Origin of the sequence: Odoribacter laneus YIT 12061 (assembly GCF_000243215.1) — a bacterium.
Lineage (GTDB): Bacteria > Bacteroidota > Bacteroidia > Bacteroidales > Marinifilaceae > Culturomica > Culturomica lanea.
Genome location: NZ_JH594596.1, coordinates 723,697 through 766,870 on the forward strand (window position 1 = coordinate 723,697; position 43,174 = coordinate 766,870).

Below are 43,174 nucleotides of genomic sequence, written 5' to 3' on the forward strand. Positions count from 1 at the left end.
CTGTCCGTAAAGGCCAGTTCCGTCAGTGAGTACGCCTGAAGCAACTGCCGTATCGCTTCGATGATGTCATTGCGCAGTTCCTCAATCCGGTCGCTGAAATCCATTGCGGTGTATTTCACCCGGGCTTTCCTGCCTGTTTCCTTGATCGAGAGTATCAGCGATTCGGGATGGATGCCGAAGTTCCAGTCCGTCACCTCTTCCTCATTACATGTCGTGTGGATATTGCCGCCCAATACCAGACCGCAGTCTTCCTCTACCACTCTTTTTGCTTCTTCGCAGCTTCCTGCCGCTACCGTGTAAGTACCCTCGAAGGCGTATCTTACTCTTACTTTGTATCTTGCCATAATTCCTATAATTGGGTTGTTGATATTATATGTTTGATTGCTGTTCCTTCTTCCCGTACGAAGAGACAAGGCTTATCCTCTCACCGAAGAAAGAATCGTCCACTCCATACACATGTCCGATGGAATAGTCATACTTGTTCCGTTCCTCGTCCAGACGGAGACGGAAACCATGGTAGCCGTTGATTTCCAATTTCAACCTGACATCCTGTTTCAACTCCATTTCAAGCAGGCTGCCACCGCCGTAAGCGGAACTGAAAAGCCCGCAGCAGTTGCCTTTAGGAATAACAACTTCACCCGGTGAGAATCCGGATTCGTACAGTTCTTTCAGATTTACCCTGCCGGTATAGGTCAACAGGTTGGCACCGCAACAGGAGTTGATGAGTTCTTGGTAGAATTGTTCATAGGATACCTGTTCCTTGCCGTTCCTTCCTTTGCGGTTCGGGAAGCGTCCGTAAACCTTGCAACCATGCTCCGTCAGGAGCTTCTTCACGCTTGCCGGATTGAGGTTCAGCGCGTCTACCATATCCCCGAAGTAGCTTTCTTCATACCGGTAGCCGCCCTGTGACTCAAACCAGTCGGAGTTGATGCAGTCATAATTGGAAAGCATCTCCACACGGACAGGGATGTCATCCGTATTCTTTATCAGTTCCGAAAGGACATCCGAATCGTTGCGACCGTATATCTCATCGCGTATTTCATCTTCGTGTTCTTCAAAGAAGGCTTCCACCGTCTTTTCATCAACATGGAAGCATGCGGTACATTCCGCCTTCAGTCTTGTGACGATTTTACGAACTGCTTCCCATTCGCTATCTCTGTACCATTCATCTGCCTTTTCCCACAATTTTTCTTGGCTTTTACTTGCAAGGCATTCATGGATCAGGTCGAGACGATTGTCAAGGTTGTCGTTATAATCCGTCCACACCAGCGTGTAGGATTCGTCCATGAGGGACTTGACGAGTTCCATTGTCAGTTTTTTCTGTTCTTTCATTTTCGTTACCTGTGTACGGCAGGATTCTGTTTCCCGTACATGTGGTTATAAATGCAGAGAGCGACCTTGCGGCCGCTCCCTTGCTATCCGTTTTCTTTCATGAATTTTTCGTATTTCTCTTTTTCCATGTTGTCCTCCTTTCAGTTTAAGAATTCCGTTTCTTTCCCGTTGTCTTTTGCGGCCAGGACACCGAAGGGCAAGTCCAGTATCCTGTGGCTGAAACACATCGTGGAGTTGTAGTCCGTACGTTGCCAGAGTATAAAGCGGTCTTCGGCGAACGACCACCTGAAATAGCCTGACAGGGAGCCGAACCGGGGGTTGACATTCCTTCTGATGAGGAAACGGTTTACATCCACGATATGTCCTGCCGTCAGTATGATGTTCAGAATCTCGACGAATGCCAGCTGTGAATACGGGTCAATGGGCATGACAGGTCCTTTGAAGTTGATTTCCATATTTTTCCCATTTAATTGTAATTATCATCAAATATCTCGTAATGGAAGGGAAGCATGTCGCAATAGCTGCTTGATATGCCTGTATATATCAGCGTATCTTCTGCCAAGTCAGCAGTGTCCTCTTCCTTCTCGGCAACGGCATCTCCGTACAGGTCATGATAGTGCGAGACAATCATGTGCGGATCATCCGTACTGATGTCATAGCCGTAATTCCTGCTCCAGGCCATGAAGAATTCGGTTTCTTCCTCTTCGAGCCTTTCAAGGGCATCCCTGATTTCGAAGAAGTTTGGGCAGAGCCATTCACGGCTGACCAGTATGTCAGGGATGTTCTCCCATTTGGAATACCGGTATTGCGGTTCTTCCTCGCCGGGGAACAGGTCGGAGCAGGCACACAGGAATTCGCCCATGTCACTGTAGTCAGACATGTGCAGCCAGTAGTCCCTGTAATTCTTTATATCAATGAGATGCTGTGTTGTCACGGCAATCTCTGCATTGTTTAGATTCATATCCTTTTCATTATTATGTATGCGAATGCCGGGGATTCCATTCCACCGACTTCAAGAAGGTGCCGTGTCCCGGCTGTGCAGGGTTTTTCGGGAAAATACCACAGCCGTGGCGAGGATGATTTTCCCGAAAACCGCTTGCGGCATGACCTTGCACGGCCAAGGAAGACACGGACTACCTTTGTCGGTGGGAATGGAACTCCCGGTTCTTTTCATACGGTTCATATTCAGTTTGCTATTCGCTGGCTTCCCCAGCTGATGTGTATTTTGCCTTCATGGTCCTGCGTGCGGACAAGCAGGCTGTCGATGACGGACATCGTAATGTCGAACTCCTCGAATATCTCGGACTGTTCCTTGACTTCTCCTGTCTTGATAAACTCGTTCAGCCGTTCCTTGGTCAGTACCAGTGCCATCAGGTTCTGTTCGACCGAGTCCTCATAGGTGACATAATGAACGTCCTTCATTTCTTTGGAATCGAGGCGGATGAACCGGAAGTAGAACTGTTCCATGCGGGGAATGTTCCATTGCAGGGATTCCAGTATCACCTGATTGCAGGCAGGTATGTTCACCGAGCTGCTCAGGCTTTGCTGTGTGCATATCAATATGCCGTTGATGGTAGAGTCGAATTCCGTCACGATGTTTTGCCTCCTTTTGAATGCCACGTCTCCCTTGACCACAAATACCGGGCGGTCGGGAAAGCATTTGCGGAGATGGTTCTCGTAAAGGTCGAATGCGGCTATCGACGTGCAGCCGACAGCCACTTTTCCGGGTATCTTCCGCACCAGTTTCTCTATGTACTTTGTCTTGTTCGGAATCCCGTCTCCGGAGTAACCCTCTATCAGGTGTGGGACGGAACAGGCCTTGATAAGCAGTTTGATCTGCCGCATGAGCCGGAGTCCGGCATCCTTCTTCGCATCACCCGTACTGTTGTAATACAGCTCACAGATACGGCAGAATTCCTCGATGATGACACGGTAAACCTCACGCTCTCCGTCCGACGGACTGACGGTATGGGTCTGTATCTTGTATTTTTCTCCTGCGAAATCCCTGAACTTGCGTGTGATGACCGTCTTGCCGATAAGTTCTGACAATTCCTCCTTGTTATAGACATCCTGGTTCTGCTTCTCGATGCCGAATACGGTGGCTTTTCCGGGACAGTGGCAGGCACGGAAGAGGACGTGCCCCCTGAAGGCCGGGAATGGACTGCCGTAATCCGTATTGTTCTCTTCCTCTATCTCACGTTCCTTGTTTTCGTGATAGACCTGCGGGCTCCAGCACACCATGTTCACCGAATTGTTGTAAAGCAGCTCGAACTGGCTGTACAGTTCCGCTATGTTGTTGCGCGTGGTCGTTCCGGTGTCAAGAATCTTATACTTGAGCCTTCTGAATATGCACAGGATGTTTCTTGTGCGCTGTGAAGTCGGATTCGTGATTTCGTCCGACTCGTCGAAAACAAGACACAGTTTCCGGGAAGTTTGTTTCACGTAGCGCACCAGCCCTCTTCGCAGTTTGCCGAGCATGGAGGTTGAAACGACGAGGAACATGCCTTCGGGTACGTTTGTAAGGTCGCTCTCTGCCCGGATGACACGGAACCGTTCCCTGTTTACCGACAGGAACGGAATCCAGGTCATGTTGGTGGCAATGGCCGGTGCAAGAATGATGGCATTCCTTACTTTTCGGAATTTGAGCAGGAATCTGGCCCGGTAATAGACAGCCGCGGTTTTGCCCGATCCCTGCTGCCAGTTCAGCAGGGCATAGCGTTTTTGAAGTACAAGGTTCAGGTCATGCTTTTGCAGGGTTGTGAATTCACATGCCTCGCCGTCCTTGTTGATGAATGTGCTCCGGTCCAGATATTCCTTCAGATTGACGTCTTCTTCCATATCCGCAAACCGGAGGTTCTGCATTTCATACTGTTTCTGCTTCCGGCGTATCAGTTTCTCCGCCGCACGGATCTGAAGCCTGTTCCTTTCCGTTACGGTTTCCGGTACCGGAAGTTCAGCCCTCCCGAGAATGAGATTGTTGATGCTTGCAGCCTTGTGTGTGACTTTGTCAAGCAGACGGGGTGCGTATGGTTTGAGTTTGAAACCGTAGGAGGTCTTCACCAGTGCCACTTCCTTGCGTGGTACTGAATGCTGGGAAGTGATGTACTTGCGGATGATTCCGAGTACCTTGCCTGTGGTCAGTTTTTTACGTTCCCAGTCTTTGACCTGCTGGTTCGTGGCATTTTCCGGTGGTTTTTGGTTGCGGAACTTGGATACAAGTGCCTCTGCCTTCTCAATGTGCCTGTTCAGTACGGCATGGGCTTTCAGCTCATACATATACTTGGAGAGCCTGTATTCGAACGCTTCCAGTTCCTCGCGGTCTATCCGGTTGGTTTCCCGCATGAGGTCAATCCGGATTCTCTGCTTCATCACCCTTGTCTTCCTGACGCGGTCTTTCAACTCTTCCATCGGAATGAACTCGTCCGCATTGTAGGGTTGCATTTCGATGTGGCGTGACCTGCGCAGGAATACCATGACTTTCGTGCTGAAGTTATGTACTCCCATGGAATCGAAAGCATCCGGATTCAGTTTGGTCTGGCCGACAAAGGAAAAACTGCTGTTGATATTGGCAACACGTGTCTTCTCCCAAAATTCACTCTGCATGAATGACACGGGTACGATGACCATCAGGAATCCTGCCGGATTGAGCACGTCGTATGCTTTATCCATATAATATTCCTGTGAAAGTTTACAGTCAAATTTCAGGTTGAATGGCGGGTTGCCGATGATTACGTCAAAACGTTGTTCCGGGCGGTACTGCTGTATGTCGCATTTTTCGATATGGGCTTCCGGATAGAGGTGTCTTGCAACGGTTACAGCTCTGCCGTCTATGTCAAAGCCGTAGCTGTTATGCAGGTTCGGCAGGTGGTTGAAGAAGTTGCCCATTCCACAACACATATCAAGCACCATTTCCGAAGAGGTCGGGGAAAGGACCTCCACCATGCTCCGGCATAGCTCATGAGGGGTGAAAAACTGGCCCATCTCGAATTCTTTCTTGGCTTCCGCATATCTGTGATAGCTGGAAAAATCTGCCTGCTTGAGATTGTGCAGTCCTCCGATACCTGTGTAGCAGTTGTAGATGCTCTCCTTCGGAATGAGGTCCTTGCCGGAATCGATGGCAAAAAGGATTTTCTCGTTCACCTCGGCACGCTTGTCCCGGGGAATCTGTTGGGGTATGATGGCATACATGCTTTTACTTTTTGATGGTTAAAAACAGAAACACCCCGCAAGGAAGCCTTACGGGGTGCAGGATTAAACTTTTCATGAATCAATCTTCATTGAGCGTGATTTCGTCCAGATGGAGCCGTCTGTAACAGTTTTCGGCAGCCGGACTGTCTTTGAACCGTATGTCGATGCGTCCGTTCTTGTAGAATTTGATCTGCCGAGCATTGTCCGTGGTAAGACTGTACCACTGTGTGATGTCCACGTTTCGCTCGTCAAGTCCGATAACCATTCCGGTTGAGCCGTTTATCAGGTCATCCGAACCGTAGGCTATACCTTCACAGAAGATGTTCACCTTGTTTCTACAGTCGTATGAGAATTCGTATTCACCGTGATATTCCAGATGGATGCTGTCCCAATATACGATATCAGGAAATGTTATCTTGTCCTTTTTCAGCTCGGGTTTGACCTTGCTCCAACGTGAGGGTCGTACCGTTTTCAGGAAACGGGCCAGCAGTTCCTCCTCGGCAGTTTCCCGGAAACTCTTTCCGCCCAGATGTTCGATGACAGAATCCACATAGGTCTGGTAGACCGGTCTGAATCCCATAGGCAATGTCTGTCCGTCAATTTTCGGGACAGGGACATCCACATTGTAGGTCTTGTTGAAATAGGAAATGATGCGGTTGGCAAAGTTCGCATTGGCATTGTGGCTCTTGTCCACAAGGTCGTTAATGAGGTTGAACGGTTTGAACTCATTGTGCGAATAATCATCCTGCCCGTTGTGGAAATAAAAGTCGCGGATGGAGACCTTGCCGTTGTCCTCGTACTTGAACTGTCTTTCTTTCCGGTACTGTTCCGCATCCTCCTTGAAGATGGCATACCACTTTTCTATCTGGTTGAGTGTCTTGTACAGAAGATCCTGCTGTGACTGGCAATAGAGCCTGTCCTGTTCGGTAATCTTTTCCTCGTTTCTTACTTGTACGCTCAGAATGCCGGAAAGCAGGTCGGGAGCGTTACCGGCCTTGATTGATGTTGTTGTCTGCATATCGGTTGTAATTTAAGATGTTAGAAATTTTGTGGCTTGATCCGGTAGAAGTACGTGATGTGCTGTTCCATGTCCTTGACTATCTTGACTTGTTCAGGATAAAAATTGAATCTCCGTTCAACAGCCGGTTCATCAATTTTATTCCATTCGTCTTGCGTGATAAAACGGTTTTCATGACGGAAGCACCATACCACGATTTGATTTGCCCAGTTACCCTTGAACACCGTTCCTTCATAGTCTTCCAGGAACTGTCTGAAATCGGTTTCATTCCGGAAAGCGATATCGAAACTTTGATAAAGATTGCCTTTTTCCGTATCCATTCTTTTATTCAGGTAAAACTTCCGGTAGGTCTCGGTAGTGTAATTGCCATACTTTGGATTGGGTTCGGCATAGAACCATAGCGGCACTCTGGCCAGAAAGGTGACCGAGCCGTTGGCACATGCTCCACAGCTTCCCCAATCCTTGAAAGCACCTTCCGTCCATTTCAGGAATTTCATGTCCTTCGGGTTTACACGGTGGAATGCTCCACCGCTGACACTCAGACGGATGCTTCCGTCCTCCTTCCATACAAAAGGCACATAGGGCCGTTCGCATACGGACAGGCGTTCTTCATCCCTGTGCATGTGATCGATTAGGGCATGTCCGTAATAATCTCCATGCTCGGTGACATATACCACTCTGTCACCGACTTGCGGTGTGATTTCCGAGCGTGTCCGTTCGATGAGTTGCACGTAATTGTTGGCCATATCCACATCATCCTGCGTAAGCCAATGTTCACGGTCGTATGAAACATTCAGTTCTCTGAGTGTTTCGATACTGTACTTGTCTTTTGCCATCTGTTGTAACATAACAATCAATATTTGTTAGTCCGGCATTTCGGGGCCGGAGTTCCCATAACTACAGGCTTTAAAAGGTCGTGTTCCGTACATGCAAGGCTTCGGGAAAAAATACCGCAAGCCCTTCGGGCGAGGATGATTTTTTCCACGAACCCGAAGGGCTTGGCCTTGCTTGGACGAGTAGAACACGAGTTACCTTTGCCTGTGGTTATGGGGACTCGGCTACTGAATATTTATTTTTTTCTCAATCTTATCCGATAAGATTGAAGTCATTTATTATGTCCTTTAAAATAGAAATGTTATCTTTGTAATCGAATTAAAGAGTTATTTGAAAGCATGAGAAATATGGCAGTTCTACACAGTCCAGCTTTTTCTTATCCGTTGCCCGTTCTCGTGCGAGTTTTATCCAATCTGTTGATATTCAAAGGGAAAATACTTTATTACAACAAAGATTCGTAAACTGATCGACAAAGACTTCGTTAGTAAGACCGTTCAACGGTATGAAATTACTACCCGATATTTGGAGGAATTCATTAAGAAAGAATCTTAGCTATCGGATATTGCCTTAAATAACTTGGAAGCCAACTTCATTTGAAAGAAATTGCCGATGTGTGTGAAATACATAAAAACCTCTCCACACACACCGCTAGGCACTCGTATGCCACCTCTATATGCCTTGTGAATAGCGTAAGCATGGAGAATGTAGCAAAGATGTTAATACATGATGCGGAAGTGGCGGAAGCTTTGGGCATTGCTTGCATATTATATGCAGGCGGACATAATAGTCTGTATCTGCTTTCTGGAAAGGCTGTGGTGGTTACAAAACTAAATGATATGCTTTCATTTATTTAATCGGAAATTCCTCTGCTTATAATTCTCCGGGATATATATGTTGAGTACGGTTAGCCTGATACTTTGCTCTCTTTTCTGATAGTGAAGAAAATTCAAATGGCCTATACGCCCACAAATAAACTTAACAAAAAAGGAAGGGAATATCTCCTTTTTTTATTTCTCAAACGGCAACTTAAGTCGGTTATTTATGAGAAGTAAATTAGTGAAAAGATATGCTGAAAACAAGGGTAACTCTTTTTTTCTTTCGTTATATATGGATAGAAACGAAAAAAATGCATAATCAAAAGATAGCCATTTATGGTAACCTTTTACGTAATCTATTGAATATCTTTGCACTCAAATAATAGAAAGTTTATGAAAATCAATAGCGAAACAAAATATTGCCAAACCTGTGGTATACCTTTAGATATAGATTATACTAATCTAAAAGAAGGCCAAAATGAAGAATATTGCGACTATTGTCTGAAAAATGGCGTTAAGTTATATGATTTTTCAATGGACTATCTTCTCTATCTTTGGGGACTTTTCCCTGAAGAATATAATAAAGAGGTAGGCACAAACTATACTTCAACAGAATTGAGAGAGGTTTTAACTAAGCGACTTCCAGAGATTAAAAGATGGAAACAAAAAATCAACACTGCCCACCTGCAATACGAATTAATTATAAAAGTGCAGGAATACATTAACCGGCACTTGTTTGATGACCTTGATTCTGAGAAGTTGGCCCAAGTGGCAGGTATTTCTAAATTTCATTTTCGTAGACTTTTTAAAGCTGTTAGCGGAGAAAGTCTTGGAAAATACATTCTGCGACTAAGATTGGAGTACATTGCATTTAAGTTAATATCGACAGATACAAGTGTTCCTGAACTTCTCGGCCAAATCAATTATCAAAATAAACATACGCTTTCCAGAGCATTCAAAAGCTATTTCAATTGTTCTATATCTGAATTTCGTAAAAAACATTCGCATGCTTGCCCTGAAGGAAAGAATCCTGTACGGATTGAGTGGAGTATCGAAAAAGTACCCCATATGCGCATTGCATATTTAAAATTAGAAAGAACAAGTAATATCAACCATAGTTTTTCTGTCTTATGGAAACAGATCTTACAATTCTCTGAAAGATATAGATTGTCATCAAAAGGATGCAAATATGTAAGTTTAACCCTTGATTATCCTTTGATTACGCTTGAAGAACACAGTCGTTTTATGGTTGGAGTAACATTACCGCCATCCTTTAAAACTCCTAAAGGCTTTGGTATTTATGAAATTCCTTCGGGAGAATATGCTATTTTTCGTTTTAAAGGATTATACCATGAGCTAAATAGGGTATATCGCCATATTTACCTTGACTGGTTACCGACAAGTGATTATACATTGCGGGAGCCTTTTACCTTTGAAACGTATGTCAATACTCCTGAAAAAACTCCTGCTTCGGAATTACTAACAGATATTTATATTCCTATTATAAAGAAAGAAAAATGAAATACTTGAATCAAAAAATGGAAAACGAATCAAAAAAAGAGAATAAAATGAATTATAAAGACAAGGCGATACGTTGTGTCAAAGATACGATATTGCCCATGCAAAGAAAGCAATTTGAAGAATGTGGCTACTGTTTAGATAAACAGTACAAACGATATGGGAATACAGAATGGCTTTTCGCAAAGATAATCGAAAAAGGACGTATTTATGAAATTGGTTACCCTAAGTGTGTCTGTCCGGACGTGATAAGTGGGAAAGTAACAGACGTCTCACATTGCGAATGTTCACGGCAGAGCATATTGTATATTATCGGAAATTTGTTGCCCGATAAAAATATCAGTGTGGAAATAATTGAGACTGTTTTAGGGGGCGCTGAAAAATGTCGTTTCAAAGTAACTGTGGAGTGAGACAAAAATAATACTTGTCTGACAAAAAATAAGTAAGCAATGAAAACAGCGATCATATATTATTCAAAACATGGAACTACCGAGCAGGTAGCACACCTTCTCGGAGAAAAGTTGGACAATGGAGTCGACTATATTTCATTAAGGGAAAGCCCGAAACCGGATATCTGAACTTACGACCGAATAATTATCGGAACTTCCATTTATGCAGGCACTCCCAGTAGAAAGGTCAGTCTATTCTGTAAGAAGAACCGGTCTCTACTAGAGGAAAAGGTAAGAGGACTCTTTATCTGTTGTATGAATGAAAAACAAGAATTGGAAGAGATGAACAATGCTTTCCCGGAATACTTACAGAAATTAGCAATTCCCACTGCCATTTTAGGTGGGGAGTTTCATTTTGACAAAATGAATTTCATCGAAAGGTTTTTGGTGAAAAAGATAGCGAAGGTAAACTCTTCTGTTTCGAGGTTGAGATACGATGCCATAAGAGAATTTGCCGATAGAATCAATAATTCAAGGCAGAACTGAGGAGGGTGATGTCTGTCTCCGGGTTACAGGGGAGTTCTTCTCCGGATTTCACTCGTGTATAAAAGAACTTATTTGACTTTCAGAAAAGTATCCTCCGTGTACATTCCCCAAAGGGAATATAGAGAGAAAACACCTTTGTCCCCTCGTTAAAAATTCAGTAGAATTTAAATATTAATAAATTAAAAACTAACAATGAAACCAATTTCATTTATTTTGATATTCGTATTTGTTTGTAACATTGTATTTGCTCAAACCGATGGAAACAAGAAATCATCCTTTCAGCTAAGTTTTATTTCGCCCATAGGCACTAACGGAAGATATTCGAGAGAATATACGAATGATTATTCACTCAATTTGTTAGTGGGTGTATCCAAAAACGAAAGGCGATTTACGCTTGGAGGTCTTTCGAACATTATTCTTAGTGATGCAAAAGGTGTTCAGGTTGCAGGGTTATCCAACTATGTCGGTAACAGCGGAGAGGGTATGCAATGGGCAGGTTTAGCAAACGTAAATAAGGGACGGTTCAATGGTCTTCAGATAGCCGGATTGTTTAATACGGCCACATGTGTACGCGGTGTTCAAATTGCGGGATTAGTCAACGTGGCCAATGATGTAAAAGGAGTTCAATGGGCCGGACTGCTCAATATTGCCAGAAACAGTGATGTCCCCATCGGGCTAATCAACATCATCAAAAACGGAGAGATGGGAATGGCCGTTACTTACGACGGGATAGGAAACGCTGTGGCATCGTTCCGTTCCGGAGGAAAATATACCTACGGTATCTTGGGTATAGGATATAACCACAAGATGAAGAAAAACGGATTGGTTGCCGAAGCCGGATTGGGAGCACATATACCTGTTCTGAAGTGGCTTAGAATCAATAATGAACTTAAAGTATCCAGTATCGGGTGTGACTTAAGCAATCCTGTTTATAATGCCGGATATTTGCTTCTGTCTGCCTTTAGAATCGGACGACATTTTGAATTGTTTGGTGGAGGAAGTATCAACTATATGGAGACAAAAAACAGGGATGCCGAAAACGTATTCCCGAATCATTCGCTGTGGAAAGGAAACAACTCTGAGAAGTTACAACAAGCATATGTTGGGTATCAGGTGGGTGCACAATTCATATTCTAATCCCCCTGCAGTAGATTGTGTGTTACTGTAAGGAGGGAGTGTCACGAATATGTGGCACATCCTCTTCATGGTTTACATGTTTCAGGATACTACCATCTTTTTGTACCTCATACGTAGCAGGAGAAGCCTGTTTGGTAGTTTCCGATACATATATAATAGAAAGAAGGTACTCTTTATCGTTCCGGTAGATGATAAGCGTAGGATTCAGATTAATACTTTCCCATGTGCCGACAACGGAAAACAGGTTGAAAGACGGATAATCTTCTTTAGTTCTTTTCATAAGGCGTGATTAGTTGGGGTGATTGATTCTGTGTTTCACTGTCTGAAATAATTCTTTCAAACTTTCATTTTTTAATGGTTTATAAAACGTGTTGATTCTCTTTTCGTCGGCAAATGAAAGAAGAATGAAGAGTCGTTTTCAAAACTGTCCGAAAGTGGGATATCCCGTCTACTTTGGGTGCAATACATTGAGTATATTCCGATGAATTATTGAAAGTCCACGAGCATTCATTATAGAAAGTCAAATAGAAAAATAATGAAGAAGAGATTTATCCATTATCTTTGCAGTATGACTACCAAAAAGATAACTCCCAAAGAATTATGGGCGAGGCAACAGATTAGCTTGCTCGATGTAGACTATGATTTGTGGAATGAACGCAGGGCTTCTATACAGGTATTCTCACAAATGAGCCAAAGTTGTATTTTTACGGTAGATGTATTTAAAGAACGATATGATTTTGCATCCGATAACTTTGCGCATATCTTCGGATATAACCCTACCTGGATCAAGACTATTCGAAAGCAAGGCGATTTATTGGAAGAACGGATTCATCCGGACGACCGGGCGCAACTCATTGAACACCAAATTGAACACGGGCAGTTTATCTATTCACTTCCGCAGGAACAGAGAAATGATTATCAGCAGATATTCCAAATTCGTATGCTGAATGCCCGGCAGGAATATGTGAATGTAATCAGTCGCCACCAAGTCATTCAGAAAGACAGGAACGGAAAGGCATGGATGATTATGGGAGTGATGGATCTCTCACCTGACCAAACGCCTACGGAGAGAATCAGGCGAACGGTTATCAATCGGAAAACAGGCGAAATACTTGCATCGGCAGTCGTTCCAGCAGACCAGCGCTTAACCAAGCGGGAAAAGGAAATACTCTTATTAATCCGGCAAGGCTTTTTGAGTAAGGAGATTGCCTATAAACTGAACCTTAGTATTTACACAGTCAACAACCACCGCAAGAATATATTGGTAAAACTGAATGTCGATAATGTAATCGAAGCCATCAACCGGGCAGAAAGTTTGGGTATTCTCTATTGATTATGGCAGCCGATCCAAACTGTTTGTCAGAGGATTGTTTTTTCGCCATTGTTCAAGTTGTTCGTAATGGCGAACACCACCTACGAAGACAGCCTGATAGATTTCTATGCCCGGTATCATTACGCTATCAGGCATATCAAATTTAATTTGAAGAATGGTTTGCTTGATTTCAGGGATAAGGCGGTTCACAATGGCAGCAGTTACTTTTTCCACTACACCATCATATTTTGAACCTTTACGGATGTGGATCATATCAAACTTCCATGCGTTCCTGTCCTCGTCTTCGTATAGGGCGTGCCATTCGATGCACTCTTCCTCTGTCTGAATCAGATTTTTATAATGAACTTCCTTCAAAGATAACCGTTCGGCAAGGTTTTGCATTACGGAAAAACTTTCTGCAATATCCAGTCTATCCGTATAAATATGCAAATCTATGTCCCTACTTTTAGCTAGCAGACCAGATTTTAGCGAACCTAACAGATGAACAGTTGCCCCAATGCGCCCCCCTGCCGGAATAATGCCGGTATGTTCTAGTATTTTCCAAGCAGTTTGTTGATTATGTCGGGCAAGTTCAAGAATATCCATATCGTTCATTTTGAGCATGCAGAGATATAAAACTTATGGATATATAGCTATAAATAGCCATTTTCTATTCTATGGGATTACCGTAATTTTGCGCACGTTTTGGCTCTATTTTCATCTTTTAGCAACAAATTACTATGGTGTTCAATCAAACAGAGAAGCAAGAAAGAAGCTATCTACAGCAAATAATCAGTCGGCTGAAGAAGATAATCAGCCATACTGATGCATCCGTGAAAGACCATGTTGATACATTGGCCGCGTATAAAGACTACCTTTGGAACAATAAAGATATTGATCCGCACGAAATACGTTCCATGCGTGAAAGCATCCTGAATCATTTTGCCATAGGTGAAAGCGTAATCGACAAGCGTAAACGACTTGCCAAAATAGTGGATATTCCCTATTTCGGTCGGATCGATTTTCAGGAGAAAAACGAGAACTGTTCCGTAATCCCCGTCTACATTGGCATCCACACCTTTCACGATTCTGAAAGCCGGACGACCTTAATTTACGATTGGCGAGCACCTATTTCGAGTATGTTCTATGATTACGAGTTGGGAGAAGCCTTTTATCAATCTCCATGGGGAGAGGTAAAAGGGGATATTTCGTTGAAACGCCAGTATAGAATTCGGGATGGCAAAATGGAGTTTATGATCGAAAGTGCCCTGACCGTTCACGATGATATTTTGCAAAAAGAATTAAGTTCCAATGCAGATGATAAAATGAAGAATATTGTCGCCACCATCCAACGAGAACAAAACCTAATAATCCGCAATGAAGAATCCCGTACGCTAATCATTCAAGGTGTGGCAGGTTCGGGCAAAACTTCTATTGCCCTGCACCGCATCGCATATTTGCTGTATACTTTTAAGGACAGTATCTTTTCAAAAGACATTTTGATTATTTCCCCGAACAAGGTTTTTGCCGATTATATATCCAACGTCCTGCCCGAATTGGGAGAGGAAACCGTACCCGAAACCAGTATGGAACAGGTACTTTCCGAAGTGCTGGATCACAAATACAAATACCTGAGTTTCTTTGAGCAGGTGAACGAATTGCTGACAAAACCAGTCCCGGACTTTATTGAACGAATACAATATAAATCCTCTTTTGATTTTATTTCAAGTTTGGATCGCTTCATTCTGCATATCGAAAATCACTACTTTAAGGCGGAAGATGTGAAACTGACCCAATATATCACCGTTCCGGCTGAATTTATCGAAGAGCAATTTCATCGTTTCAATCGCTATCCCATGCGCCAACGGTTTGAGGCTATGACAGAATATATGCTTGATATGATGAAAGTACAATATGCTTTTACTGTGACGACTGCCGAAAGAAACTTCCTAAAAAAAGAGATAAAACGAATGTTTGCCGGAAATAATGACCTGCAAGTCTATAAAGATTTCTTTGAATGGATGGGTAAGCCTGAGATGTTTAAGATGCGGAAGAACCGCACGCTTGAATATGCTGATTTAGCACCAATAGCCTATCTGCATATTGCTTTGGAAGGAGGTACGAAAAACAGTGTCAAACATTTGTTGATAGATGAAATGCAGGATTATTCACCTATACAGTATAAGGTGATACAAAAATTATTCCCCTGCCGGAAAACCATACTGGGCGATGCAAGTCAGTCCGTCAATCCTTATGGTTCGTCTACTGCGGATATGATTCGGAAAGCTCTTGTTACGGGCGAGGTGATGAAGTTGTGTAAGAGTTACCGTTCCACCTGCGAGATCACTGATTTTGCACAGAAGATACGGATAAATACCGAACTTGAACCCGTTGCACGACATGGGGAGAAGCCGCATGTGCTACAATTTAATAATGAGAAAGAAGAGTTATCGGCTATTAAAGATTTAATTCTCACTTATCAGGCATCCTTCTATAAATCATTGGGGATCATCTGCAAAACCGAATCGCAAGCCCGCGGAATGGTAGACAAATTACAAATTACTGATATTCATTTCCTGTCAAGCCAAAGTTCAGCTTTCGTGCAGGGTATTGTTATCACCTCTGCACACATGGCAAAGGGTTTGGAATTTGATGAGGTAATTATCCCACAAATAGATGATAAGAATTATCATTCGGAGATCGACCGGAGTATGCTGTATGTGGCAACAACGAGGGCAATGCACCGTTTAACGCTGACATATAGCGGATTAAAGCGCACGCCATTCATCTAATTTTTTTGCTTACTTTATTGCTAGAGATTCACTCCTATATTTACCGCCATGCGAACGGATGATTAACGAATTCAAGATGAAAGAGAGTAAAATTCTATATCTGTCACCTTTACTTTCCCCATACATTAAAATGTATAAGACTTCATTATCACTTCCCTATATAGCTACATTTGGCTATATCAGGATTCACACATTTATCTGTCAATATCTCGTTTCGGTAATTTATATTTATTAGATCTTTAGCTTGATGAGAAAAATAAAAATATATAATTTAGCAAAAAAAATGATAGACGATTAATGAAGACGTTTTTTGTATAGATTATAAAGATATCAAGAAGTATCACAATTTGAAAAAGTGTGAAAATGTGCTTGTGATTAGGAGGCTAAAATTTATTCATTTTTAATGGAATACTCTTTAAGAGTAGCTGAAGGACAGCCGAAAGAAGAGCATAAAAGCCAAGTTATGAACAATTAAAATACTTTGAAGTATTTAAAAATCATTTGAATAACAGTAGGTAATAAACTCTGTCGTTCAGTTATTTGTGATTACTTCGAATGAGGAAGAGAGGGATTCATGCATAAAAATGGCATAAATCCAGGCTGACATTCCGGGGGTTTATAATGTAAATTATTTCAGGCTGTATTTTATGAGAAAGAAAAACAACAATAACTGGAGAGGATTAGGTTTGGTCCCTTATATAAGGGAATTATCTATTGTAATTATTGGGGTATTGATAACGCTTTTGATTACCAATATTCTATCTGATAGAGCCAAGCAGGCAGAGGTAAAAAGGGCGTTGACGCTTGTTAAAATAGAATTGGAAGAAAATCTGCATCAGATCGAGTGGGCACAGCAGAAATGGGAAACCGAACAGAGGATATATGGTCTTATACGACAAAATATGGATCATATAGAGAATATTGCGGTTGATACCCTCTGGAAATATAGAAAAGTCATTGGGGATAAACACTCTTTGGCTATAGTTACCGATTCGTATGAAGTGCTTAAATCGTCCCTTTTGATGCAGTATATAAAAGATAAAGATTTTTTGAGTGAATTATCGAAGACGTACGGAATCATCGGATTGATCAGTCGTAAACTGAATAATTATTCCAATATTAAAGGAAATGGAATAGATCATATGATAAACAGTATAGATAAAAATAACCTTGAAAAATGGACAAACGGTACTGTTTATGATTTTTACAATATACCTCTCCGTGATAATGCTTTCAGGTTGTTCGTTTATACCGGAAATTCGTTGATTTCTATAGAGGAGTTTGAAGAATGTAAAAGCAAAACGGCATCTCTGATTAACGAGATAAAAAAGCAGGGGTATTGAATTATTACCTCGTCCCCAAGGTCTATTTTTACACATTAGGGACGTGCCCTAATGTGTAATTTTTCATATTTTAGATGTGCCTTCCGTTTGCCTTCTTATTTGAGATAAGTTTTACTTTAAAAGACTTCTTTCGTTTTATTGACTTTACAAATATTTTATATTTTCCTGGATAAAAATACTGCTCCTTATATTATTCATAAGATTGATATTTTTACATATTCTTACCTAAAGAAATCGAGGTATCGTCAAGGGGAACTTTCTGCCAATACGAAATTTCGGGTGATCAAAGAAAAATCCTCGGGACGTATTCTATTTTAGCAAAGGCAATTGATGTAACATGTTTTTAATCCGGATTGCTGTACGAGGCATTGGCTCTGCGACAGTTAAACCGACCAATTCTTTTTCCGCTGCAATATCGTTTATTACTCGGATGACTTCTTCCATTTTCATTCCATCAGGATCCGTACCCACAGCAGCGATAATTTCAGTAGGATCGAGTACGTCCATATCGAAATGAATAACCACTTTCGATGCTCCGCATGCTTTTAACCAAACCTTGATGGCGTCACTGTTTTGGGAGACATCTTTAGGCGAAAGATACTTTATTCCATATTGCTCCTGCCGGATTTTGATTTCTTCCCGTTCCCAATTCCGTAATCCTACAAGCAATATCTTTGACGCGTCGATTTTTGCCGGTAATTCGGCCATAATCTTTTTATCACCCAGACCCATACAGGCTGTTATAGCCATTGCATGATAGCCGGAATAAACATCACCGGGCAAGGTGATATCGGGATGGGCATCGAGCCAAATCACGGCTACATCATGAGGGTACTTTGCAGCAAGATAAGTAAACGGTACTACACTGACTGAACATTCTCCACCAAATGTTACTATTTTATCGGGTTTGCTAATCTGCAACATACCCAGTGCAACCTTTGTTTGCTTGACAATCACCTCCCGGTCCAGTATACCGTCTGTTTCTTTGCGTTCAACCGTATCAGTAGAGATAGGAACTGTCAGCGTTTCCTGTCCATTGGCCGGAGCCAGGAAATTTAATAATTGAGCTCCCAGGGTATACCCTCTCGATGCATTTTCCGGATTTTTTACTTCTGTAATCCAATGGGCAATGTCACCGCCTTGCCATTGCGGGTAAATCAAACGAATTGTTGTTACTTCTTTTTTCATATGGGGGGATTACTTATATTCCTCTATTGATTGTATGGTGGCATCTATCTCATCTAATAAAGAATCAAAGGCTTCGGGTGTTACAATGTTGGGAATCTGGACCAATAAATTATACCCTTCGTTTGTTGTCAACAAATAGTTCCACAACAAGTCGTAAGAAAGCTTTTGAGTAAAGAGCTGTGCGATTTTGGGATTTTTATCCAATTGTTCGTTTTTTTCTTTTTTTAAATTTTGATAATTGGTGTACAATATATCGGCTACCTTTATAGAAGCATAAGCCTGAATAATACTTAATCCTAATTTCTTGTCTTTTATTTGTGGAAAGAGTAGTGAATTCTTCATCAGTTCCAACGCATTTGTAGTAAAAGTGATAAAAGAGGTTTGGAAAGGCAGATTGGAATAATAATTCAATGAATCTTTCGATACAGAAGAGAGATGATCCTTATTTTTCAATAGAAACTGCGAAGCATGTATTTCCGCTTCTATTCTTTGTTTCCCGTATAAAATTGTGTTTCTGTTCGTCTGTAACTCTGATTTTACTAACTGAAGGGTGTTTTGTACATCGCGTTGTGTATTCCGTTCTTTAATCCAGGCGTTTCCCATAAAAGTGAGCATAATACCTAGTATTACGGCCGTAAAATTGCATGCGAAATCCCCCCATCTTCGATTGGTAAAGAGAAATTTTATTTTTTTCTGCCACATTGTTTTCATGGTATTATTTGTTTAGGTATAATCAGTCACTCGAAAATTACGGCCCCATCCTATGATTCTTATGTAAAAAGCCAGCTGATTATTTCAACCTGAATTTATACGTTTTTTTCCACCTGTTTTTAACGATAAATCCTCACTAAGCCTTTCTGTCTAATTACAGAGTTTCGATAAAAAACTTTCTATTACTACGCTATAAGCAGTGACCTTTAAAACTTCTGTTTAAAATTAATATTTTTCTTCTAGAATACAAATCTGTTGATTTAAGTTTTGATCCAGTTTTTCCAATTCCTGCCAATTTAAAAAACTGGGAACGATTACCACGTAATTGAGGAAAGAAGGTTGATTCATCAGGTAGGATACATTGTCAAAAAAATTATCTTTTTTATTTAAAGTTTGAATAAGATCTTCTTTTTTTCTGGAAAAGAAGAGATCCTGAAGGGTTTTTTCTTTTAACGAATAATAATTATTAATATTTTTTTGCATGTTTTCTAGTCGGCAATATACTTGTAATATATTCTGCAACAACTGTTTATCGGAAATGTATTGCATTAGCGAAGAACCTTTCAATACTTCTAATGCATCGTTTCTATAATGGAAATTAGTTAAATTAGAGAAGAATTTTTTATAGGTATATAAAGTATCTGCCGGAATACCTGAAAGAACCAGGTTATTCTCTATCAGCAATAAACTCATATGTATATCTTGATTTGTCAGCATTTTTATCCCTTGCAGGGCTTCACGGTTATACTGCAATTCTTTTGTTACCAATTGCATGGTTGAGCGCACTTCTTGTTGACGGGCGTGTTGTGTAATTAAAGCACTTCCCCAGAAGGTAACGATCACCCCTCCGGCCACAATACTGAACTGGCGAAGATAATCTCTTACTCTGTATTTTTTAATGAAGGGTCTGACTGTGTTCCAATTTAACTTTTTCATGCTTAATTTAATAAACGAAAGAAATGACATTCTGCTTTTTCTAGGTTGTAAAATTACTCTTTTCCTGAAATATAGAACATTTACCGGACCAAAATAGAAGGGGAGTTTTGATAATGAATAAATTTGAGGCTTTAAATTCCTACAAACATTTGGGTAAATGGCGAGATTTAGTGCTTGATGGATGTTTATCCGAAGCTTCAGAAGGAAACGGGAATTCCATAATGAAAGAGAGGACTGATTTAGGTAGAAAATAAATTTCTATCCTTTAAATCCGGTTTTACACTTGCTGTACTTTTTATGTGGGTTTCCGGCCAATATGTTTCTCCGGCATGCCCTCGGACTGTAAAACCAATAAAGGCATAACAAATACCTGAGGATTATTTATAGGGTGACAGCAGAGTCCTCGTAATAATTGGAGAATCGGAATAATACGATAAATATTTTATCTAATGCTCTTTGGTGAATTTCACTAAACCGTTCTTACTGAAGTCGTACGAGGCTTCTATTCGTTCCGGAGTATCCGCTTGTAATAATAACAATAATTCGCGGGTAAATTCCAAATAGCCCGTTCCGTTGGCTGTCACGATATTTTTATCGCTGACGGCTTGTTCTTCCCGGTATCCGGCTTCATTCGTGTAGCGTTCCCCTCCCCACAATTTCAATTGCGGAAGCGTATTTCCCGTATGGTTTACCTGATTCAGGAAACCGTGGGCTGCCAGAAAGGAAGCGGCATTACAAATAGCTCCTACAATCTTCCCGCGCTGGAGAGCGTCTTGTACGAGAGGTACTACCTGTTCCGCTTCAGGGGATTGCCATTGCATTCCGCCAATCAATATCAATGCGGCATAATCCTTGGGCATGGTTTGAAAACTGTAATCAGGCAATGTCTGAAATCCGCCCAACGAACGTACCTTATTTAAAGTGGGAGCAAGAGTATAAGCGGTAAATTTAACCTCACTACCCGGCATCACTCCGGCATTTAGCGAAGAGGCCAGAAAGGCTCCTTCCCAGTCCGCATAATCATTTAACAAAAGAAATAATACTTTTTGTTTCATCGTTTTTTTTTGATAGCACAAATTTATAATATTCCGGCTGAAATCAATGATATTGACAATTTATTCTGATCAGGATTTTATTATTTACATGAGTCATATGTCGATGTATTTTGATAAACCTCCCTATCTATAGCTCTTTTATTAGAACATCCTCCTTTGTTCCTGGGCATTACTTGTAAATTTAAAAAAATAAATTTGGATGTTTCCACTAGGTAACATATATTTGTGTCCGAATAGAGACATGAAAATGAAAGGAAAAAATATAATCACGGAAAGAGACCGGCAGGCAACCGAAAGGCGGTTATTAAAGACAGTAGGAGAGATGATAGCCGAAAACGGCTTTGAAAAAATTGGTATCAATGCGGTAGCCAATTGTTCCGGAGTTTCCAAAGTCTTAATATATCGCTATTTCGGTTCAGTAGAAGGACTTATGGCAGCTTATATACGACAGCATGATTTTTGGATTAATTTTTCTTTGGAACTTCCTGATCGTTCCCAATTGCCTTTATTTTTGAAAACAATGTTCCGCAGGCAGATTGAACAATTGCGAAGTAATCCTGTTTTAAAAAGACTTTATCGCTGGGAACTGTCTTCTGAGAATGAAATGATTGTAAAAATAAGGGAGCAACGGGAAAGAACCGGTTTAAAGCTGATTGAAAAAGTCAGTCGCCTGACAGGTTTTCCAGAAAAAGAGATAGCTGTAATGGCGTCTATCCTGACGGCTTCTATTACTTATTTGGTTATGTTAGAGGAATTTTGTCCAGTCTATAACGGGATTGCCCTCGACGGCGACTCTGGTTGGGAACAGATTAACGAGGGAATAGAAACGTTAATTGATAAAATTTTTGCAGATGATCGGAAAAAGCATTGATTTTCGGAGGTTGTTCTGTATTTCCCCGGTATTTTTGTCGGATTTGATATAAACATGCTGTATTTTCGATAAGAATAGTATAATTTTCCAAAATTTGAAAGTAAGCTTACTCACAAAGACAGAAGAAAATAAATTTTATCCTACTGATACCTACTTGAGGTAAAGAATTATGATTATAAATTTTTTTAATCCAAATGTTCCTATCTGGTAACATATAATAAATTAACAAAGTAAACATGAAAAAAATGGGATTATTGACCTTGATTTATTTATTACTCCTTTATGCTTGTCAGACAGAATTGCTTGAATACGAAGGAGGGGATGTACAAATACGTATAGAGAAGGGGGAAGAATGGTTACATGATTTTCCGGTGGTTTTAGGGATTAAAAAGAAAAATCCGCCTCAGCTTGCCATTTGGTTAGAGGACACCGCGGGAAACTATTTTTCGACAGTTTATGTTACTCATAAAATAGCCACGCAGTCCTGGAGGATTGCGGGAGGAAACCGTCGGAAAGAAGCTTTGCCGCACTGGTGCTATACCCGTGGAGTAAAATACGACGATGGACTGTATTTGCCAACCAAGAGGTGTCCTTTGGCGGATGGTATTTCCGGAGCTACGCCTCAGGGAGACTTTGAGGTAAAACTTCGTCCGAAAGATCTATCAAAGCGGTTTGTTGTAAAAATAGAGCTCAATCATTCTACAGATTTCAATGATTTTTATCCCAAATCTGCTAGGGAGGGGGAAACAAACTATTCCGGGGGGAAGGAGGGGAGCGGACAACCGGCAATCGTGTATGCAGCTTTTGTGGATTTATTGTCTGGTGAAAAAGTATTTGAAGCATTTCTTGTCGGTCACAGTAGTCCGGACGGCAGTTCTGGTAAAATCGATAAAGACCTGTCCGGCTTGACCACTGCTCTTCATATTATAAAACGCATAACAGTAAACATCCGATGAAAAAATACATCTTTTTATCCCTGATTATTTTTATTGTTTTGGGGACAAAAGCACAACGGGGAGGGCATTTCATTTTTGGTACTACTATCGGAACAGGAATTGCCCTGAGTACACCGGAATCTACACCTTTTACTTGGTCGCTATTAGGATATTATTCTATCGGCAGACGATTTTCTGCAGGCATAGGAACGGGTTTATCTTTTTACGAAAAAACATTAATACCTTTATTTATTACCGCAAAATTCACCCTATTACCTCCCCGGAAATTTACGCCCTATCTGGAATGTGGTGCAGGCTACAGTTTTGCTCCTGACCCCAATGCCAACGGGGGATTTTATCTGAATCCTTCTGTCGGTTTACAATATACCCTTCGGGAAAATAAAAAAATATTTTTGGCATTGGGGTACGAGCTGCAAAAACTGGAACGCCTGAAAAACTACGAAAATTCCCTTTTTAGGGCTGAATTCGCAGAAAAACTACGTCATCATTCTATTTCGATAAAAGTCGGATTTTTGTTCTAGGAGGTTGAGGAAATTATTTTTTGGAAATATATAGCTAGAATACAATAGATAAGCAAAAGTTAAGATGGAGTCAGTTTAAACAGCTGGGTTCGGAGGCTATGTTGGAACGAGTGACAGAGTTTGTTTTTCCGTTTATCAAAAATCTCCAAGGAGAAGAACAACCCTATTCCCGGTCTATGCAGAATGCCGTATTTTTGATTACAAGTCCGTTGTTGTTGGATGAGGCCGTGAAGGCCATCGACTAAATCTATGAGGAAATCAAAAAACAACAGGATAAAGGGCAGGAATTTCAGGATACCTAGGGGGATGTTTACGAATATCTTTTAGATGAATTGGCGCAAGCAGGAAAAAATGGTCAATTCAGAACACCGCGCCATATTATTCAGTTGATCGCTGAAATTGTTGATCCGGATATTACGGATCAGATTTGTGATCCGGCTTATGGTATGGGAGGATTTTTATTAGGAGCCTATCAATATATTCTGACAAAATATACTTCTTCGGAACATTTGCATGAGGATGAGAATGGTTTTAAACGAAGGACGTTAGGAGACTGAATTACTAAAGATCAGGTATGGAAGAAGTTGAAAGAGAAAACGTTTTATGGTTTTGATATTGACCAAACGATGGTGAGAATTGGATTGATGAATTTGATCCTGCATGATATTTCTGTTCCTAAGATAGAGCATATGGATACTCTTTCTAAAAAATATGATAGTTATGAAGGGGATGAGCAATATTCGGTGGTGATGGCTAATCCTCTTTTTACGGGAAGGATTGCGACTACGGATATGAGTGATAAATTCCGGATCGGCCGTCCCCAGACTGAATTACTTTTTATCGACCGGATGATCCATATGTTGAAGCCGGGAGGGAAAGCAGGGGTGATTGTGTCCGAAGGGGTTTTGTTCGGAAGCAGTAAAGCGAATATAGATATCCGGAAAGCCCTTTTAATGGATTGCCAGTTAGAGGCTGTCATTTCGCTTCCTGCAGGAGGAGTATTTAAACCTTATACAGGGGTAAAAACTGCTATTTTAGTATTTACCAAGGTAGAACTGAAGGCGAAGAAATTTCATACTGAAAAAGTATGGTTTTATGAGCTTTTAAGTGATGGATATTCTTTGGATGATAACCGGAAAAAATTGATGGATAACCCTTTGCCTTATGCTGTAGACAGCTATAAAGAAAAACTTGGAGATGACGTAGTGGACCGGGCGAGTCAACATTTTTATGTGCCGGTGTCTGAGATAAAGGAAAATGATTTATACCAATCGAAAGTTGTTCGGTTTATAGAAATAAGTCCGATGATATACAGAGAATTGGTCGAGTTGCAAAAGAATACCATTAGCTAGTGGATGAAATAGCGGTGTGATTTTCAGATGAAGGTGTGAAGGTATTGAAAGATTATCTTCGGTATTGGATGTTTGGAAAGTGATAGCAATCTTGTTAAAAATTTATTTATAAATGTTATTTAGATATGAAGAATTGCAATTATATGTGTATTATTAAAACTTAAGTTGATAAGCTAAATATAATTTAGTAAATTTGAAGCCATCTCTGATAAATAGGGTATTAGTGAATCAAAGATGATTTTAAGTTAAAAAGAATGCTTATTGAATATATTCACATTATTAGGGCGATTTATGGCAGATTATAATTATATATTAGGAGATTCTTTAGAATATTTAAGGACAATTGAGAAGGGTAAATTTAAACTTATTATTACTTCTCCACCTTATAATGTTGGTAAAGAATATGAAATAAAGAAGTCGATAGAATTGTATTTAAAGGAACAAAGTCAAATTATAGCAGAGTTGATTCGTGTTTTACATCCAGAGGGCAGTATTTGTTGGCAAGTTGGTAATTTTATTAAAAAGGGGGAAGTATTTCCTTTAGATATATTTTATTATAATATTTTTAAGGAACATGGTCTTTTTTTGCGGAATAGGATTATCTGGCAATTTGGGCACGGTTTACATTCTTCTAACCGTTTTTCAGGTCGCTATGAAACAATTTTGTGGTTTACAAAGTCGGAAAAATATACTTTCAATTTGGATGATGTTAGGATCCCTTCAAAATATCCAGGAAAAAAATATTTTAAAGGACCTAAAAAAGGACAATATTCAAGTAATCCTAAAGGAAAAAACCCTTCAGATATATGGGAAATATTGCAAAAAGATTGGGATAATGAAGTGTGGGATATTCCTAATGTAAAAGCGAATCATGTTGAGAAAACGGAACATCCTTGCCAATTTCCGGTTGAATTGGTTGAACGATGTGTTTTGGCATTGACAAATGAGAATGATTGGGTGTTAGATCCTTATGCAGGGGTAGGATCAACTATAATAGCGAGTTTAAAAAACGAACGGAACGTAGTTGGTATTGAAAAAGTGAATAAATATATAGAAATAGGTAAAGAGAGAATTAATGAATTATTAACAGGTAATTTGAAGGTGAGAGAAATAGGTACCCCTATTTATGATAACAAGCAGTCTAAACTTTCACAAATACCAGAAGAATTTTTGAATAATGAAAATTTGTAATCGATTTAATTATAAAGGGGCTCTTGAAATTCTCGAAAAACAAGAATCTATATTTCAAGAATTAGAGCAAATTGTCAATAATGATTTGCAGTTTGGTCGAGATAAACCAGCAAAAATAAAAAAATATGTCGCGGAGAAGTTTAATAAGATGGGATGGGGAGATAAAATTAAAGTTGCAAATTCTAAACTCACTATTAATTTCAAGAAATCGGGTGTAGGAGTGTGTTTTCAGCTTGGTAATGTTGCAAGAACTTATGCAGATTTATTAAAATTGATGGAGTTATATAGTCGGAATTCCATTGAAGTTGGAGTAATTTATGTTGCTCATTCAATTGAAGCAAAAAAGATGGGAACAAATTATGCTCAATATCAGAGGTTAGTCGGTGAATTAGAGTTATTCAGAGATATTATAACTATTCCAATTTATGTTATTGGACTTTCAAATTAAAGCTTATGAAGACTAGAGAAGAACGTATAGAATATATTCGGAAATCTAAACAGGTTGCGGAGGAGGATAGTTCTAATAAGAATTACTATACTATAAAACAATGGCGGGGAAAGCCACTCCATAGGAAAATATTATCTATAGATTCTGAGTTTCTTATGTTCCGGATTGAAAACTCTAGGACAGAAATTCAACAGTTAGCTTATATACGAAAGAAGGCATTATCTAAAGATTTTTTTAATGATCCCGAATCTTATTATGTCCAGGAAGCTCAGGAGGAGATATTGCTGGAAATGGTAAGAACTAAAGGGAAAGATTTGTTGGAAGATTTAAAAACAAGAAAACAGGATGATCCCTGCATTATTACTTATGATGGTTTCTTAGTAAATGGAAATAGAAGAACTGCTGCTTTAAAATATTTGGACGAACGTTATATAGATTGTGTCGTCCTTCCTGAAGATACGACTCCCCGAGATATTTATGCCCTAGAACAACAATTGCAGATATCACAGGATTTTAGGGAAGAATATCATTGGATCAATGAATTAAGAAATATTAGAAGAGGAACTGAGGAATTAGGTTTTACAGAGAAAGAATTAGCAAGTAATTTGCGATTGGAGATTAGAGAGTTACGGATAAAATTAAGAATTTTAGATTTAATAGATGCCTTTTTGTTATGGAAAAATTTGTCTGGTGCATATGATTATTCAAAATTGGATGATGCAAAAGAAGTCTTTCAACAACTGGAAAAAGCTATAAAAAAATATAATGACTCCGTTACTCAGAGTAATTTAAGAAATGCTGTTTTTACTTTAATAGAGAAAAGGCCTAGTGCTGGGAGAGTTTATAATTATGTTATGGCCCTAATAAAGCATTTTGATGATGTTTGTTTGAAAATAAAGGAAAAACAAAAGGTTGATAATACTGTTAATAGTAAAGCTAATTCATCAGGAGAAAGTAGTCTTATAGATGGTTTAATCGGAGAAGATTTTCAAGGAGAAGAAATGTTTGATAATTCAGAACATGTAGATGAAACGGCGAATTTATTAACGGATACCATTGCAGATGTGCAGGCTGAGAATAAGGAAAAAAGAGATGCGGAGGCTGTATATAACGGGGTTAGCAATGCTTTGAGAGAATTGCATGGATTAATAATAGATCAGGATACGGCAAAATTAGATAGTGTGAAGATGAAATTAAGGGAAATTATAAGTGTGGCTACTAGTCTATTGTCGGAAATTGATTTGTCTAAAGATTAAATAATGGATGCAAACATTGTTGTTAATCCGGAGACTCTAATAGCTACTATTGTCTTAAATGGAAACGATGAGAAGCTTTTAAATAGCTTAAAATTAATTTGTTCTGGTCTTTCGGATGATTTTAAATATCAGAACAAAAAATTTTATTTGCCTTGGTTTGAACTTAGAAGGGGGATAAATAGTGTTGCTTATGTTCTGAAGAAAGCAGGAGTAACTATGGTTTTTGATGATTTTACAGCTAAATTATTGCAAGAAGTTGTTATCGATCGAAAAAATATAAAAGAACGAGCTGTTAATTTGGATATTGATGAAGAATGTTTCAAGGAATATTTGATTAACGCAGGTTTTAAACGAACACTAAAGGCTGAACAGATACGTGATGCTATTAGTTTATTGAATTTAAGACATGGTGCTAATTTCTCAGTACCAGGAGCTGGAAAAACGACTACTGTTTTAGCCCTACATACTGTATTGAAGCAATTAGGTGTTGTTAATAAGCTTTTGGTTATTTCTCCTATAAATGCATTTATTTCGTGGGAAGATGAAATTGAGGACATATTTGGAAAAGAGACCTTAAATGTTGAAAGATTTCACAGAGAATATTTTGATCATTTTTCTTTGCTTGAAGCGAAGAACCCTGATGTTGTTTTAATAAATTATGAAAAACTAAGGCGAGATATAAAGTCTTTGATTCCTTTTTTTATTAAGAACAAAATCCATTTAATTTTGGATGAATCCCACAGGGTGAAAAGTGGGGTTAATAATATGAGCTATAACCAAATAATTAAAATAGCAGATTTAGCGAAACGACGAGAGATACTTTCAGGTACTCCAATGCCACAAAGTTTTGAAGACTTGCAACCTCAATTCGATTATTTGTGGCCGGGAGAAAATATTATTTCTCCAAAATTAATAAAGGGAGAAGAGAGTCAAATTATTATTAATGTAAATCAAGCTATAAAGGGACTTTTTGTAAGGACTACAAAAAATGAATTAGGTCTGAAGGAACCAATTGTACGATACACTTCCATACCAATGGGGCCAATTCAAGCTGAGTTGTATAAACTTTTTAAGTCTGAAGCCGCTAGAATTATGGCAGGTATGGATAGACCTACTCTGTATAATTTTAGAAAAGTGGGAAGAAGTGTGGTTAAGTTATTACAGGCTGCTACAAATCCAATGTTGTTGGCCATACGGGATGAGTATGGCGAGAGCATTTTACCTAAACCTAAAATTGTCGATTATTGGGAGTTGTTAGAGGATTATAAAAAGTACGAAAAACCCACAAAAATTGAATATCTCATTCACAGAATAAAAGAAATATTCATCGATGCTCCGGGTAGTAAAATATTGATATGGACTTATTTTGTGCGAAATATTCTGATTTTAGAAAAAATATTTAAAGAATATAATCCGGTAACTATTTTTGGGGGAATTCCTTCTGGCTCTGATGAAGATGAGGCTAATCGAGAAGGAAGAATACGTAAATTTTTAAATGATCCTTCTTGTCGGATAATGATTGCTAATCCTCAAGCTTGCGGCGAAGGAATCAGTCTACATAAGGTCTGTCATAATGCAATTTATTTGGATAGAAATTTTAATGCTGCTTATTATTTACAATCTATCGATAGAATTCACCGTCTTGGATTAGACCCTACTATAAATACTACAGTTGAAATTTTAGTCGCTGAAAATTCTATTGACGAATTATTGATACAACGGTTAAATGATAAAATAAAGGCAATGGGCAGTGTTTTGGAAGATTCTTATTTGCACTCTTTAGCTTATGATCCTGCGGATATTTCTAAGGATGACGATTTTGGGATTGACAGTAAAGATTTTGTGGCAATAAAAGAGCATGTTACTAAGTCATGAGAGGCAAATTTAAATATTATCCTATTACGTATGGTCATATTCTAGCCTCATGGTATATTCTTTATCTAGTTGCTCAATATAAATTGATATTGCCGGAAACGCTGAATAAAATAATTAAGAACTCAGGGAAATTAGGAGGTACAATACCAGTAAAGCAGGGAATAAAAATATGTCATGATTATGAATTGATAACGATCAAGAAGGAAGGAATATTACTTACTGAAATATCTCAGAATAGAATAGTACCATTATGTTCTAATGATGACCCTAACATTAAGTCTTTAAGAGCTATATTATTTCATATTGTGTCTTATCATAATTTCTCCTGGTTGATTTTTTATGATTCCGATCCAGATATCTTTAGAAACTATTTAATTGAAGATGATCCTGAATGGACTAATCTTCTTGATAATGCTAAATTGTTTGATTTTTCTGATGAAGAAGTGAATCAATGGTGGAGTAATGTTTTAGAAAAGTATGAGGATTATAAAGAAAAATTGAAAAAAGCTATAGGTGATGTTGGGGAAAAATTGACATATATCTATGAATTACAAAGAGTAAAGAATGATGGTTATCGACCAGAGAAGTCTTTTGTAAAATGGGCTGCCAGAATAGATGATCATTTTGGTTTTGATATTCAATCTATTCGTGGGAAATATTTTTGTCATACATTTTTGGAAAAAGATAAAATTCAGATTGAAGTGAAATCTTCCGAGTCAATAAAAATAGATAGTTTTAGATTTTATATTTCTAAGCCGGAGTGGTTAATGGCACAGAAGAATTTTCATTCCTATTTTTTTTATTGTTGGGTAGGCGTTGATATTGATAAAGAATCGGCCATGGAGGGACCTTATGTTATCCCAGCGATAGCTTTAAAAGATAAAATTCCAACAGATAATAGTAATGAATGCGAATGGTCTGAATGTAGATGTGTGATTGACTTATCTAAATTTAAGTTATTGCATTAATGTAGTTAATTTTTTTCTGATACAGTGATAGGAAAATTCAACTGATCCTACTTGGAATATGAAGTTGTACAAAAGTTACATATATAAATTATTTTTACTCAATTAACAAAATTGATTAATATGCCTATCCCAGATAATATTACCCGTGAATATATTTTAAAAGCTATTCAGCAGATTAATGAAAGAGGAATTCCTAATCATTATCAGTCCTCAACTTATGATCTGATTTTTAATGGATTGCGATATCCACCGAAACTGGTGTTTTCCTATGCTAATTATTTTGGGAATGGAGTGAAATTAAGTCACAAGGAGTTTCATGGTGGTGCTGATACCGAATGTTTCAGTATTTTAAAAAGTAATGGGTTTGAAATTGTTTCCAAAGAAATGAATTTGGCTATTGATTTAGATCATTTTCTAAAGCAAGCCCAAACAAATGATTTGAAAACTCAGTTTTATGCTCGGAAATATCAGGGATTGGCTGTTGAGATCAGTTTCGGACAAGGGGCTATTGCTCAGATTCCTTGGATATCTTTTTTGTATCCTGGGCAAGTGACAAGTAATGGTATTTACCCTGTATATCTTTTATTTAAGGAGTATAATAAGCTGATATTGGCTTATTGTGTAAGCGAAACTAAAAAGCCCAAATTGAATTGGAATTTAGGGAAAGAGGTTGAAACGGTTAAGTCTTATTTTTCCAAAACAGGTGTCGTTCCACAGCGTTATGGTCAATCCTATGTTTTTAAGGTTTATGATACTTCCACAACCTTGGATTATGTGAGTATGGAAGATGATTTGCGGCAAATTATTCAGGAGTATAAACAGTTAATGGGAGCAACCCCAATGGAAAAAACAGAAAGTATAAATTTTAGTATTGATGTATTAAGCCGTGATTTGCAACAGACGGGTTTGCTCTTTGAGGATCGTTTGTTGAATCGGTTTGTGACGGCTTTGTTGGCGAAGCCGTTTGTGATATTGACAGGATTGGCGGGGGCCGGAAAAACAAAATTAGCTCAGGTGTTTGCTCAATGGATTTGTGAGAAGGCGGAACAGATGTGTATTGTCCCGGTGGGAGCGGATTGGACAAACCGGGAGGCTTTGCTGGGGTATCCGAATGCTTTGAATGAAGGGGAATATGTACTTCCGGATAATGGAGTGTTGAATTTGTTAATAGAGGCAAATAAACCGGAGAATGCCGGGAAACCTTATATCCTGATTCTGGACGAAATGAATCTGAGCCATGTGGAACGCTATTTTGCTGATTTCCTGAGTGTGATGGAATCACAGGATCGTATTTCCTTGCATCCGGAAACAGAGATTTGGAAAGGGTGTAAAGTACCTGGCCAAGTAGGCTTACCCGCTAATTTGTTTATTGTGGGAACGGTGAACATCGACGAGACGACTTATATGTTCAGTCCGAAAGTTTTAGACCGGGCAAATGTGATTGAGTTCCGGGTTACTTCGGAGGAAATGAAGCGCTTCTTAGAGCATAAAACTCCGATAGACTTAAATAATATCCGGGGGAAAGGAGCGGGTATGGGGAAGGCTTTTGTGGAAATGGCTAAGAATAAAAAATGGCAACTGAAGGAGAATAAGAATTTGACGGATACGCTACTTGATTTTTTCAATAAGTTGAAGAAGGTGGGAGCGGAGTTTGGATACCGGAGTGCGAGTGAGATTTATGCTTTTGTGGCTATTGCGAATCAGCTTATTCCGGATTGGCCGGAGAATGAGGTGATTGATGCGGTGATTATGCAAAAATTATTACCCAAATTACATGGTTCACAGCGGAAGTTGGAAGGCGCTTTGAGGACTTTAGGTGAATTGTGTTTAAATGAAGGGCAAGATATTGAGGATTATTTTGTAAAAGATAAAGTCATAGAGAAGGTAAAGTATCCATTATCTCTGGATAAGTTGGTGAGGATGTATAAAGGGGTGGGGAATAATGGATTTGTTAGCTATGCTGAGGCTTAGGGCATGAACAGATTGAGTATACTCATAACACTGTGTAATGGCCAGACGGTTCCTTTAGAGCTGTTTGGGCAAGAGGGGACGTTGTTTGAAATATCGCAGGAGGAAGCCCGGGAGTTCGGTGAGGCTTGTTATCAGTTGGTGGAAGGAAAGCGGTATGAGTATAGGATAGGGGCGGATTATCGTTTGAAAGGAGAGGTTGTTTATCCTTCTCAATTGAATAAATCTACAGGTATTTTACAGCCCGGGAATCAGGTAGGGAGGTTATCTCTGGCGGTTTATCAGGGAGATCAGTGGTGTGGCGAAGTTCAGTTGGAAGTTCGCTCTGTCAAAGAAACTTACCGGGAAGATTATCGGCGAATGCTGGAGGAGATTACTGAATGTTCAACAGAATTATTGATGCATTATAATTCTCCGGTTAATCAGTATTTTAAACCCACTGCGTCGGGAGATGCACGGATTTTATATCAGCGTTTTGCTTTTGTAAAGTCGTTGATCGATTCCGGGGAATTTGCTAATGCTGTTCATCAGATATTATCCTCGCCTGCCACTTGCTGGGAGGAAAATAAAGAACTGAAAAGTGTTTGTGGGGTTAAACGAATAGATCGGCAAGCAATGAGGCAAATAGCTTGTTCTGCACGTCGCATAAATACCCCTGTACAACATCCTCTGTATGACAGATTAAAAACATTGCCTGAAAAAATTGAGGCACGAAGTTTACGGGAAACAGTGGATACTCCTGAAAACCGGTTTGTGAAGTATGCTCTTTCTGCGTTTTATACTTTTTGTAGTGCTTTGATTTCGAATAAAGCGAGTAGGGATCGTTTGAAAAAAGAGGGTAAAAGAGTGGTGGACTGTTTGGGACGTTATCTGAATCATGCGATGTTGAAACAGGTCGGTGTACCTGATTTATTACCTTTGAATAGTCCTGTTTTGCAGCGCAAAGAAGGGTATCGGGAGATTTTACGGGTGTGGCTGATGTTCGATCTGGCGGCTAAATTGGTATGGCAGGGAGGAGAAGATGTCTATCAGGCCGGGAAACGGGACGTGGCCCGGTTGTATGAATATTGGTTATTTTTCCGGCTTTTGCATTTGGTGGAGGAGGTGTTTCAGCTGAAGGTCCAAAATTTGGACCGCTTGATTGTTCGTTCGGACGATGGGCTGGCTTTACAGCTAAAACAGGGACGGCAGGTTGCTTTAGCTGGTGTATATGAATGTGAATCCCGTCGGTTGAATATTGAGTTTAGCTATAACCGGCGATTTACAGGCGGGAAGCCCTATCCGGAGGGTGGGAGCTGGACGTTGGAGATGCGGCCGGATTATACACTGACGATTTGGCCCTTAGGTATTACCCAGGAACAGGCAGAACGGGAAGAATTGATCGTGCATTTGCATTTTGATGCAAAATACCGTTTGGATAAAGCAAGTCAGTTGTTTGACGTCGGTAATGAAACCTGTGAGGATGCGACAGAATGCCGGAAAGAAGATATCTGGAAGATGCATGCCTATCGGGATGCTATCCGTCGGAGTGCAGGGGCGTATATTTTATATCCTGGGACCGGTTCTTTTGAAAAGAGAGGATTTCATGAAATATTACCTGGTATAGGGGCGTTTGCTATTAATCCGACCAAATATAGTCAGGGTGTGGAGGATCTGAAGAAGTTTTTGAAGGAGGTGGTGGAGCATTTTCTGAATCGGACTTCTCAGCGGGAGAAAATGGCTTATCGTACTTATGAGATTTTTAAAGAAAAACAACCGACTGTAGTCAAAGAGCATTTGCCGGAATATATCGGTGAAAACAGAGGCTTGTTTCCGGATGAAACAGCCGTCTTGGTTGCGTTTTATAAGAATGAGGAGCATTGGGATTGGATTGTAAAGCATAAATTGTACAATGTCCGCTTAGGAACCCGGAGAGGAGCGATTAAACTGGAGGCCGGGCTGATTCATGCAAAATATGTATTGCTGCATACGACTGGGGAATTGCGGACAGATTGTTTGTATAGGATTGTACCGGGTGGGCCTCAGATATACAGCCGCAATGATTTGATCCGGAAGCATTATCCGGTGTCGGAAAAGGAGAATGGAAAGGAAGGTTTCTATCTGGTTTATTCGCTGGAAGAAATCAAAGAGCCGGGACTAAAGGACAGGATATGGGATGTTTCACGTTTGGCTGCTTATGGTGGTAGAAGAAAGTCAGCGAAACCCTTTATTGTGTTTTTGACGGAGTTGATAAAAGTGGGGAGCTCAAGGTAAGATGGTATTTATGTGTTAGGATATTAATGATTGGCCCGTATAAGGGTTTGCGTTTTTTTCTTTATTGTAAAATATCTTCAGGTTTGACTGATGTGGGATTCGGGAAGTGGTAAAAATTTTTTAAATTTGAAACATCTATAAGCAACATCCGGTTATTCAGACAGATCATATGAACCAGAATGAAAGCTTATAAGTCTGTTTTTAAGTATAGTAAACTAATCGCAGAAAAAACAGGAAGAGAGGATAATGTGGATATCAACCTGATTGTAAATAATTGGTTTGATATCAGTTGTGGATGTTTAATTTCGGATCATTCGAAAAATCTTCAGAATTCATGGTCAAGTGATTATTTTTGGAGTATTGGACATTCATACCATATGATGTGGGGTTGGACAGTTAGTATCATTGCAAGTGTATGCGATCCGGGGTTTTCCTTCCTGTCAGATGTCCGCAAATGGGATGAGAATTTCAACAGGTTGGAGACGGAACGAAAGGAAGGTTTCTTTGAACGTTCTTTGATACCAATGCCTCCGTTAGGAGCAAGGGCTATATTTGAAGGACAAGCCCGGTTTTGCCAGTTACAATATTTGTATTCTGTTTCTGGTCAGAAATTATCTTTTCCACAATTTGCTAAGGTGGGAATGATGGAAGATTTGTATATTGAAGCTTTTGAAGTATTTTTACAAGTTTTGGGAGAAAAATGGCCTGAAAATTCGTATGATCCTTTGGTTGCTTTGTTTTTGTTGATCTGTGATCTGGCTATTAATCCGACAGATGGTTTTCCCTTAGATGTTGTCTATTATGAAACTTTTATTATTTCAAATGATCCGAGGACCCGTTTTTTCATGTTATATCAGGTAGTAGCCCATGGTTACCCTGCATTGAAAAAATGGATTATCCTTTATTCGAAAAAGGAATATCTGGAGGTTAGTAAAGTGCTGTCGCGTAAAATTGTATGTTTTTCTCTTCATAAAAGCATGTGTAAAATAAATGAGTGGATTGAGAGAGAACCTTTTATACAGCATTTGCTGGAAGAGAAACGTTTGTTTCAATATGATTCTGGAAATATGGCTGCGCGTTTATTTTTTTCTAAATATTTGAGTTTTCAGCAGGATAAATACAGATACCTTCATTTCTTTTGCTGGCCTGGAGTAGGTATGACCGATCAGAATATGACCGATATACCTATGGAAAAAAAGTTGGCACTGGATGAATGTCACCGACTCTCTGTACAGGATACAGTGGATGCACCGCTATTACCGGAAGTATGGGCGGAAATTGTCCAAAAAATTGAAGGACAGACTCTTGTTGCCCACAATAAAGGATTTGACGAAACGCACCTTATCGGGTGTCACGAACATTACGGTATATCTTATCTGAACTATACTTTTGGATATACCCTCTGGGTTTTGCGTAGAAGATTATCTGAATTGTATGAACATCAGTTCTATACAGTTTCTGCCTACGTTGGTTTTGACTTAGATATTCACCACAACCCCTTTGTAGATGCAGAAGCATGTGCCAGGAGAGCAATTGAATTTCTTTAAAATAACAATCTGATGAACGAAAAACCTCTTATTACTCTTAATCAATACATTGCTAAACGCAAAATTTTTGAAATTCCCAGCTACCAAAGAGGATATGTTTGGGGGAAATCGCGCCGTACAAATAGCAACGATACAGATTCTGTTTCGTTTTTTATTAATAATCTTATTCAAGGATTTGAAACGAAGTCTTCAATGTTTTTGCAAGGGGTTACCGTTTCGGAACTGTCAGATAAGATAGTGATTATTGATGGTCAACAACGAACTACGCTTCTGTACTTGATAATGTTATATCTTGGGAAAGTAGGTAACTTCACAATCAGATACACAGTTCGTAAAGAATCCGATAGCTTCCTTCAAGGACTCAAAGGTAAATCGTTGGAAGAGATAGTTAGAATGTGTTCTCTAAATGAAAATGAAGCATACCAAGATATTTACTTCTTCAAGAAATCCCTTTGCTTGATACATCGTAAGCTTCATAATATTGACAAAGAGAAATTATTTGAATACTTATCCCATCAGATTAAGTTCTTGTACATAAATATCCCAGAAGCAAACGCTGCCTCTATTTTTACGATGATGAATGGAAATAAAGCAGATATGCTTGCTCAAGAGGTCATAAAAGCTGATTTATTAAGATTAGTGTCTCAACCACGGAATGAAGTTGTAATTGATGAGTCAACTCGTTGGGATACTAATATGATAAGAAGTAGATATGCCAGAGAATGGGATAAATGGCTTCATTGGTGGAATCGTACAGACGTGCAGGATTTCTATAATACTAAAAATATTATGGGACTGTTAATCGAAACATTATACAATAGCAAAGAAAAAGACAAATTATCATATGAGGGTTTTAAGAGAGTTTTTTTGGATAAGGATGATAAAATAAAAGCAGCGAAGGACACATTCTCAATGTTGCGAAAACTTCAAAAACGATTTGAAGATGTATTTTATAACTATGAGTTACATAACAATATAGGTTCCGTAATGCATATTCAGAGAAACGCTCAACCTTTTATTCAATCATATTTTGTTCGTACGGACGAGATAACGGATATAAATCTTTATTCGGATCTGGTCTATCTTGGAGTTAATCACAGTGATATCATTAAATTTGACAAAAAGGCTATTCAAATGGCGTATGATTATTCGTTTGACGTTTTGCAAAATGACAATCTTTATAATGAAGAGGATAAGGAACCTGCATTTAGGCAGTTATTGCGACGCAATGTGCAGGCATACACAGATATTAAGCAGGCTTTTGATTTTGGGATATGGAAAGAACGGTCTCTTGAGCATATATTTCCAAAATCTAAGGAGAATGAATTGGGCTCATTCGAGGGGAATAGTGGTGTGCATAGTATTGGAAATTTAGTTTTGCTATACAAGAATGACAACTCTTCGTTCAATGCCTCTTCATTTAACGACAAAAAAGCGATATATTTTAGCTTAGACAAACGTAAAGGATTCAAAAGTCGTAACCTATTGCATACTATCTCTGTGTTTGCATCTGAGAAATGGGGTATTGAAGAAATAAAAAAACAGAAAGAGACTTTTTTAGATGAATTTAAAAATCAATATGCGAAATATAATGCTAAATACTCCGATGAAAACGCTTAATATAGGACAGTTATACAATTTGACGGAAATTTTTACTGGCAAATACACAAAAATCATTATTCCTGATTTGCAACGTGACTATTGCTGGGGTGGAAAAGGACGACTGGTACAAGACTTTTTGGAAAATATTATCGAAAAAGGTTATCGTTCTCGTGTTGATTTGTCAATGGGTCTACTGTATGGTTACGAAGAGCCTTATGGGCACATACAACTGTGTGATGGGCAACAACGCATAACAACACTATTCTTGCTCATTGGTATGTTAAACAAAGAGTGCAGCAACCAATTCCGAAATTTGCTTATCTCCGATTTTGAATATTACAATGATGACAAAGAGCCATATATGCAATACGCAATACGAGAAAGTTCTCTTTATTTTCTCAGTGATTTGGTGTGTGAGTTTTTTCTAGAATCAGAAGGTGAACCAAATGATATTAGAAAGCAGTGTTGGTATTTTGGCGACTATGACAATGATCCAAGTATTCGGAGTATGCTCAACGCATTACAGGATATTCACAAATTATTGGCTTCTCCGGTTAATCGTGACATAGACAAAAGCGACCTTGCTCGGTATGTTACTCAGAATTTGTGGTTTATGTATTACGATATGGGCACACGAAGTTTAGGAGAAGAGACCTTTGTTATCATAAATACGACTGGTGAACCATTATCTCCGACCGAAAATCTGAAACCTCGTTATGTTACAAAATACCCTGACTCATCAGATATGTGGGAAAAGTGGGAACAATGGTTCTGGATGAATAGAAACCGGGATAAAAATGACACTGCCGACAATGGTCTACTGGAGTTTTTGAGATGGGTGATTGTGTTGGAAACCAAAGATGTTAAAGAGTTTGAGAAAACACAAGAATCCTTGGTCAAACAATCAGAAGTCGATCGTTTTGATTTTGAGCCTGTGCTGAGAATAGAGCCCCAAACTATTGATCAGTATTTCAATGTCGTAAAAAAACTGTTTAACGAAGCTCTTCCAAATAATAAACTGTGGCTGTCTCCGGAGCGGATAAATTCTCAGATTGATTGGTTGAGAATTTTGCCTTTGATTGCTTACTCTATTAAATTTCCTAATGCTCAAGAACGTGACATTGTCAGAGTCAAACATTTTTTCAAGAACATTGCCCAACTTAACCATATTCGTAAAGACATAGGCCGAGTGTTGTCATACGCTGTGGAAGTTATCAGGTTGATGGTTCATCCTGATATTGCACATATAATCTATATAGAGAATATTTCTGATCAGCTATTAACAGAAGAAGAACGTTTGAAGTTTACCATTTTCTTAGAATCAGAAAACAGAATCGAAATTGAAGATGCCTTTTGGAAGATTCAATACAAAACAGACCAAGATATGGATGGAAAGATATGGAATGGAGAAATCTTGCCTATCCTAAAATGGAGCTTTGTGAATGATCGATTCAATTTTGAGGAGTTTAAGAAATATATGAATGTATTCTATGAGGTGTTTAAAGGTGAGTGTGATGGTACTATTGACCTTACTCGCAGAGCATTAATCACATGCGAATTGAAAGACTATCCAAAATACTTTAAAGGACAGACTAATAAGTCTTTTGGTTGGGATTATAATGATTTTAAAGTTCTTATTAATGAAAATGTAGACAAGTTCTTTGAGTTCTTTAAGAAGATAGTCTATTCAGAGAAGAGTGTATTGGAAGTGCTTGCTCAAATGTGTGATAGTTTTCCGATAGAAAAACCTTGGGCTGAGTTTGTGCATATACCCGATTTATTAGCATATTGTAATGAAAAAAATATTCAATGGTGGGGTGATGAGCAAGGCTGGATATTGGTCAAGGATAAGTATACGAGTGGCAGACACGCTAATGTAAATGCATATAAGTTTTATTTGGAACTAAGCCAATTGTCTGAAAAATTTTGGGAAAAAAGAGAATGGAAACTTTGGTTTTATGAATATGGAAATACCTGTACTGTTTTTGATAACGACATTAGTAAGATGGCTATAGACATAAAATGTTTAGGAAATACTTCCTTTATTATTGAAGTGTTTATGCGATCAAAAGAATCTGATATAGAAAATGACTTGAGTGAATTTGCTACCAGGCATGGATTGATTTATAATGGGTCACGTTATGTTTGCCATATATTAATGAAAAATGACGTTGTTGAAAAATTAAAATCTATGCTCTGATTTGACATATCAGCCATATAATTTTGCGGCAGGAGTAGGCTGAATGATGCTCCTGCTAATCTTTTATCCATAAATACTATGGCAAATTTTTATTGTGAATACTGTAGGCAAAAGCTCTCGTCAGTATCCTATCTTACATCAGCAAGTTGCTTATATCATCTTAACGGAGCGGAGAAAGGTAAGCACCTCCCAGCACTTTAACCTGCTATGCACTTGTCCATTAAAAAGCTGTTGCAAAAACTTTGTAAACTTCTCAAAGAGAATCCTAATCTTGCAATCAGTAAAGCCATAGATTCATACACTATTAATAATAAAGATGATTATGAGATAACAAAAGAATGAAACACATACGGGAAGGGGACAATTGTGTGAATAAAAAGGACAACAGCTGGTGTCTATCAGCGATAAATTTGTATGTTTGTAGGTGTAAACAGATACAAAGAAACGTGAGGAACAGACCAGAGCAGGTTTGTGATTTTTTGAATGAACATGGGAAAAGAGACGTGTATGAAAGAGATTATTTTGGTATTATTAAATGAATTTGCTGATTGGGAAGGCGCCTTTATCGTTTCGTGTTTGGACCAGGGTGTGAAACCAGGGAATTCTGTCGGGCATGCAGTAAAAATCTTATCGCAGGCTAAAGACACTGTGATTTCAATAGGTGGACTCCGAGTATTGCCCGATTACGATTTGAAGGAGCTGCCGGAAGATTTGCGGGTTTGGTATTAATCGGTGGGATGTCTTGGTTTTCGTTAGAAGTTGAATTATTGGTCCCGCTGGTGGAAGAAACAGTCGGAGAAAAAAAATTAGTTGCCGGAATCTGTAACGCTTCCGTTTTTCTCGGAGTGCATGGTTTCCTCAATGGAGTAAAGCATACCAGTAATACACTCGCTTACCTGAAGCAATATGCCGGAGATAAATATACGGGCGAAGCGGATTATGTTGATAAACAGGCCGTCAGGGACGGGAAGATCGTAACTGCCAATGGAACCGGGCAATTGGAGTTTTGCAGGGAAATATTATATGCTTTGGAAGCTGATACGGCGGAAGCGATAGAGGAAAGTTATTTGTTTTATAAAAATGGATTCTGCCCGGAATAAAGGAAGGTTGGCAGCCCTTTAAACAGAAGTGAAATATAGTAAAATCTGGAAAAATAATGGTGCATTTGGTATATTGTGATGATAAAGCCAAAGTGTTGGATAAAATACTTGACGGCAGTAAAACGATGGTAGTTCGTGGGGCTGCCGGGCGTAAAATCCCGCACAGTCGGGTAAATGAAGGGGAAATCCTTTATTTTATGCAGAAAGGATCGAAGAAGATTTCTGCCAAAGCCACGGTGACTCATGTCGAAAATTATCTCAAACTAACGGAAGAGGAGATTACCGATACGCTCGAACGGAGTCAACCTAAACTTAATCTGACAGATAAACAAAAAGAACGCTGGCATAAAAAGTGCCTGGTCCTGGTAGAATTTGCCGGAGTAGAAAAGATAGAACCCGCGCTTGATTTCGAACATCAGGGAAATATGGACGATTGGTTGATTATCGGCAAGATCGAAGATGTGGTTGTGGGGACAAGTGTTCCTTATAACTATGAAAACAGCAGGTTCAAGTAAATTTACCTGTATTGTTGTACGGGACGGTGGGCGGACGGTTAGTTGCGGGAGATTGCCTGAAAATGAGAACAGGACGTTTGGGAAGGCATAAAGTAAGTGGAAGGCTATCCATCGGGGTGGCTTTCGTTGTGTTATTTCAAATAGTCTTGGAGGAATGACATGGAATTATGGGAACGGATTCAAAAAAAATTTAAGCTGCAAGCGCCGATTGCCTGTGGCTAAAGAAAAAGAAACGGACTGGTGAATGTTCATTTGTTTCTTTTTGTATTTTGGGGAAATGAAAATAAGATAGGGTATGAAACTAAAAATAGGTATTATCATCGGGTTGCAAATTATGTTTTGTTTGGGCCGTTGTAATGCCCGTCAGCCCCGATATTTGGAGGAAAGCCTGTATAGCCTGGCAAACATGGATTTCGGGACACATATAGCTATATCCTGTATCCAGACGCTGGGTATCACTGCAATTGCACAAGTAACCGGTGAACCGGAGTCCGAGGACTTTCCCGGTAGGTATCCTTGGCCAGGTTTCGGCGGAGTGTCGAAGATACCCCCAACGGAAGACCTTATCAATAAAAAAATCACCGGCATTGCCCGGGAAATTTCCGGGGAAAACCCCGCCGTCATGGGAGCGATCCAAGACTGTGTCAGCGACATAAAGGCTTATTGCAGGGAACATTCGGAACAATATAAAGACCGCAACGCCGATCTGGCATCGGGCGAACTGATGATACTGAAATGGTTGGGTATGACGGACATCCTTATCAGGCATGGATATGCCTGGGAACTCGACTGGAGATGTGAGTTAGAGGATTTTGAATTCGCCCTGTAGGAAATCCTGAAAAAGAACGAGGACGCAGGATGCCTGTTAAAAGCACTGGGGGACGAAACACTCAGCGAGGATGACAATATTACCGTTTGGTGTACCCGCTTCAGTAAAGCCTGTCCTTTGTCTGCGGTAGGGTGCATCGATATTGACAGCGACAGCTATGTGATCTTCCCGACACAAAAAACAGTCTTGGACCGTTTTTGGCAAGCAGCGGCACAAATCGGACAAAAGGTTGCTCTAGTTGAAAACAGCTGAAATAGTTTTAATCAATGTCAGGTCGATCACGAGGAAGGGAAACCAAATGATGCAAGGGCGTACCGGTTCGATTATTGCTCGTCGTCTTTCTATTATCCGTAATGCCGGTCTGATCCTCTTGATGCTGTGCAGCCAAATTGCCGAGAGGGGCACAACCGAAGAGCTGCAGTGGTAAATCGTGCTTTTTCAGCTCCGAGTGTTATATGTTCCGGTCAATACAAAAAGAGGTGGAAAATGTCGTCGTAATTTGTGGTGTATCTTATCAAGTATTTACATCAAATCACAGCAATTCCTCGCAGCAGGCAAAAACGTCGAAAGGTATATCTTATCAAGTATTTACATCAAATCACAGCGTT

At 39.4% G+C, this 43,174-nt stretch carries 36 protein-coding genes and 4 pseudogenes (1 of these 40 cut by a window edge); 27 read left to right on the forward strand and 13 right to left on the reverse strand.

Going from position 1 to position 43,174, the window contains the following annotated elements; all coding sequences use genetic code 11:
- The 7 genes from HMPREF9449_RS03105 to HMPREF9449_RS03140 all read right to left on the reverse strand — a co-directional run.
- Nucleotides 1-344, reverse strand: partial view of a hypothetical protein gene (locus HMPREF9449_RS03105; RefSeq protein ID WP_009135771.1) — the 5' portion only. The gene continues 241 nt to the left of window position 1, outside the view; the window shows 344 of its 585 coding nt (coding positions 1-344); it begins with the start codon at nt 342-344; its stop codon lies beyond the left edge, outside the window.
- A 25-nt stretch (nt 345-369) separates the two neighbouring features.
- Entirely contained in the window at nt 370-1,332 is a 963-nt protein-coding gene (locus tag HMPREF9449_RS03110; RefSeq protein ID WP_009135772.1) for a hypothetical protein, read from the reverse strand.
- Between the two features lie 140 nt (nt 1,333-1,472).
- Nucleotides 1,473-1,787 carry a hypothetical protein gene (locus tag HMPREF9449_RS03115; RefSeq protein ID WP_009135773.1) on the reverse strand — a complete coding sequence of 105 codons (315 nt, stop codon included), beginning with the start codon at nt 1,785-1,787 and terminating at the stop codon, nt 1,473-1,475.
- Between the two features lie 11 nt (nt 1,788-1,798).
- Complete coding sequence (locus tag HMPREF9449_RS03120) at nt 1,799-2,293, reverse strand: hypothetical protein (RefSeq protein ID WP_009135774.1); 495 nt, start codon at nt 2,291-2,293, stop codon at nt 1,799-1,801.
- Nucleotides 2,294-2,517: 224 nt separating this feature from the next.
- Nucleotides 2,518-5,520, reverse strand: a complete 3,003-nt coding sequence (locus HMPREF9449_RS03130; protein ID WP_009135775.1) for an N-6 DNA methylase — start codon at nt 5,518-5,520, stop codon at nt 2,518-2,520.
- Nucleotides 5,521-5,599: 79 nt separating this feature from the next.
- The gene (locus tag HMPREF9449_RS03135) at nt 5,600-6,538 is read right to left on the reverse strand and encodes a hypothetical protein (protein ID WP_009135776.1); all 939 of its coding nucleotides are present in this window, start codon (nt 6,536-6,538) and stop codon (nt 5,600-5,602) included.
- Nucleotides 6,539-6,558: 20 nt separating this feature from the next.
- Nucleotides 6,559-7,386, reverse strand: coding sequence for a DUF4121 family protein (locus HMPREF9449_RS03140; RefSeq protein ID WP_009135777.1), 828 nt, complete (start codon nt 7,384-7,386; stop codon nt 6,559-6,561).
- Between the two features lie 576 nt (nt 7,387-7,962).
- On the opposite strand from HMPREF9449_RS03140, the pseudogene HMPREF9449_RS16975 reads away from it, so the two are divergent.
- The 6 genes and pseudogenes from HMPREF9449_RS16975 to HMPREF9449_RS03160 form a co-directional block, all read left to right on the forward strand.
- Nucleotides 7,963-8,097 (forward strand): annotated as a pseudogene (locus HMPREF9449_RS16975) (site-specific integrase); the annotation flags it as partial.
- A gap of 483 nt (nt 8,098-8,580) precedes the next feature.
- Complete coding sequence (locus HMPREF9449_RS03145) at nt 8,581-9,708, forward strand: GyrI-like domain-containing protein (RefSeq protein WP_009135779.1); 1,128 nt, start codon at nt 8,581-8,583, stop codon at nt 9,706-9,708.
- Nucleotides 9,705-10,115, forward strand: a complete 411-nt coding sequence (locus HMPREF9449_RS03150) for a hypothetical protein (protein WP_009135780.1) — start codon at nt 9,705-9,707, stop codon at nt 10,113-10,115. The genes HMPREF9449_RS03145 and HMPREF9449_RS03150 overlap by 4 nt, the downstream gene beginning before the upstream one ends.
- Nucleotides 10,116-10,154: 39 nt before the next feature.
- Entirely contained in the window at nt 10,155-10,283 is a 129-nt protein-coding gene (locus tag HMPREF9449_RS16835) for a flavodoxin family protein (protein ID WP_009135781.1), read from the forward strand.
- Between the two features lie 12 nt (nt 10,284-10,295).
- Complete coding sequence (locus HMPREF9449_RS03155; protein WP_315969414.1) at nt 10,296-10,640, forward strand: flavodoxin domain-containing protein; 345 nt, start codon at nt 10,296-10,298, stop codon at nt 10,638-10,640.
- A 192-nt stretch (nt 10,641-10,832) separates the two neighbouring features.
- Nucleotides 10,833-11,777: a hypothetical protein gene (locus HMPREF9449_RS03160; RefSeq protein ID WP_009135783.1), complete on the forward strand. Its 945-nt coding sequence runs from the start codon at nt 10,833-10,835 to the stop codon at nt 11,775-11,777.
- Nucleotides 11,778-11,799: 22 nt separating this feature from the next.
- Here the strand turns inward: HMPREF9449_RS03160 and HMPREF9449_RS03165 are convergent, their stop codons facing one another.
- The gene (locus tag HMPREF9449_RS03165; RefSeq protein WP_009135784.1) at nt 11,800-12,057 is read right to left on the reverse strand and encodes a DUF3876 domain-containing protein; all 258 of its coding nucleotides are present in this window, start codon (nt 12,055-12,057) and stop codon (nt 11,800-11,802) included.
- Between the two features lie 288 nt (nt 12,058-12,345).
- On the opposite strand from HMPREF9449_RS03165, the gene HMPREF9449_RS03170 reads away from it, so the two are divergent.
- The gene (locus tag HMPREF9449_RS03170; protein ID WP_040611583.1) at nt 12,346-13,110 is read left to right on the forward strand and encodes a LuxR C-terminal-related transcriptional regulator; all 765 of its coding nucleotides are present in this window, start codon (nt 12,346-12,348) and stop codon (nt 13,108-13,110) included.
- Here the strand turns inward: HMPREF9449_RS03170 and HMPREF9449_RS03175 are convergent, their stop codons facing one another.
- Complete coding sequence (locus tag HMPREF9449_RS03175; RefSeq protein WP_187118582.1) at nt 13,111-13,704, reverse strand: phosphoglycerate mutase family protein; 594 nt, start codon at nt 13,702-13,704, stop codon at nt 13,111-13,113.
- 125 nt (nt 13,705-13,829) lie between these two features.
- Here HMPREF9449_RS03175 and HMPREF9449_RS03180 point away from each other — a divergent pair, with 125 nt between their 5' ends.
- Both HMPREF9449_RS03180 and HMPREF9449_RS03185 read left to right on the forward strand, forming a co-directional pair.
- On the forward strand, nt 13,830-15,881 hold the full coding sequence (locus HMPREF9449_RS03180; RefSeq protein WP_009135787.1) for a HelD family protein: 2,052 nt from the start codon (nt 13,830-13,832) through the stop codon (nt 15,879-15,881).
- Nucleotides 15,882-16,528: 647 nt separating this feature from the next.
- Nucleotides 16,529-17,224 carry a type II secretion system protein gene (locus HMPREF9449_RS03185; RefSeq protein ID WP_009135788.1) on the forward strand — a complete coding sequence of 232 codons (696 nt, stop codon included), beginning with the start codon at nt 16,529-16,531 and terminating at the stop codon, nt 17,222-17,224.
- Between the two features lie 309 nt (nt 17,225-17,533).
- Here HMPREF9449_RS03185 and HMPREF9449_RS03195 read toward each other — a convergent pair whose 3' ends face one another.
- The 4 genes from HMPREF9449_RS03195 to HMPREF9449_RS03210 form a co-directional block, all read right to left on the reverse strand.
- Entirely contained in the window at nt 17,534-18,412 is an 879-nt protein-coding gene (locus HMPREF9449_RS03195) for an arginase family protein (RefSeq protein ID WP_009135789.1), read from the reverse strand.
- A gap of 9 nt (nt 18,413-18,421) precedes the next feature.
- Entirely contained in the window at nt 18,422-19,123 is a 702-nt protein-coding gene (locus HMPREF9449_RS03200) for a hypothetical protein (RefSeq protein WP_009135790.1), read from the reverse strand.
- 225 nt (nt 19,124-19,348) lie between these two features.
- Nucleotides 19,349-20,059, reverse strand: coding sequence for a hypothetical protein (locus tag HMPREF9449_RS03205; protein WP_040611186.1), 711 nt, complete (start codon nt 20,057-20,059; stop codon nt 19,349-19,351).
- A 446-nt stretch (nt 20,060-20,505) separates the two neighbouring features.
- Nucleotides 20,506-21,114: a type 1 glutamine amidotransferase family protein gene (locus HMPREF9449_RS03210; RefSeq protein ID WP_009135792.1), complete on the reverse strand. Its 609-nt coding sequence runs from the start codon at nt 21,112-21,114 to the stop codon at nt 20,506-20,508.
- A gap of 247 nt (nt 21,115-21,361) precedes the next feature.
- On the opposite strand from HMPREF9449_RS03210, the gene HMPREF9449_RS03215 reads away from it, so the two are divergent.
- The 18 genes and pseudogenes from HMPREF9449_RS03215 (at nt 21,362) to HMPREF9449_RS17060 (ending at nt 42,818) form a co-directional block, all read left to right on the forward strand.
- Nucleotides 21,362-21,985 (forward strand): TetR/AcrR family transcriptional regulator, encoded by a 624-nt coding sequence (locus HMPREF9449_RS03215; RefSeq protein WP_040611187.1) that lies wholly within the window; start codon nt 21,362-21,364, stop codon nt 21,983-21,985.
- Between the two features lie 236 nt (nt 21,986-22,221).
- Nucleotides 22,222-22,941 (forward strand): hypothetical protein, encoded by a 720-nt coding sequence (locus HMPREF9449_RS03220; RefSeq protein ID WP_040611188.1) that lies wholly within the window; start codon nt 22,222-22,224, stop codon nt 22,939-22,941.
- A complete protein-coding gene (locus tag HMPREF9449_RS03225) occupies nt 22,938-23,462 on the forward strand; it encodes a hypothetical protein (RefSeq protein WP_009135795.1) in 525 nt (174 codons plus the stop codon). Before HMPREF9449_RS03220 ends, HMPREF9449_RS03225 begins: the two co-directional genes overlap by 4 nt.
- Nucleotides 23,463-23,560: 98 nt before the next feature.
- Entirely contained in the window at nt 23,561-23,707 is a 147-nt protein-coding gene (locus tag HMPREF9449_RS16840) for a hypothetical protein (RefSeq protein ID WP_222704614.1), read from the forward strand.
- 69 nt (nt 23,708-23,776) lie between these two features.
- Nucleotides 23,777-24,814: pseudogene (locus tag HMPREF9449_RS16525) on the forward strand (HsdM family class I SAM-dependent methyltransferase); the annotation flags it as partial.
- A gap of 291 nt (nt 24,815-25,105) precedes the next feature.
- Nucleotides 25,106-26,005: a DNA-methyltransferase gene (locus HMPREF9449_RS03235; protein WP_009135797.1), complete on the forward strand. Its 900-nt coding sequence runs from the start codon at nt 25,106-25,108 to the stop codon at nt 26,003-26,005.
- Nucleotides 25,992-26,453 carry a BglII/BstYI family type II restriction endonuclease gene (locus HMPREF9449_RS15755; RefSeq protein WP_009135798.1) on the forward strand — a complete coding sequence of 154 codons (462 nt, stop codon included), beginning with the start codon at nt 25,992-25,994 and terminating at the stop codon, nt 26,451-26,453. The genes HMPREF9449_RS03235 and HMPREF9449_RS15755 overlap by 14 nt, the downstream gene beginning before the upstream one ends.
- Before the next feature lie 5 nt (nt 26,454-26,458).
- On the forward strand, nt 26,459-27,709 hold the full coding sequence (locus HMPREF9449_RS03245) for a ParB/RepB/Spo0J family partition protein (protein ID WP_009135799.1): 1,251 nt from the start codon (nt 26,459-26,461) through the stop codon (nt 27,707-27,709).
- 3 nt (nt 27,710-27,712) lie between these two features.
- Nucleotides 27,713-29,584 carry a DEAD/DEAH box helicase gene (locus tag HMPREF9449_RS03250; RefSeq protein ID WP_009135800.1) on the forward strand — a complete coding sequence of 624 codons (1,872 nt, stop codon included), beginning with the start codon at nt 27,713-27,715 and terminating at the stop codon, nt 29,582-29,584.
- A complete protein-coding gene (locus tag HMPREF9449_RS03255; RefSeq protein WP_009135801.1) occupies nt 29,581-30,552 on the forward strand; it encodes a protein NO VEIN domain-containing protein in 972 nt (323 codons plus the stop codon). Before HMPREF9449_RS03250 ends, HMPREF9449_RS03255 begins: the two co-directional genes overlap by 4 nt.
- A gap of 120 nt (nt 30,553-30,672) precedes the next feature.
- Complete coding sequence (locus HMPREF9449_RS03260) at nt 30,673-32,523, forward strand: MrcB family domain-containing protein (protein ID WP_009135802.1); 1,851 nt, start codon at nt 30,673-30,675, stop codon at nt 32,521-32,523.
- Nucleotides 32,524-32,526: 3 nt separating this feature from the next.
- Nucleotides 32,527-34,773 carry a DUF2357 domain-containing protein gene (locus tag HMPREF9449_RS03265; RefSeq protein WP_009135803.1) on the forward strand — a complete coding sequence of 749 codons (2,247 nt, stop codon included), beginning with the start codon at nt 32,527-32,529 and terminating at the stop codon, nt 34,771-34,773.
- 179 nt (nt 34,774-34,952) lie between these two features.
- Nucleotides 34,953-36,320 carry a 3'-5' exonuclease family protein gene (locus tag HMPREF9449_RS15760; RefSeq protein ID WP_009135804.1) on the forward strand — a complete coding sequence of 456 codons (1,368 nt, stop codon included), beginning with the start codon at nt 34,953-34,955 and terminating at the stop codon, nt 36,318-36,320.
- Nucleotides 36,321-36,332: 12 nt separating this feature from the next.
- Complete coding sequence (locus HMPREF9449_RS03275; protein WP_009135805.1) at nt 36,333-37,940, forward strand: DUF262 domain-containing protein; 1,608 nt, start codon at nt 36,333-36,335, stop codon at nt 37,938-37,940.
- Complete coding sequence (locus HMPREF9449_RS03280) at nt 37,927-40,122, forward strand: DUF262 domain-containing protein (RefSeq protein ID WP_187118583.1); 2,196 nt, start codon at nt 37,927-37,929, stop codon at nt 40,120-40,122. Before HMPREF9449_RS03275 ends, HMPREF9449_RS03280 begins: the two co-directional genes overlap by 14 nt.
- A 507-nt stretch (nt 40,123-40,629) precedes the next feature.
- Nucleotides 40,630-41,222: pseudogene (locus HMPREF9449_RS03285) on the forward strand (type 1 glutamine amidotransferase family protein).
- Nucleotides 41,223-41,278: 56 nt separating this feature from the next.
- Nucleotides 41,279-41,737, forward strand: coding sequence for a hypothetical protein (locus tag HMPREF9449_RS03290; RefSeq protein ID WP_009135810.1), 459 nt, complete (start codon nt 41,279-41,281; stop codon nt 41,735-41,737).
- A gap of 406 nt (nt 41,738-42,143) precedes the next feature.
- A pseudogene (locus HMPREF9449_RS17060) lies at nt 42,144-42,818 on the forward strand (DUF6630 family protein).
- The last annotated feature ends 356 nt before the right edge of the window (nt 42,819-43,174 follow it).

What these genes read in the sequence shown, in the direction of transcription:
- HMPREF9449_RS03110 (WP_009135772.1), bottom strand. Translation starts at nt 1,332, where the DNA reads ATGAAAGAACAGAAAAAACTGACAATGGAACTCGTCAAGTCCCTCATG.
- HMPREF9449_RS03115 (WP_009135773.1), bottom strand. Translation starts at nt 1,787, where the DNA reads ATGGAAATCAACTTCAAAGGACCTGTCATGCCCATTGACCCGTATTCA.
- HMPREF9449_RS03120 (WP_009135774.1), bottom strand. Translation starts at nt 2,293, where the DNA reads ATGAATCTAAACAATGCAGAGATTGCCGTGACAACACAGCATCTCATT.
- HMPREF9449_RS03130 (WP_009135775.1), bottom strand. Translation starts at nt 5,520, where the DNA reads ATGTATGCCATCATACCCCAACAGATTCCCCGGGACAAGCGTGCCGAG.
- HMPREF9449_RS03135 (WP_009135776.1), bottom strand. Translation starts at nt 6,538, where the DNA reads ATGCAGACAACAACATCAATCAAGGCCGGTAACGCTCCCGACCTGCTT.
- HMPREF9449_RS03140 (WP_009135777.1), bottom strand. Translation starts at nt 7,386, where the DNA reads ATGTTACAACAGATGGCAAAAGACAAGTACAGTATCGAAACACTCAGA.
- HMPREF9449_RS03145 (WP_009135779.1), top strand. Translation starts at nt 8,581, where the DNA reads ATGAAAATCAATAGCGAAACAAAATATTGCCAAACCTGTGGTATACCT.
- HMPREF9449_RS03150 (WP_009135780.1), top strand. Translation starts at nt 9,705, where the DNA reads ATGAAATACTTGAATCAAAAAATGGAAAACGAATCAAAAAAAGAGAAT.
- HMPREF9449_RS16835 (WP_009135781.1), top strand. Translation starts at nt 10,155, where the DNA reads ATGAAAACAGCGATCATATATTATTCAAAACATGGAACTACCGAGCAG.
- HMPREF9449_RS03160 (WP_009135783.1), top strand. Translation starts at nt 10,833, where the DNA reads ATGAAACCAATTTCATTTATTTTGATATTCGTATTTGTTTGTAACATT.
- HMPREF9449_RS03165 (WP_009135784.1), bottom strand. Translation starts at nt 12,057, where the DNA reads ATGAAAAGAACTAAAGAAGATTATCCGTCTTTCAACCTGTTTTCCGTT.
- HMPREF9449_RS03170 (WP_040611583.1), top strand. Translation starts at nt 12,346, where the DNA reads ATGACTACCAAAAAGATAACTCCCAAAGAATTATGGGCGAGGCAACAG.
- HMPREF9449_RS03175 (WP_187118582.1), bottom strand. Translation starts at nt 13,704, where the DNA reads ATGAACGATATGGATATTCTTGAACTTGCCCGACATAATCAACAAACT.
- HMPREF9449_RS03180 (WP_009135787.1), top strand. Translation starts at nt 13,830, where the DNA reads ATGGTGTTCAATCAAACAGAGAAGCAAGAAAGAAGCTATCTACAGCAA.
- HMPREF9449_RS03185 (WP_009135788.1), top strand. Translation starts at nt 16,529, where the DNA reads ATGAGAAAGAAAAACAACAATAACTGGAGAGGATTAGGTTTGGTCCCT.
- HMPREF9449_RS03195 (WP_009135789.1), bottom strand. Translation starts at nt 18,412, where the DNA reads ATGAAAAAAGAAGTAACAACAATTCGTTTGATTTACCCGCAATGGCAA.
- HMPREF9449_RS03200 (WP_009135790.1), bottom strand. Translation starts at nt 19,123, where the DNA reads ATGAAAACAATGTGGCAGAAAAAAATAAAATTTCTCTTTACCAATCGA.
- HMPREF9449_RS03205 (WP_040611186.1), bottom strand. Translation starts at nt 20,059, where the DNA reads ATGAAAAAGTTAAATTGGAACACAGTCAGACCCTTCATTAAAAAATAC.
- HMPREF9449_RS03210 (WP_009135792.1), bottom strand. Translation starts at nt 21,114, where the DNA reads ATGAAACAAAAAGTATTATTTCTTTTGTTAAATGATTATGCGGACTGG.
- HMPREF9449_RS03215 (WP_040611187.1), top strand. Translation starts at nt 21,362, where the DNA reads ATGAAAGGAAAAAATATAATCACGGAAAGAGACCGGCAGGCAACCGAA.
- HMPREF9449_RS03220 (WP_040611188.1), top strand. Translation starts at nt 22,222, where the DNA reads ATGAAAAAAATGGGATTATTGACCTTGATTTATTTATTACTCCTTTAT.
- HMPREF9449_RS03225 (WP_009135795.1), top strand. Translation starts at nt 22,938, where the DNA reads ATGAAAAAATACATCTTTTTATCCCTGATTATTTTTATTGTTTTGGGG.
- HMPREF9449_RS16840 (WP_222704614.1), top strand. Translation starts at nt 23,561, where the DNA reads ATGTTGGAACGAGTGACAGAGTTTGTTTTTCCGTTTATCAAAAATCTC.
- HMPREF9449_RS03235 (WP_009135797.1), top strand. Translation starts at nt 25,106, where the DNA reads ATGGCAGATTATAATTATATATTAGGAGATTCTTTAGAATATTTAAGG.
- HMPREF9449_RS15755 (WP_009135798.1), top strand. Translation starts at nt 25,992, where the DNA reads ATGAAAATTTGTAATCGATTTAATTATAAAGGGGCTCTTGAAATTCTC.
- HMPREF9449_RS03245 (WP_009135799.1), top strand. Translation starts at nt 26,459, where the DNA reads ATGAAGACTAGAGAAGAACGTATAGAATATATTCGGAAATCTAAACAG.
- HMPREF9449_RS03250 (WP_009135800.1), top strand. Translation starts at nt 27,713, where the DNA reads ATGGATGCAAACATTGTTGTTAATCCGGAGACTCTAATAGCTACTATT.
- HMPREF9449_RS03255 (WP_009135801.1), top strand. Translation starts at nt 29,581, where the DNA reads ATGAGAGGCAAATTTAAATATTATCCTATTACGTATGGTCATATTCTA.
- HMPREF9449_RS03260 (WP_009135802.1), top strand. Translation starts at nt 30,673, where the DNA reads ATGCCTATCCCAGATAATATTACCCGTGAATATATTTTAAAAGCTATT.
- HMPREF9449_RS03265 (WP_009135803.1), top strand. Translation starts at nt 32,527, where the DNA reads ATGAACAGATTGAGTATACTCATAACACTGTGTAATGGCCAGACGGTT.
- HMPREF9449_RS15760 (WP_009135804.1), top strand. Translation starts at nt 34,953, where the DNA reads ATGAAAGCTTATAAGTCTGTTTTTAAGTATAGTAAACTAATCGCAGAA.
- HMPREF9449_RS03275 (WP_009135805.1), top strand. Translation starts at nt 36,333, where the DNA reads ATGAACGAAAAACCTCTTATTACTCTTAATCAATACATTGCTAAACGC.
- HMPREF9449_RS03280 (WP_187118583.1), top strand. Translation starts at nt 37,927, where the DNA reads ATGAAAACGCTTAATATAGGACAGTTATACAATTTGACGGAAATTTTT.
- HMPREF9449_RS03290 (WP_009135810.1), top strand. Translation starts at nt 41,279, where the DNA reads ATGGTGCATTTGGTATATTGTGATGATAAAGCCAAAGTGTTGGATAAA.